Origin of the sequence: Phytoactinopolyspora halophila, from assembly GCF_003287285.1 — a bacterium.
Lineage (GTDB): Bacteria > Actinomycetota > Actinomycetes > Jiangellales > Jiangellaceae > Phytoactinopolyspora_A > Phytoactinopolyspora_A halophila.
In genome coordinates this window covers 114,839-170,881 of the sequence record NZ_QMIG01000001.1, presented here as the reverse complement: position 1 = coordinate 170,881, position 56,043 = coordinate 114,839, and the positions used below count along the sequence as shown (strand labels likewise).

58 protein-coding genes (1 of these 58 running past the window's edge) are annotated in these 56,043 nt (G+C 67.2%); 31 read left to right on the top strand and 27 right to left on the bottom strand.

What is annotated here, in order from left to right; all coding sequences use genetic code 11:
* Positions 1-68: 68 nt before the first annotated feature.
* Together DPM12_RS00775 and DPM12_RS00770 are read right to left on the bottom strand one after the other, a co-directional pair.
* On the bottom strand, positions 69-1,013 hold the full coding sequence (locus DPM12_RS00775; protein ID WP_112256268.1) for a LysR family transcriptional regulator: 945 nt from the start codon (positions 1,011-1,013) through the stop codon (positions 69-71).
* 82 nt (positions 1,014-1,095) lie between these two features.
* The gene (locus DPM12_RS00770) at positions 1,096-1,302 is read right to left on the bottom strand and encodes a DUF2795 domain-containing protein (RefSeq protein WP_158542646.1); all 207 of its coding nucleotides are present in this window, start codon (positions 1,300-1,302) and stop codon (positions 1,096-1,098) included.
* Positions 1,303-1,443: 141 nt separating this feature from the next.
* On the opposite strand from DPM12_RS00770, the gene DPM12_RS00765 reads away from it, so the two are divergent.
* A complete protein-coding gene (locus DPM12_RS00765; RefSeq protein ID WP_211658162.1) occupies positions 1,444-1,866 on the top strand; it encodes a MerR family transcriptional regulator in 423 nt (140 codons plus the stop codon).
* Positions 1,863-3,461, top strand: a complete 1,599-nt coding sequence (locus DPM12_RS00760; protein ID WP_112256264.1) for a peptide chain release factor 3 — start codon at positions 1,863-1,865, stop codon at positions 3,459-3,461. The genes DPM12_RS00765 and DPM12_RS00760 overlap by 4 nt, the downstream gene beginning before the upstream one ends.
* Before the next feature lie 90 nt (positions 3,462-3,551).
* Here the strand turns inward: DPM12_RS00760 and DPM12_RS00755 are convergent, their stop codons facing one another.
* The 3 genes from DPM12_RS00755 to DPM12_RS00745 form a co-directional block, all read right to left on the bottom strand.
* Positions 3,552-4,148, bottom strand: a complete 597-nt coding sequence (locus tag DPM12_RS00755; RefSeq protein ID WP_158542644.1) for a PadR family transcriptional regulator — start codon at positions 4,146-4,148, stop codon at positions 3,552-3,554.
* A gap of 90 nt (positions 4,149-4,238) precedes the next feature.
* Positions 4,239-4,994 carry an ABC transporter permease gene (locus DPM12_RS00750; protein WP_112256659.1) on the bottom strand — a complete coding sequence of 252 codons (756 nt, stop codon included), beginning with the start codon at positions 4,992-4,994 and terminating at the stop codon, positions 4,239-4,241.
* A 115-nt stretch (positions 4,995-5,109) separates the two neighbouring features.
* A complete protein-coding gene (locus DPM12_RS00745) occupies positions 5,110-6,231 on the bottom strand; it encodes an ABC transporter ATP-binding protein (protein ID WP_112256260.1) in 1,122 nt (373 codons plus the stop codon).
* Positions 6,232-6,269: 38 nt separating this feature from the next.
* On the opposite strand from DPM12_RS00745, the gene DPM12_RS00740 reads away from it, so the two are divergent.
* From DPM12_RS00740 to DPM12_RS00720, 5 genes are all read left to right on the top strand, one after another.
* Entirely contained in the window at positions 6,270-6,515 is a 246-nt protein-coding gene (locus tag DPM12_RS00740; RefSeq protein ID WP_123788377.1) for a hypothetical protein, read from the top strand.
* A 4-nt stretch (positions 6,516-6,519) separates the two neighbouring features.
* The gene (locus DPM12_RS00735) at positions 6,520-8,220 is read left to right on the top strand and encodes a DUF885 domain-containing protein (RefSeq protein WP_112256256.1); all 1,701 of its coding nucleotides are present in this window, start codon (positions 6,520-6,522) and stop codon (positions 8,218-8,220) included.
* A 194-nt stretch (positions 8,221-8,414) separates the two neighbouring features.
* A complete protein-coding gene (locus DPM12_RS00730) occupies positions 8,415-9,746 on the top strand; it encodes a hemolysin family protein (RefSeq protein WP_112256254.1) in 1,332 nt (443 codons plus the stop codon).
* Complete coding sequence (locus tag DPM12_RS00725; protein WP_112256252.1) at positions 9,743-10,795, top strand: CNNM domain-containing protein; 1,053 nt, start codon at positions 9,743-9,745, stop codon at positions 10,793-10,795. The genes DPM12_RS00730 and DPM12_RS00725 overlap by 4 nt, the downstream gene beginning before the upstream one ends.
* A 13-nt stretch (positions 10,796-10,808) precedes the next feature.
* A complete protein-coding gene (locus tag DPM12_RS00720; protein WP_245951169.1) occupies positions 10,809-11,669 on the top strand; it encodes an SAM hydrolase/SAM-dependent halogenase family protein in 861 nt (286 codons plus the stop codon).
* A 32-nt stretch (positions 11,670-11,701) separates the two neighbouring features.
* Here DPM12_RS00720 and srmL read toward each other — a convergent pair whose 3' ends face one another.
* The gene (gene srmL / locus DPM12_RS00715) at positions 11,702-12,835 is read right to left on the bottom strand and encodes a PheS-related mystery ligase SrmL (protein ID WP_211658158.1); all 1,134 of its coding nucleotides are present in this window, start codon (positions 12,833-12,835) and stop codon (positions 11,702-11,704) included.
* A gap of 294 nt (positions 12,836-13,129) precedes the next feature.
* Between srmL and DPM12_RS24040 the strand changes: the two genes are divergently transcribed.
* Entirely contained in the window at positions 13,130-14,356 is a 1,227-nt protein-coding gene (locus DPM12_RS24040; protein ID WP_158542642.1) for a TIGR04222 domain-containing membrane protein, read from the top strand.
* Between the two features lie 38 nt (positions 14,357-14,394).
* Here the strand turns inward: DPM12_RS24040 and DPM12_RS00705 are convergent, their stop codons facing one another.
* Entirely contained in the window at positions 14,395-17,376 is a 2,982-nt protein-coding gene (locus DPM12_RS00705; RefSeq protein ID WP_211658156.1) for a helix-turn-helix transcriptional regulator, read from the bottom strand.
* A gap of 55 nt (positions 17,377-17,431) precedes the next feature.
* Complete coding sequence (locus DPM12_RS00700; protein ID WP_112256246.1) at positions 17,432-18,394, bottom strand: carbohydrate kinase family protein; 963 nt, start codon at positions 18,392-18,394, stop codon at positions 17,432-17,434.
* A gap of 216 nt (positions 18,395-18,610) precedes the next feature.
* On the opposite strand from DPM12_RS00700, the gene DPM12_RS00695 reads away from it, so the two are divergent.
* Positions 18,611-20,044 (top strand): NAD-dependent malic enzyme, encoded by a 1,434-nt coding sequence (locus DPM12_RS00695; RefSeq protein ID WP_112256656.1) that lies wholly within the window; start codon positions 18,611-18,613, stop codon positions 20,042-20,044.
* A gap of 15 nt (positions 20,045-20,059) precedes the next feature.
* A complete protein-coding gene (locus DPM12_RS00690; RefSeq protein ID WP_112256244.1) occupies positions 20,060-20,614 on the top strand; it encodes a YqgE/AlgH family protein in 555 nt (184 codons plus the stop codon).
* An 89-nt stretch (positions 20,615-20,703) separates the two neighbouring features.
* On the opposite strand, the gene DPM12_RS00685 is transcribed toward DPM12_RS00690, so the two are convergent.
* Together DPM12_RS00685 and DPM12_RS00680 are read right to left on the bottom strand one after the other, a co-directional pair.
* Entirely contained in the window at positions 20,704-22,518 is a 1,815-nt protein-coding gene (locus DPM12_RS00685; RefSeq protein ID WP_112256243.1) for a DEAD/DEAH box helicase, read from the bottom strand.
* 120 nt (positions 22,519-22,638) lie between these two features.
* Complete coding sequence (locus DPM12_RS00680) at positions 22,639-24,096, bottom strand: MFS transporter (RefSeq protein ID WP_112256241.1); 1,458 nt, start codon at positions 24,094-24,096, stop codon at positions 22,639-22,641.
* Positions 24,097-24,428: 332 nt separating this feature from the next.
* Here DPM12_RS00680 and DPM12_RS00675 point away from each other — a divergent pair, with 332 nt between their 5' ends.
* Positions 24,429-25,553 (top strand): fatty acid desaturase family protein, encoded by a 1,125-nt coding sequence (locus DPM12_RS00675; RefSeq protein ID WP_112256239.1) that lies wholly within the window; start codon positions 24,429-24,431, stop codon positions 25,551-25,553.
* 30 nt (positions 25,554-25,583) lie between these two features.
* Positions 25,584-25,838 carry a DUF3039 domain-containing protein gene (locus DPM12_RS00670; protein WP_112256237.1) on the top strand — a complete coding sequence of 85 codons (255 nt, stop codon included), beginning with the start codon at positions 25,584-25,586 and terminating at the stop codon, positions 25,836-25,838.
* A gap of 45 nt (positions 25,839-25,883) precedes the next feature.
* On the opposite strand, the gene dhaM is transcribed toward DPM12_RS00670, so the two are convergent.
* Genes dhaM through dhaK form a run of 3 tightly spaced genes read right to left on the bottom strand, consistent with a single transcriptional unit; the run spans position 25,884 to position 27,891 of the window.
* Positions 25,884-26,276, bottom strand: coding sequence for a dihydroxyacetone kinase phosphoryl donor subunit DhaM (gene dhaM, locus DPM12_RS00665; protein ID WP_112256235.1), 393 nt, complete (start codon positions 26,274-26,276; stop codon positions 25,884-25,886).
* Positions 26,273-26,899, bottom strand: coding sequence for a dihydroxyacetone kinase subunit DhaL (gene dhaL / locus DPM12_RS00660; RefSeq protein WP_211658152.1), 627 nt, complete (start codon positions 26,897-26,899; stop codon positions 26,273-26,275). The genes dhaM and dhaL overlap by 4 nt, the downstream gene beginning before the upstream one ends.
* A gap of 2 nt (positions 26,900-26,901) precedes the next feature.
* Positions 26,902-27,891 carry a dihydroxyacetone kinase subunit DhaK gene (gene dhaK / locus DPM12_RS00655; RefSeq protein WP_112256233.1) on the bottom strand — a complete coding sequence of 330 codons (990 nt, stop codon included), beginning with the start codon at positions 27,889-27,891 and terminating at the stop codon, positions 26,902-26,904.
* Positions 27,892-28,127: 236 nt separating this feature from the next.
* On the opposite strand from dhaK, the gene DPM12_RS00650 reads away from it, so the two are divergent.
* Positions 28,128-28,685 carry an RNA polymerase sigma factor gene (locus DPM12_RS00650; protein ID WP_112256231.1) on the top strand — a complete coding sequence of 186 codons (558 nt, stop codon included), beginning with the start codon at positions 28,128-28,130 and terminating at the stop codon, positions 28,683-28,685.
* A gap of 2 nt (positions 28,686-28,687) precedes the next feature.
* Positions 28,688-29,335 (top strand): hypothetical protein, encoded by a 648-nt coding sequence (locus tag DPM12_RS00645; protein WP_123788379.1) that lies wholly within the window; start codon positions 28,688-28,690, stop codon positions 29,333-29,335.
* A gap of 60 nt (positions 29,336-29,395) precedes the next feature.
* Here DPM12_RS00645 and DPM12_RS00640 read toward each other — a convergent pair whose 3' ends face one another.
* Together DPM12_RS00640 and DPM12_RS00635 are read right to left on the bottom strand one after the other, a co-directional pair.
* Positions 29,396-29,950, bottom strand: a complete 555-nt coding sequence (locus DPM12_RS00640; RefSeq protein ID WP_112256227.1) for a hypothetical protein — start codon at positions 29,948-29,950, stop codon at positions 29,396-29,398.
* Between the two features lie 78 nt (positions 29,951-30,028).
* Complete coding sequence (locus DPM12_RS00635; protein ID WP_245951168.1) at positions 30,029-30,514, bottom strand: Lrp/AsnC family transcriptional regulator; 486 nt, start codon at positions 30,512-30,514, stop codon at positions 30,029-30,031.
* A gap of 159 nt (positions 30,515-30,673) precedes the next feature.
* Between DPM12_RS00635 and hppD the strand changes: the two genes are divergently transcribed.
* The 3 genes from hppD (at position 30,674) to DPM12_RS00620 (ending at position 33,407) form a co-directional block, all read left to right on the top strand.
* Entirely contained in the window at positions 30,674-31,891 is a 1,218-nt protein-coding gene (hppD, locus tag DPM12_RS00630; protein ID WP_211658151.1) for a 4-hydroxyphenylpyruvate dioxygenase, read from the top strand.
* 179 nt (positions 31,892-32,070) lie between these two features.
* On the top strand, positions 32,071-32,475 hold the full coding sequence (locus DPM12_RS00625; RefSeq protein ID WP_112256653.1) for an ArsR/SmtB family transcription factor: 405 nt from the start codon (positions 32,071-32,073) through the stop codon (positions 32,473-32,475).
* Between the two features lie 71 nt (positions 32,476-32,546).
* Positions 32,547-33,407, top strand: a complete 861-nt coding sequence (locus tag DPM12_RS00620) for a cation diffusion facilitator family transporter (protein ID WP_211658147.1) — start codon at positions 32,547-32,549, stop codon at positions 33,405-33,407.
* Between the two features lie 38 nt (positions 33,408-33,445).
* Here DPM12_RS00620 and DPM12_RS23000 read toward each other — a convergent pair whose 3' ends face one another.
* Positions 33,446-33,844, bottom strand: coding sequence for a hypothetical protein (locus DPM12_RS23000; RefSeq protein ID WP_158542640.1), 399 nt, complete (start codon positions 33,842-33,844; stop codon positions 33,446-33,448).
* Between the two features lie 245 nt (positions 33,845-34,089).
* A complete protein-coding gene (locus tag DPM12_RS00610; protein ID WP_112256218.1) occupies positions 34,090-34,479 on the bottom strand; it encodes a hypothetical protein in 390 nt (129 codons plus the stop codon).
* A 219-nt stretch (positions 34,480-34,698) separates the two neighbouring features.
* Between DPM12_RS00610 and DPM12_RS00605 the strand changes: the two genes are divergently transcribed.
* Positions 34,699-35,592, top strand: coding sequence for a hypothetical protein (locus DPM12_RS00605; protein ID WP_112256216.1), 894 nt, complete (start codon positions 34,699-34,701; stop codon positions 35,590-35,592).
* 104 nt (positions 35,593-35,696) lie between these two features.
* On the opposite strand, the gene DPM12_RS00600 is transcribed toward DPM12_RS00605, so the two are convergent.
* The 3 genes from DPM12_RS00600 to DPM12_RS00590 all read right to left on the bottom strand — a co-directional run bounded on the left by DPM12_RS00600 (position 35,697) and on the right by DPM12_RS00590 (position 38,804).
* The gene (locus DPM12_RS00600) at positions 35,697-36,875 is read right to left on the bottom strand and encodes a hypothetical protein (protein ID WP_112256214.1); all 1,179 of its coding nucleotides are present in this window, start codon (positions 36,873-36,875) and stop codon (positions 35,697-35,699) included.
* 132 nt (positions 36,876-37,007) lie between these two features.
* On the bottom strand, positions 37,008-37,898 hold the full coding sequence (locus DPM12_RS00595; RefSeq protein ID WP_112256212.1) for an ABC-2 transporter permease: 891 nt from the start codon (positions 37,896-37,898) through the stop codon (positions 37,008-37,010).
* Positions 37,899-37,901: 3 nt separating this feature from the next.
* Complete coding sequence (locus tag DPM12_RS00590) at positions 37,902-38,804, bottom strand: ABC transporter ATP-binding protein (RefSeq protein ID WP_112256210.1); 903 nt, start codon at positions 38,802-38,804, stop codon at positions 37,902-37,904.
* Between the two features lie 205 nt (positions 38,805-39,009).
* Between DPM12_RS00590 and DPM12_RS22725 the strand changes: the two genes are divergently transcribed.
* The 3 genes from DPM12_RS22725 to DPM12_RS00575 are packed head-to-tail and all read left to right on the top strand — an operon-like array spanning position 39,010 to position 41,786.
* Positions 39,010-40,293: a sensor histidine kinase gene (locus DPM12_RS22725; protein ID WP_245951179.1), complete on the top strand. Its 1,284-nt coding sequence runs from the start codon at positions 39,010-39,012 to the stop codon at positions 40,291-40,293.
* The gene (locus tag DPM12_RS00580; RefSeq protein ID WP_112256209.1) at positions 40,290-40,949 is read left to right on the top strand and encodes a response regulator transcription factor; all 660 of its coding nucleotides are present in this window, start codon (positions 40,290-40,292) and stop codon (positions 40,947-40,949) included. Before DPM12_RS22725 ends, DPM12_RS00580 begins: the two co-directional genes overlap by 4 nt.
* Positions 40,950-40,982: 33 nt before the next feature.
* Positions 40,983-41,786: a Cof-type HAD-IIB family hydrolase gene (locus DPM12_RS00575; RefSeq protein WP_112256207.1), complete on the top strand. Its 804-nt coding sequence runs from the start codon at positions 40,983-40,985 to the stop codon at positions 41,784-41,786.
* 3 nt (positions 41,787-41,789) lie between these two features.
* On the opposite strand, the gene DPM12_RS00570 is transcribed toward DPM12_RS00575, so the two are convergent.
* Both DPM12_RS00570 and DPM12_RS00565 read right to left on the bottom strand, forming a co-directional pair.
* A complete protein-coding gene (locus DPM12_RS00570; RefSeq protein WP_112256205.1) occupies positions 41,790-42,392 on the bottom strand; it encodes an isochorismatase family protein in 603 nt (200 codons plus the stop codon).
* Positions 42,389-43,651 (bottom strand): nicotinate phosphoribosyltransferase, encoded by a 1,263-nt coding sequence (locus DPM12_RS00565; RefSeq protein ID WP_425467542.1) that lies wholly within the window; start codon positions 43,649-43,651, stop codon positions 42,389-42,391. The genes DPM12_RS00570 and DPM12_RS00565 overlap by 4 nt, the downstream gene beginning before the upstream one ends.
* Positions 43,652-43,803: 152 nt before the next feature.
* Here DPM12_RS00565 and clpS point away from each other — a divergent pair, with 152 nt between their 5' ends.
* From clpS to DPM12_RS00520, 9 genes are all read left to right on the top strand, one after another.
* Positions 43,804-44,100: an ATP-dependent Clp protease adapter ClpS gene (clpS, locus tag DPM12_RS00560; protein WP_112256201.1), complete on the top strand. Its 297-nt coding sequence runs from the start codon at positions 43,804-43,806 to the stop codon at positions 44,098-44,100.
* Positions 44,064-44,690: a DUF2017 domain-containing protein gene (locus tag DPM12_RS00555; protein ID WP_281269608.1), complete on the top strand. Its 627-nt coding sequence runs from the start codon at positions 44,064-44,066 to the stop codon at positions 44,688-44,690. Before clpS ends, DPM12_RS00555 begins: the two co-directional genes overlap by 37 nt.
* Before the next feature lie 163 nt (positions 44,691-44,853).
* The gene (locus DPM12_RS00550) at positions 44,854-45,936 is read left to right on the top strand and encodes an aldose epimerase family protein (RefSeq protein WP_112256200.1); all 1,083 of its coding nucleotides are present in this window, start codon (positions 44,854-44,856) and stop codon (positions 45,934-45,936) included.
* A 203-nt stretch (positions 45,937-46,139) separates the two neighbouring features.
* Positions 46,140-47,069 (top strand): pyridoxal-phosphate dependent enzyme, encoded by a 930-nt coding sequence (locus tag DPM12_RS00545; protein ID WP_342778732.1) that lies wholly within the window; start codon positions 46,140-46,142, stop codon positions 47,067-47,069.
* Between the two features lie 137 nt (positions 47,070-47,206).
* Entirely contained in the window at positions 47,207-47,644 is a 438-nt protein-coding gene (locus DPM12_RS00540; RefSeq protein WP_112256198.1) for a carboxymuconolactone decarboxylase family protein, read from the top strand.
* A 48-nt stretch (positions 47,645-47,692) separates the two neighbouring features.
* Positions 47,693-48,601, top strand: coding sequence for an RNA polymerase sigma factor SigJ (gene sigJ / locus DPM12_RS00535; RefSeq protein WP_211658139.1), 909 nt, complete (start codon positions 47,693-47,695; stop codon positions 48,599-48,601).
* A 43-nt stretch (positions 48,602-48,644) separates the two neighbouring features.
* Positions 48,645-49,052: a M67 family metallopeptidase gene (locus DPM12_RS00530; RefSeq protein ID WP_112256650.1), complete on the top strand. Its 408-nt coding sequence runs from the start codon at positions 48,645-48,647 to the stop codon at positions 49,050-49,052.
* A 169-nt stretch (positions 49,053-49,221) separates the two neighbouring features.
* On the top strand, positions 49,222-49,497 hold the full coding sequence (locus DPM12_RS00525; protein ID WP_112256194.1) for a MoaD/ThiS family protein: 276 nt from the start codon (positions 49,222-49,224) through the stop codon (positions 49,495-49,497).
* Between the two features lie 21 nt (positions 49,498-49,518).
* Positions 49,519-50,466 carry a PLP-dependent cysteine synthase family protein gene (locus DPM12_RS00520; protein WP_112256192.1) on the top strand — a complete coding sequence of 316 codons (948 nt, stop codon included), beginning with the start codon at positions 49,519-49,521 and terminating at the stop codon, positions 50,464-50,466.
* On the opposite strand, the gene rdgB is transcribed toward DPM12_RS00520, so the two are convergent.
* From rdgB to murI, 5 genes are read right to left on the bottom strand one after another with little or no spacing between them, the layout of a single operon-like run.
* The gene (rdgB, locus tag DPM12_RS00515) at positions 50,467-51,093 is read right to left on the bottom strand and encodes an RdgB/HAM1 family non-canonical purine NTP pyrophosphatase (RefSeq protein ID WP_112256189.1); all 627 of its coding nucleotides are present in this window, start codon (positions 51,091-51,093) and stop codon (positions 50,467-50,469) included.
* The gene (gene rph / locus DPM12_RS00510; RefSeq protein WP_112256188.1) at positions 51,090-51,812 is read right to left on the bottom strand and encodes a ribonuclease PH; all 723 of its coding nucleotides are present in this window, start codon (positions 51,810-51,812) and stop codon (positions 51,090-51,092) included. The genes rdgB and rph overlap by 4 nt, the downstream gene beginning before the upstream one ends.
* 52 nt (positions 51,813-51,864) lie before the next feature.
* Complete coding sequence (locus DPM12_RS00505) at positions 51,865-52,611, bottom strand: PIG-L deacetylase family protein (protein ID WP_112256186.1); 747 nt, start codon at positions 52,609-52,611, stop codon at positions 51,865-51,867.
* A 28-nt stretch (positions 52,612-52,639) separates the two neighbouring features.
* The gene (locus DPM12_RS00500) at positions 52,640-53,410 is read right to left on the bottom strand and encodes an MBL fold metallo-hydrolase (protein ID WP_112256184.1); all 771 of its coding nucleotides are present in this window, start codon (positions 53,408-53,410) and stop codon (positions 52,640-52,642) included.
* Complete coding sequence (gene murI, locus DPM12_RS00495) at positions 53,407-54,243, bottom strand: glutamate racemase (RefSeq protein ID WP_112256182.1); 837 nt, start codon at positions 54,241-54,243, stop codon at positions 53,407-53,409. Before murI ends, DPM12_RS00500 begins: the two co-directional genes overlap by 4 nt.
* 228 nt (positions 54,244-54,471) lie before the next feature.
* Between murI and DPM12_RS00490 the strand changes: the two genes are divergently transcribed.
* On the top strand, positions 54,472-56,043 hold the 5' portion of the coding sequence (locus DPM12_RS00490; protein WP_112256180.1) for a molybdopterin-dependent oxidoreductase. It continues 63 nt past the right edge of the window; 1,572 of the gene's 1,635 nt are visible here — the first part of the coding sequence; it begins with the start codon at positions 54,472-54,474; the stop codon falls past the right edge of the window.

Sequence of the window (56,043 nt, the reverse complement as noted above, 5' to 3'; positions counted from 1 at the left end):
CCTGGCTCGAACGGGCCGATAGCTGTTGCGCAGGGACGTTACGTAGGCCACGGGCGTTGCACAAGACATCAATCTGGTGATGACCGTGTTGCTGCAACAGCAACACCGGCGCTGTCCAGGGACGCGAGGTGCGTAGCGCAATGCTCGACGAGTCTCTGCGCGGCATGCGAGAGCGTGCGCCCGGAACGCACGAGGAGCTGCGCGCGCACCGCGTCGGGCTGGCGCGTAGCCAGCGGGACCGCGCACAGCCGGCCGTGGCGCAGGTGTTGTCCCACGGCGACCCGGGGAAGCAGCGTGACGCCCAGATCGGCCAGGACGAAATCCACCATCGCCTGGATCGAGCTACTGACCAGCCGGACGTCGAAGGTCATGGAGTGTGCGCGCTGGAGCTGATCCGTGAGTGTGCGAAGGCCGAACCGCCCGGGAAGGACGGTGACGGGCACGCCGTCGAGCTCGCTCGGTTCGACCTGGTTCCGGGTGGCGAAGGAATGGCCGGGTAGGCAGATGACGTGCAGTGGCTGCGGTGCCTGCCGGACCGTCGTCACGTCGGTGTGGGGCTTGGCATGCAAGGCCAGCGCGATATCGACGTCGTCGGCGATGAGCAGGTCGATGATCTCGTCGGTGCCGCCGGTCACCAGATCGACGGAGATCCCGGGGTAGCGGCGGAGGAAGCTGGCCAGCGCGTGGTTCATGAGGTCGTCGACAAAGCCCTCGCCGCTGGCAATCCGGACCGTGCCTCGTCGCAGTTCGCGCAGATGATCAAGCTGTTCGTGGAGCAACTGTTCGAGGTGGACGCGCTCCTTGGCGAAGCGAGCCAGGACGTGCCCGGCTTCGGTGGCACGGATACCGCGTGCACTGCGTTCGAGCAACGGTGTCCCGAGACGGCGTTCGAACTCGGCGATCTTGCGGCTTACCGCCGACGGCGCGAGCCCGAGCTGGCGGGCCGCGGAGCGGATCGAGCCGGTCGAATAGACGACGCGGTAGTAGTGCAGCGTGCGCTCGTCTGGTGTCATGAGCGCAGCATACGGCGGGATCCTCGAGATTTACGGCCGTTCCCGTGGACACCGCCGGGAACCTGGCGCACGCGCCGCGTCGTCAGTCGCCGACGGGCACGCCCGAGAGGTGAGCCCATAGCTCGCGCAGCGAACGGAAGCTCGTATCGGGAAGCCGGCCGAGCGTTTCGAGAACCTCGACGCGGGCGCTATTGGCCGTGGCCCAGGCGAGAAGGTCCTCTTTGCTGGCAGGTGGTGCGTCGAAGGCATCTTCGACGGCGTCGGCGATCTCGATTCGTGTCACAGTCACGATGCTTAACTCTACCCTAACGTGAGGGAAGGGTTGCACGGACGTCCAGCTTGCAATCATGGTAAGGACTTGATGCCTCCGACGATTCTCTCGTCAGGGTAGACTCGAAGCATTGTCATCTGGCCATGGAAAGGTCGCGCTGTGTCGTTGCAGCACATGCAGATCGGCGAGGTAGCCGAACGGGTGGGCCTGTCCCTGCGCACCATCCGCTATTACGAAGAGGTGGGCCTGGTCCCGCCCTCCGCGCGCACGCCGGGTGGATTCCGGCTCTACACGGAATCCGACGTGGCGCGCTTGAACCTCATCAAGCGGATGAAGACGCTGGAGTTTTCCCTGGACGAGATGCGCGAGCTGCTATCCGTGCTCAGCCAGCTCGAATCCATCGGTGACGAGCCCTCCGCCAGGCGGGAGGAGCTCATCGAGCGACTGGTCACGCACCGAGCCGTCGCCGAGGAACGGTGCGCCGCGTTGCGTGCCCAACTCGAGACGGCCGAAGCCTTCGCGGCAGACCTTCGCAGCGAGATCTCCCGTCAGCGGCGCCAGAAGGTAGGGCAGGCCCGGTGACCGCGGCGCCGGTCGCAGCCAGCGCGGTGGCAGCCGAGGCGTCGAGGCGGCGCACGTTCGCCGTCATCAGCCACCCCGACGCTGGCAAGTCCACACTGACCGAAGCCCTGGCCCTGCACGCCCGTGTGATCGGCAATGCCGGCGCCGTCCATGGCAAGGGCGGTCGCCGTGGCGTCGTCTCGGACTGGATGGAGATGGAACAGGCGCGCGGCATCTCCATCACATCGGCGGCGTTGCAGTTCGAGTATGGCGACAACGTGATCAACCTGCTCGACACGCCTGGGCACGCCGACTTCTCCGAGGACACCTACCGGGTGCTCGCGGCCGTTGACTGCGCCGTGATGCTGCTGGACGCCGCCAAGGGACTCGAGCCGCAGACGCTGAAACTGTTCGACGTCTGCCGGCATCGTGGCATCCCGGTCCTGACGTTCGTGAACAAGTGGGACCGGCCCGGGCTGGACGCGCTGGCCATCTGTGACCAGCTCGAGGAACGCATCGGCTTGCGGCCCACGCCGCTGACGTGGCCGGTCGGTGAATCCGGGCACTTCCGTGGCTTGCTCGACCGCCGCAGCGGCGAGATGGCCGTGTTCGAACGGGCCCCCGGCGGGGTACGTATCTCGGCCGAACGCCGGCTGACACCGGACGAAGCCGCCGAGACGTATGACGGCGAATGGCACACGGCGCTGGAAGAGGTGCAGCTGCTGGACCACGTCGACGAGGCATCGTTCCGTGCCGGGCGCACGACGCCGCTGCTCTTCGGCGCGGCGGTGAACAACATCGGTGTCGGGCATCTGCTGCAGACCCTGGTCGAGCTGGCGCCGCCCCCGTCCGCGCGTCCCGACGCCTCGGGCGAGCTCCGGGACGTCGACGAACCGTTCTCCGGCCTGGTCTTCAAGGTGCAGGCCGGCATGGACAAGGCGCACCGTGACCGGGTCGCGTTCGTGCGGGTCTGTTCGGGGCGGTTCGAGCGCGGCGCCGTCGTGACCCATGCGGCGACGGGCCGTCCGTTCGCGACGAAGTACGCGCAGGCCCTCTTCGGCCGTGACCGGGACACGGTCGAGATCGCGTACCCCGGCGACATTATCGGGCTGGTCAACGCATCCGCGCTGCGGCCCGGAGACACGTTGCACGCGCGGGAAGCACCGGTGGAGTTTGCCGGGATGCCGTCGTTCGCGCCGGAGCACTTCGCCGTGTGCCGGGCGCGCGACACCGGGAGATCCAAGCAGTTCCGGCGCGGTATCCAGCAGCTGGAACACGAAGGTGTGGTGCAGGTGCTGCGCTCGGAACTGCGTGGTGATGCCGCTCCGATCCTCGCCGCTGTGGGCCCGCTGCAGTTCGACGTGTCCGCGCACCGCCTGGAGCACGAGTTCGGCTCTGCGGTGCGTCTCGACCGGTTGCCGTACTCGCTGGCCCGGCGGACACGTGCCGATGATCGGGCCACGCTCGACGCCGAGCACGACGTCGAGGTGGTGGAACGTGGTGATGGCGCGCTGCTCGCGCTGTTCAGTGACAGGTGGCGGCTCGCGTCGGTGCAGCGCCGCCATCCGGAGCTGATGCTCGAACCCCTGGTCGCCGGCGCCGACGTCGAAGCGTGAGATTTTCCGAATGATCATGTTTGGTACGTTTTCTCGGGCCGTAACACGACTGCAGACGTGTTACGGCCCGAGAAAACGTACCAAACATGATCATTCGTGTGGTGGGTGTGACGGCCAGAGGTTGACGTCGCCGCTCTCGATCCGTCCAAGAAGATCGCGGGTCCAGTTCAGTTCGGCCTCGACCAGCCGCAAGCTCAGCCGTTGCATCTCGGCGATGTGGTGTGGGACGTCGGTGGCGGGATCGTCACTGCCGGACTCGATCCGGGCGATGTCCCGCTCCAGTAAGGTGACCTCACCCTCCAGATGGTGTGCACGGGCCTGTAGTGCCGCCATCGCGTCGTCGCGCGGAACGAACGGCAGCTGGCTGACCGCGGGTAGGAGTGGATGCGGCGGAGACTTTGCCTCCCACAGCACGTCGCGGAGCAACTGCTGGTACTCCTTCTCGCCATCGGCGGTCAGCTGATAGGTGGTCCGGGCCGGGCGCGCACCTCGTGATCCGGTGTCGACGATCTCGATCCAGCCGTCGCGCTCCAGTGTCTTCAGTGCACCGTAGATTGAGCCTGGCGCGATGTTGGCCCACTCCTCGGCCCGCCACGAGAGCAACTCACGCCGCACGTCGTATCCGTGCACGGGTTGAAGTATCCGGACCACTCCCAGTACCAGAAGGCGGGTCGAGCGTCGTGCCATGTGACTCAGGATACGAGGCGTCATGACTGCCGGGACTGTCCCGAGGTGAGTTCTGTGCGGTGATGTGGCCATGCGATGTTCCGTTTTCATTCAGGCGTTCTCTCGCTGAAAGGTGCGCGTGCCGACGTAGCCGAGGACGACGGCGAAGGCGAGTGTGACGAGGGTGCCGGTGACCACCTCGGCCGTGTCGAATCTGCTGGCGAACATGGCCCGGACGGCGTCGACGGTGTGGGAGAGCGGGTTGATCCGGGAGAGCGCCTCGAGCCACCCGGGGGCCAGCGTCATCGGCAGCAAGATGCCGGAGAGCAGCAGGAGTGGCACGGTCAGGCTGTTGAGTGTGGACGCCATGCCGTCCTCGGATCGGGTCTTCAGCGCCAGTGCGTACGACGCCGACGCGAACGCGACGCCGACGAGCGCCACCAGGGCGAGTGTGGCCACCATCCCGAGCGGGTCCGGGCGCACACCAAACGCGGCGATCGCAATTCCGATGAGCACGACGGCCTGGGCGACCAGCACCGTCATGTCCTTTGCCACTCGCCCGAGAAGCAGAGCGTTGCGGCTCGCGGGTGTGACGCGTTGCCGTTCGACGACTCCCGAGCGCAGCTCGGCGACGAGGCCGAATCCGGCGAATGCCGACCCGAACAGTGCGATCATCAAGACCATGCCGGGCGTGAAGACCAGCCAGGGATCCGATCCGTCAGCGTAGGCGCCCCCGAGATTTTCCAGCAGTGGCCCGAAGAGCACCAGGTAGAGCAGCGGCTGCATGAGCATGATGACAGCCCAGGCGGGATTGCGAAGGTTCGCTCGTAGGTGTGACCAGAAGATCAATCTTGTCTCGTGAATCATGTGCATGGTGAAGTCCATATCGTCGTTGTCGTGCCACGCGTCGGTGACCTCGCCGCGTCATGCTGCGGCCGACGTGCGTCGTCGTTGCTGATGTGACGTCACTGGTGGAACGTCGTCACGGGTGTGAAACGGCCGGCGTGCCGGTTTCGGGCTCCGAGGTCATGCCGCCCGCGCGCCCCCGGTCCCGGTTCTCGTCGCTGTCGCGAAGGCTGCGGCCGGTGAGGGAGAGAAAGACGTCGTCGAGGCTCGGGCGCTTGACGGTAAGCGCGCTCGGAGCGATTCCGGCGCCGTCCAGCGCTCGCAGTATCGGGACGACGGCCTGGTCGCCATGCTCGACGGTGACATGCACACGGTTGCGTTCGACGAGGACCGAACGCACGTCGACAGCCTGTCGGGCGGCTCGCACTGTGGCGTCGGTACCGGGCGTGCTCCGTGCGGATTCCGGCGACGACGCGGCCCGATCCGACCGGGAGCTCGCGGTATCCCCCGAACCGGCCATGGCCGTCGTGTCGATCTCGACGGTGACGATGTCCCCGGAGATGCGACGTTTCAGCTCGTCAGGAGTTCCGTCGGCGACGATCGTCCCGTGATCCATGACGAGTAAGCGGTCGCAGAGCGCGTCGGCCTCGTCGAGGTAGTGCGTGCTCAGCACGACGGTGACGCCGTCCGTACGCAGCTTCCGGATGTGTTCCCACAGGTTGGCACGGCTCTGCGGATCGAGGCCCGACGTCGGCTCGTCGAGGAAGATGATGTGTGGCTGATGGACGAGCCCGAGGGCGATGTCGACGCGCCTGCGCTGGCCGCCGGAGAGCTGCCTGCACGGTCGGTGTTCCAGCCCGTCGAGATCGAGAGAGGGGAGAAGTGCGGTGGCGTTGGCCTTGGCCCGGGCCTTGCCGATGCCGAACAGCCGTGCTTGCAAAATGATCTCCTCCAGGACGAGTGACTCGTCGGAGGTTGAGCCTCCCTGTGCGACGTAGCCGATGCGGGAGCGGACGCCTCTTGGGTCGTGCCGGAGGTCGTGGCCGGCGATGGTGGCGTCACCGGCCGTGGGGGCGAGAAGCGTGGTGAGCATTCGTACGGTGGTGGTCTTCCCGGCGCCGTTGGGTCCCAACAGGCCGATGATCTCGCCCGTTTGGACGTCGACGTCGATGCCACGCACCGCCTCGACACGCCCGGTGCGCGTCTGGAAGGTGCGCGCCAGGCGTCGCGCGGTGATTACCGGTGCAGGCTGGTTCATGCTTTGAGAATATTCAACCTTGATTAAAATAGTCAAACTTGAGTATATGCGACTGGATCGCGGCGGAGCATCTCACGAGCGTTGCAGCGCCACGCCGTATGCTGACAACGTGCGAGCCCGACGCCGACGCCGACGCCGACGCCGACGCCGACGCCGACGCTGCCGGCGACGCGTCAGTCGACGAGCGCGACGGGAAGAACGCCGGGAGAACGCCGGAAATGACGACCATGAGGGTTCTCTCATCGAACCCGCCGACCGGTGCGGGCAGGGCACAGGCAGGATAGGAAGATGACTGTTGAGAATTCCGCGGATGCCGCTGCCGAACTCGGCGCGATCGCGCACGAGTACTGGGAAGCGACGCTCGATGCGCACCCGATTTACGCATCGTTTCTCGGATACCACGACTACGACGACCGCGCCGACGACCTTTCGGCCGAGCACGAGCACGAGAAGCGCCGTCTCTGGTCGCAACTGCGAGGCCGCGTGCAAGCCGTACCGGAGGGGCAGCTCGGCGAGACCGACCAGATCACCCGTGATCTGCTGATCGGAGAGCTCGACGATGCCATCCGAAGTGTCGACATGCGGCTCACCGAGATCGCATCTGATCAGATGCAGGGCGCACATGCCGGGCTGCTGATGCTCGGTGGTCAGTTGCAAGCACCCGAACCCGAGCACGCCCGGATGGCGGTGTCGCGGATCGGCGAACTCGCCCGCATGCTTGATCAGGCTGCACAGCGGTACCGCGACGGCGCGGCAGCAGGCCGGACGCCGGCACGGATCAACGTGTCTCGTTCGCGTCGCCAGGTCGAGAGCTATCTCGCATCCCCGCTGGAGAGCGATCCGTTCGTGAATCTGAACGGTCCGTCGGACTGGGATGGTGAAGAGCAATGGCGGGCCGATATGACGGATGCGGTGCGAGACATCCTGCGGCCGGCCTTTTCCCGGTATCGCGACGTGTTCGCGAACGATCTGGAACCGATCGCCCGCTCCGACGACCGTCCCGGCCTGGTTCACCTCCCGGACGGTGAGGAGCTTTACCAGACGCTGATCCAGCAGCACACCGGCCTCGCTCTGGAAGCCGACGATCTGCACCAGATCGGGCTGGAGGAAGCCACGAAGACGATCCGGGCCGAGTTCGCTGAGGTCGGTGAGCGGGTGTTCGGAACCTCCAACGTCCGCGAGATCTTCGACCGGCTGCTGACGGACACGAGCCTGCGGTACGGATCGTCCGACGAGATCCTGGCACACGCCAAGACCTGCCTGGACAAGGCCACGACAGCCATGGACAGCTGGTTCGGGATCCGCCCGCAGGCGCCGTGCGAGCTCACGCCGGTTCCGGACTACTTGGCCGCCGACGTCCCGCCGGCCTACTACACACCGCCGTCGGCCGACGGCAACCGGCCCGGCGAGTACCACGTCAACCTGCACGAACCGACCGAAAGGGGGCGGTTCCAGACCGCGTCCATCGCCTATCACGAGGCGATTCCCGGCCACCATCTGCAGCTGGCCATCTCCACCGAACGCACCGATCTGCCCAGCTTCCGACGGCTGAGCCTGGGGCACAACGCCTTCATCGAGGGGTGGGGCCTGTACAGCGAGCGGCTCGCCGAGGAGATGGGCCTGTACGAGGACGATCTCGACCGGCTCGGCATGCTCGCCTCGGACGCGTGGCGTGCTTGCCGGCTCGTCGTGGATACCGGGCTGCACGCCCGGGGATGGACCCGGCAGCAGGCGATCGACTTCATGGCCGAGAACGCGCCGATGGACACGGACACCATCTCCGTGGAAGTCGACCGGTACATCGGCATGCCGGGCCAGGCGCTCTCGTACAAGGTCGGCCAGCGCGAGATCTTGGAGCAGCGTGCCCGGGCGAAGGCGACGCTGGGGTCCCGGTTCGACATCAAGGGATTCCACGATGCCGTGCTCGGTGCGGCCACGATCAGTCTTCCCGTGTTGCGTCGCCGTGTCGCTGCCTGGATGGCACGCTGATGTTTCCACGCCGGGCGCCTGACGGCGCTACGCTGGTTTCGACACCACCAAATTGTGGGTAAAACCCGAACTACTATCCGATCGAAGGGAGTTGTGTCCGCCGTGTCGGACGCTTCAAGTCGAAGATATGCAGTATCTCGGGGTTGCGTAACCTCGCAGCAGTGGAGCACGCTCGTTAGCCGGCGAGGTGGCCGATGGATGCGGTGATGGGCATCGCCGCAGTCTTCATCCTGACGTCGGGCACCGCGTACTTCGTCGGCCAGGAATTCGCGTACGTCTCGGCCGATCGGATCGAGCTGTCCAGGCAGGCCGCCGCGGGCGACAAGCGCGCGGCATCGGCCGTGCGGGTCATGGAACGCCTCTCCTTCATGCTGTCGGCCGCCCAGGTCGGCATCACGGTGACGGCGCTGCTGGTCGGGTTCATCGCGGAGCCGGCCTTCTCCTGGCTGGTTCGCCCGGTTCTGGAATGGTTGCAGCTACCCGATGCGGCGGTATCCGGAGCGGCCATCGCCGTTGCCTTCGTGCTGGCCACGGTGATCCAGATGGTGCTGGGTGAGCTGTTCCCCAAGAATCTGGCCATCGCCAGGGCGGAGACCCTGGCCAAGGCGCTCGCAGCATCCACCCACGTCTACCTGGCGATCAGCGGGCCGGTGGTGCGATTGTTCGACAGCTCGTCCAACCGCCTGTTGCGCTGGGTGGGGATCCAGCCCGTCGAGGAGCTGCGGCACGGTGCCACGCTGGAGGAGCTCGGGCACATCATCGACGAGGCCAAGGCACACGGATCCCTGTCGCCGCCCCTGTCCGATGTTCTCGGCCGGGCGATCGGCTTCACCGAGCACACTGCTGGCGAGGCGATGGTGCCCCGCCCGGAGGTCGTCAGTATCCAGGCCTCGTTCCCGGCGGAGACGGTAATCGACATGATCCGCACGTACGGGCACAGCAGCTATCCGGTACTCGGCGAGACCACCGACGACATCATCGGTGTCGTCGGTGTGCGCGAGCTGATGCGGCTGCCCGAACAGCTGATCGCCAGCTCGACGGCGGGCGATATCGCGCGGCTGCCGCTGCTCGTCCCGGACAGCCTCACTCTCCTCCCGCTGGTGCAACGGATGCAGGAACGGGGCGACGAGTTCGCCTGCGTGCTCGACGAGTACGGCGGCCTGGCCGGCATCCTGACGCTCGAAGACGTCGCCGAGGAACTGGTCGGCGAGATCGAAGACGAGACGGACAGCGAGGAGCGCGGTGCCGTGTTCGTCGACGGCTGGTGGGAGGTGGATGCCGGCCTGCGAATCGACGAAGTGAACTCGTATACCGGTGCGGAGTTGCCGGAGTCGGACGACTACGACACCGTGGCCGGATTGATTGCAGCCGAGCTGGGCCGCCTGGCCGAGCCGGGGGACACGCTGGCCGTGCAGGCCGCCCGGCCCGAGGAAGATGGTGAACGGATCCACATCGAGGTGCTCTCCGTCGCCCGCCGCGTGCCGGATCGGGTGCGCCTGCGTCAGGTGGTGGAGGTGCAGCAATGAGCGCCGAGATCGCGATGGTGATGACCGGGCTGCTGTTCGTCGCCAGCGGGTTCTTCGTCGCCTCCGAGTTCGCCCTCGTGGGTGCTGCGCGGCACCGGCTCGAACAGGCCGTGGCCGCGCGGCGGCGGGGTGCGAAGGCCGCCCTGAATGGTGTCCGCGAGCTGTCGCTGATGCTGGCCGGAGCGCAACTGGGCATCACGATGGTGATGATCGGCCTGGGTATGGTGTCCGAGCCAGCGCTTCATCATCTCCTGGAACCGCCGCTCTCCGCGCTGGGGCTGCCACACGTGGCCGCCGATGTTGTCGCCCTGGGGATTGCGCTGGCCGTCGTGACATTCGTGCACGTCGTGGTCGGTGAGATGGCGCCCAAGTCGTGGGCCATTGCCCACCCGGAGCGGAGCGCGATGCTGCTGGCACCGCCGTTCCGCGCTTTCACCTGGGTGTTCCGGTGGTTGTTGGTGGTGCTCAACGCCCTCACGAACGCGCTCGTCCGGATGGTCCGCGTCCAGCCGCGCGACGAGATCGTGACGGTGCGCAACCGCGAGCAGATCCACCAGCTCGTGTCGGAGTCCCGGCAGCTCGGCCTGATCCGCGCGGATGAACACGGTTTGCTGACCCGCGCGCTGGGCGCACCGGGCGCGACCTTGGGCGAGGTCATGGTGCCCCTGGAGTACGTCATCGGTATCGGCGCCGACGCGGGACCGCAGGACGTCCTCGACGTCGCGGCCCAGAACCGGCATCCGCGGCTCGTCGTCCACGACGACTCCGGTGAGATCATCGGCGCGGTGCACGCACGCGAGGCCCTGGCCGGACGCGGACACGAGCCGGGCTGGACGGCGGGACAGGCGGCCGGTCCGGTGCCGCCCATCAACGTGAACGTGGACCTTGCGACGGCCGCGGAGACCTTGCGGCGTGATCGCGCACAGCTGGGCCTGGTGCGGGACAACGGCACCGTCGTCGGCCTGGTGACCATGGACGATCTCGTCACGAACATCCTGGTGAGCGAGCCCGAGCCGATGATCGAGGCCATGGCCCCGGGAACGACGTGACGGTGATCGACGCATGACGAGTGACACGGAGATGTGGGCTGCCTTTCTCACCGACTACGGGCGCAGGGACGGGTTCGTCGCCGCCTGTCACGGTGTGATGGCCCGGATCGCCCCGCGGCTGCGCGTGATCGACGTGACGCACGACGTCCCGGCCCAGGACGTGCGGCACGGGGCGGTGGTGCTGGCCCAGACCGTTCCGTACCTGCCGGCATGCGTCGTCGTCGGCGTCGTCGACCCGGGCGTGGGTTCCGCGCGGCGTGGTGTCGCGATCTCGGCCGGCGGCTACACGTTCGTCGGTCCGGACAACGGCCTGCTGTCGTGGGCGGCAGAGACGGTCGCGCAGGGCAGCGTCGAGCGGGCGGTGGAGCTGACCGAGCCGGCCTACCGCCTCGCGGGTGATCGTGCTGGTGGGGTGGCCAGCGGTGTGGTGGTAGACGCCGCGACGTTTCACGGCCGCGACGTCTTCGCCCCGGCGGCGGCGCACATCGCGCGGGGGGTTGCGCTGTCCGAATTGGGACCCCGCGTGGACGTCGACACGCTGGTGCGGTTGCCCGAGCCCGAGGTCCGGGCGGGAACGGGTTTCCTGCACTCCGAGGCGCATGTCGTGGACCACTTCGGCAACGTCTCCCTGGCGGCCCGCTCGGGTCATTTCGCCGCTGCCGGCTTCGGGCCCGGCGAGCGAGTTCGGGTCAGCGCCGGGGACGGGCCGGAGACGCGAGCCCGGGTCGGACGCGTCTTCGCCGACGTCGAGCCTGGTGGGCTGCTCGTGTACGTCGACTCGCACGATTACGTCGCCGTGGCCGTCAACCAGGGCGATGCTGCGGCGTTGCTGGGTGTCCGCCCCGGAGACGAGATCTCGATCGACGCCGGGTGATTCCGCGCGACACCCTGCGCGCCATGGTTCCCCTACCCTCCGTGATGCACGGCAGCGTGGACGCGATCGTGTAGCTCGTTGGCTTCGGCGCTGGTCATCGTCCGGCTGGCGGGGCGGAGAATGAGGCGAACCAGGAGGTTGACCTGGCCCGGCCGGATACCTAGCCGCTGACGTGCGGACGCGGGCAACTCGCCGTAGGGAGTGTGCGACACGATCGCGAGTTCCTCGACCAGCTCCGCGTCCGGGCCCAACGCTTCCCGGACCTGGTCGCCCAGGATCTCGGCGTCGATATCCGGGGGTGCCGCGATGGAGATGTCACGCCGTGCCGGAGGGAGGTCGGAGACCGGCTGGTACGGGGCGAGGTCGAGCATCTGCCCGGCGACTCGCGGATCGTCCGACCGCAGGAGCCGGATATCCGGGATGCCCTTGCGCAGCATCAACAGTCGATCCAGCCCTATGCCAAGGGCGAGTCCGGTCCACGACGAGGGATCCATGCCGGCCGCAGCGAGCACGTCGGGCGCCGCTAGGCCGCATTCGGCGATCTCGACCGGGGTACCGTCGCGGATGGCGTCCACTTCCCGGCCGTCGACGGTGTAGGGGTGTGAGGCGGGGCTCCACCGCCAGTGAGAACCGGGGAGGAGCGCATCGATCAGCGTCCCGATCATCTCGAGGAGATCGTCGTGATCGAGCCGACGTCCGCCGCGCCGCAGCAGCCAGAGGTCGAGCTGGTGCGGCGTGCCGGTGTGGAGCCGGTCGATCGTGTCCCGGCGATGGCAGAGTCCGGGCAGCACCAGCAGGACGTCGCTGGCCGGTTGTTCGGCCGCGAGCCGCCGAAGCGCTGGTGGAATGCCGGCCGACGTGTGGCTACGCAGCATCGTCGTGTTGCTGACGTATCGCGTGTATCGAGTGTCGCGCACGATGGTGTCGGATGGGTACCCGAGGCGGTCGTAGTTGTCCTCGACGGCCACGATCGGCCCGGAACGTAGTGTCCTGACCTCCACGTTCCACAGGCCGCTCAGCGCGGACACGGCTGCGTCGACGAGCTGTTGGAGCGCATGCGGGCCGCTCGCCGGATCGGTCAGATCGGTTACGGAGAGCGCGTTGACCAGGGCTGGCACGTCAAGATGCGAGGGCGCGCCGGAGGGGATGGCAGTAGTCGTAGACACGGAAAGAAACCTTTCGCGGACGATAATGAACCGGATACGGGGCGACGATCGCTACTCCCCCGGCCGGCTCGCGGTCCGCGAAGGGTGGTGCCTCAAGCGCGCACGCCCTCCGGGCGGCGGGACATCGCCGACCGGGGGCAGATAAACAGGCGCTGTTGCGGCATACCCCCACTGTAACGCCCTCTCCCGCTGATCATGAACACTAGGCGTCCACATAGGACGCCTAGTGTTCATGATCAGCGGGAGAGGGATCTAGGGTGTGATGCGCCGCAGAGCGTGACGAGTGGGGAGATCGTGACAGTGACCGTGCTCGTACCGGTGATCATCGGGGGAGTGTTCGTGCTCCTCGGCCTCGTCTACGTGCTGACGGGCATGCGAGGGCGGCGGATGCGTGCCCGGGCGGCCCAGGGGTCGGCCCTGACCGTGGACGATCTCGACGAGCACGAGCTGGCGCTCCTCGCTGGCGGGAAACGGCGCCTGGGTCAGGTGGTGCTGGCCCGCCTGTATCGCGACGGGCGCATCCGGGTACGACGCGCTGGGCGCGGCATCCGCAAACCACTCGCCCGGGTCGAGGCCGTTGGAAACGACGACGGGCGCGGTGACACCGGACTCGATCACGAGCTGGATGTGGCCGCGATGGATGTCGTCGCCCGTCGCCCGTCCTGCCACCCGGCGGTGCTGGTGGCCGCTGTGGGCCGGAGCCGGTGGACGCAACCGGCGTTGTCCCGGCTGCGCTCGGCCGGCCTGCTGCTCCCGGCGGAGCGGCTACGTGGCATTGAGCGGCTGCACTCGCTCGCCGTCGGAATCCAGTCGATCATGGTTTTTCCGCTCGCGGCCGGAATCCTATTCAGCATGATGTTTCTCGCTGCCAGCTCCGCGAGCGGGGGCGCTCCCCGTCTCCTGACCGTGCCATTATTCCTTGCGACCCCGCTGGTACTGGTGCTGGTGCTGCGCTTCTTCGGCGTCGCCGCTCTGGTACTGCTTGGCACGGTGTTCGCGCTGGTCTACCTGGTGGCGCCGGAGCTGCCGGACGCCGTCGGCGCGGCAGGACTGGCGTTCTGCGGGGCATGGTTGGCGACATATGGCGTCCATCTCGTGACCCGGCGGCACCTCGGGCCGCGCACGCCTGCCGGGGATCGGCTGCTGGATGCCGCGCGATCCCGGCTGGAAGGCTCCCGCCGTCCGGGCGCGGCAAGCATGCCGTTCGTCGTCGCGCTGCTGGGGCTGGCGAACCTGCGTGGCTGGGTGTATGCGAAGTCGTCTGGCAAGGCATCCAGTGGTCACGAGGTCGAGCCGCACTGGGCCGGCCTGTGCGACTTCGCGGACGCCTGCGGCCAGTCGAGCGATCTCCTGTCGGGCACGAACGGCGACGGTGGACCCGGTGGTGCGTTCAGTTCAGATGGCGGAGATGGAAGCTTCGCCAGCTTCGGCGGTTTCGGTGACGCGCTGGGTGGCGGTGGCGTTTCAGGAAGTGGTGGTCCGGGCGGCGGCGACGGCGGTGGCGACGGTGGCGGTGGCTGAGGCGGCTCCGGTGGAGGGGGACCGTAGCGTGAGATCGGCTACTGCGTGACGGATTCGTCGAGCAGGCCACGTTGGTACGCGAGCGCCACGGCCTCGGTGCGGCTCGCCGCCCCCAGCTTGGACATCACCCGCGACAAGTGCACGCTGACGGTCTTCTCGCTGATGAACAACTTCTGGCCAGCGGCACGGTTGGTCATGCCCTGTGCTACCAGAGACAACACCGATGCCTCGCGCGACGTGAGGATCTGCATCGACGCTGCGGGTGCGCCCGGAAGCGTGATCCTCGCCCGGTGGGCCAGGGCGCGCACGGCGTCGCCGAGCGGGCGTGCCTCGAGCTGGTCGGCCACGGATGCTGCGGCTTCGAGGGGGATTGCGGCGTCGTCCCGGCGGCCGGCGGCGATCAGCGTCTCGGCAAGCCGCCAGCGGGCGATGGCCTGCTGGTACACGTCACCGTAGCCGAAGGCGTCTATCACCGCCTGCCACGAATCCGGATCCCGCGTGCCATGCAGTCGACCGTGCTCTGCCCGGGCCCGCATGAGCCACGCGCGCCCCTCCGGTCCGAGGTCGGCCGTTCGGGGAACGCCGTGGACTGCGGTCTGTTCGGCATGCTGGAGCAGCGCGTCGCCGGCGTCCGTGGCGTCCCGGGTCGTCGACGGGTCGGGCGGCGCCGTCGAATGGGCGCGATCGGCGAGCGCTTGCAGGCCGATCGCGGCAAGCCTGATTCCGCCCAGGGGCCACTGCTCCCCGGAGAGCGCGGGCAGCGACCGCAGCGCCTCCTCGACGAGCTCGGCAGCGGTGTCCGGCCGGCCCTGCCAGCACGCGAGCTCCGCACTGGCCGCGGCAGCAAGGTTGGCGATCTGCTCGTCTTCGTTGCGATACCACTCCGGCCGGAGGCGTTCCAGCGTGAGCTCGGCCTGGTCGAACTGGCCACGCCCGACGTGGACCATCGCGCCGGCGACCGTGAGCATTGCCGAGACCAGATCGGACACCGTTTCGCCGGGAGGGGCGGCCGCCTCGGCGGCAGCGTCCCAATCACCACGGGCGTAGTGCGCCAGCGCCTGCAGCATGCGCACCCGCCGCCCGTACAGGCTCCAGGTCAGCCCGAGCTCGGCGGCGCGCTGGACGCCCTCGTCGGCGATCTGCGCCGCCGCGTCCAGCTCGCCGTGGTCGAAACGGCTGAAGACGAGGTTGAACCAGGCGCGCAACTCGACGTCGAGCGCGCCGGCTTCGACCGCGAGCTGGCGAGCACGTTCCAGAAGGCGGGCTGCACTCTCGGTGCGACCGTCCCGGTCGTCGGCGAAGGCGAGTGAGATGAGCGCGTCTGCCTCGGCGCTTGCCGTGCCGGACGCGCGGGCCTCGGCGGCCGCGGCCTCGGCGATGGAGCGCCGCTCTTCATCGATGACGGTCACCCGGGTGCGGATGGAGAGCACCCAGGCGCGCTCCTTGCTGGTTGGGCAGTCCTTGATGAGCTCCCAGGCCTCATTGATCACCTGTTCTGCTTCGGTCCAGTGACTGTTGTCGAGCAGCGCCTGGGTGAGCTGGCGGCGGGTATCGGCAGCGAGAACGGGATCGTGGTTGGCGTCAGCCAGTGGAATGGCCGTGCGCATGTATGCCAGGGCGCGGTCGGGAAGCCCGGCCGAGCCCGCCGCGTAGGCCGCCCGGCGGTTCAACGCCAATTCGCTCTTTCCGGCGTTCGCCTCGGCGTCATCGACGGCCTGCCACAGCTCGAGCGCGCGCTCGATGTGCTGGAGCTCGGCGCCGGCCGCGCCCTTTGCCCTGGCCTCTTTCGCGGCCTGGACCGAGGCGTGCAGCGCGGTGGGCAGGTCGTTGGCGCGCATGCTGTGGTAAGCGAGCGCCGCGGCCATGCCCGCGACGCCGCTGTCCGCGACGGAGGCTGCGTAGGCCGCGTGCAGGCGGGTCCGCTCTCCGGGAAGGAGATCGGCGTAGATAGCCTCACGCAGCAGCGCGTGCCGGAACGTGTAGGCATCCTTCACGTCGGTGACGATGATGTTGTGCTGCATCGCCTCGCGCAATGCGGCGTCCAGTTCCGCGGGATCGATACCGATCACCGCCTCCAGCGTGGTGTGGCGCACGTGCCAGTTCCCGCTGACGGCGAGCGCCCGGACGGCGCGTTGAGCCGTGGTGCTCAGCTTCTCGACCTTGGCGAGCAACACCTCGGCCAGCACGGTGGGAATGCCGTCCTGAGGAGACGTCGAGTTGGCCGTCACCAGCTCCTCGGCAAAGAACGCGTTGCCTTCACACCGGCGTGCGATGTCGGCGATGGTGGCGTCGTCGACGTCCTCGGATGCGATCGTGCGAATGAAACGTTCCGTGTCCTCCCGGCGAAATGGCTGGATGTCGAGGCGCTCGACGGCCGGCAGCCGGACCAGCTCGGCGAGCATCGGACGCAGCGGATGGCGGCGGTGGAGCTCGTCGGAGCGGTAGCTGGCGACGATGAGCAGTCGCTGCCCGCCCAGCCGGGAGAGCAGGAAGGAGAGCAGGTCACGCGTTGATGGATCGCTCCAGTGCAGATCCTCGATCTGGACGACGACACAGGCGTCCTCGCTCAGATCGGTGAGCGCACCGAGCACCGCGTCGAAGAGCTGGAGCTGATCGAACTGGTGCGCCGCATTGGGCCCGATGTCCTCGGCCGCCGACGCAGCAGCCGTGGCGGCACGTGATGGAGCCGGGCTGGCCGAGCCGACGAGCGTCGCGAGGCCGGGCCGCGCCGGCAACGCGCCCGGATCGATGGCACGGAGCTGCTCGATGATCTCGGTGAACGGCAAGTAGGGGAATCCGGCCTCGCTGATGTCGACACACCGCCCGACGAGCACGTGCGCTCCCGTCGTGGGCGCATGATCGGCGAGCTCGGCGAGTAACCGGCTCTTGCCGACTCCCGCCTCGCCGGAGACGAGCAAACTGGTGGCCCGCCCCGACTGGGCGCGCGCCAGCGCATCCCGTAGCTGCGTGAGCTCGTGATGCCGCGCGACGAGCGGAAAGTACGAACCTATGCGGGACACGACACCAATAGTGGCACGTCGGCCCGACGAGCCGAGCCGTCGCTCGGATATCCGGTTATGCGGGCCCGGTCCGTTCGAGCTCCGATGCCGCTGGCGGGTCCGCTCCTTGTCTGGTGCAGGTGAGCGCCGCGACCTCAATGGCGCGTTCCAGGATGTGTTCGAGCTGGTGCGCCGAGATCTTGGTCAACGCCCCGCGTCCGGCAGCCCCCAGGAGATCCGCCAGCCGCAACCCATCGAGAAGGCCGGAGGTGAACGCATCGCCCGCACCGACGGTGTCGACCACCTCCACCGCCGGAGCGGGCACCGAGACCTCGACGCCCTCGCTGGTCACGGCGAAGACACCGGCGTCCCCGCGGGTCGCGACCACCAGTGCGGGGCCGCGGTCGGCCCAGTCCCGCACGGTTTCCTCGGTCTCGAATCCGGGATCCAGCCAGGCGAGGTCCTCGTCACTGACCTTGACGATGTCGGCGAGCTCGATCAGCGTGTTCCAGTACGCTCTCGTGGACCGGGGTTCGTCGAGCAGGCGGGGCCGGATGTTCGGGTCGAGCACGATGCTCGCCCGGGCCCGTTCGTGCTCGCGGCGAAGCAGCTGGAGCAGCGCGGGTGAGCCGGGTTGGCGTGCGGCGGCGATCGATCCGGTGCACAGTGCGAGCGTTCCGTCCGGTAGCGGGTCGGGAAGCTCGTCCGGGCTCCACTGCCAGTCGGCGGTGCCGTCGGCGTAGAAGTCGTACCTGGCGTGGCCGGCGTCGTCGACCGACACGACCGCCAGTGTCTGTGGCTCGTCGGCGTCGACCGCATAGTCGAGCAGCACCCCGTTGCCTCGTAGGTGCTCGTGGACCAGCCGGTGGAACGCGCCCGAGCCCAGCCGGGCGAGCAGCTGCGTGCGGGCGCCGAGCCGGGAGAGGCCCACGGCGACGTTCGCCGGTGACCCGCCTGGAACGGGCCGGTAGCGACCGCCCGGTTCGGCGATCAGGTCGACGACGACTTCACCGGCGACAATGATGCTTTCCTCGGCCACGAGGCCACCCTAATGCGTGTGCGGATCCGGCACGGGCTCGCCGCTGCCCGCAGGGTGATGTGAGGTGTATGGGATGCGGCAGGACGCGGCCGGTCGCGGCAGGATCTATCCCTCGATGGCCGCGAGACAGAGTTCCGTGGGACGATCCTCTACGGTGAGGAATTGGGCGGTCGTGCCGGTGACCGAAGAACACCGGCAACGAAGGAGTTCGTGTTCGTGACCACTGTTCCCAGCGTGTCGTACTCGATCACGGTCCGGCTCGAGGTGCCAGCCGGCAGTTCGGCGGTCAGCTCCCTGACGGCGGCCGTGGAAGAAGCAAGCGGGCTGGTGACCGCACTGGACGTGACGGCCTCGGGGCATGATCGAATCCAGGTCGACGTCACGTGTGCGGCGACTTCATCGGTGCACGCGGACGAACTTGTTGCGGCGCTGCGGTCGGTGCCAGGAGTCGTCATCGGCAAGGTGAGCGACCGCACGTTCCTCGTCCACCTCGGCGGCAAGATCGAGGTGAAATCGAAGGTGCCGATCCGCAACCGGGACGATCTCTCGCTGATCTACACGCCCGGCGTCGCGCGCGTCTCGCAGGCGATCGTGGCCAACCCGGAAGATGCTCGCCGGTTGACCATCAAACGAAACGCGGTCGCGGTGGTCACCGACGGTTCGGCCGTGCTCGGTCTGGGCAATGTCGGTGCGACGGCCGCGTTGCCGGTCATGGAGGGCAAGGCGGCCCTGTTCAAGCGGTTCGCGGACATCGACGCCTTCCCCATCTGCCTGGGAACGCAAGATACCGACACGATCGTCGAGATCGTGCGGTGTCTCGCTCCCACGTTCGCCGGTATCAACCTCGAAGATATCTCGGCGCCACGTTGCTTCGAGATCGAGGCGAGGCTGCGTACGGTGCTGGACATCCCCGTCTTCCACGACGATCAGCACGGCACCGCCATCGTCGTGCTGGCGTCGCTGATCAACGCGTTGAAGGTGGTCGGTAAGGACATCGGTTCGATCCGTATCGCCATGGCCGGTGCCGGAGCAGCCGGACACGCCATCGCTCAGTTGTTGTACTCGGCTGGCGTGCGGGATCTCGTCGCCGCGGACGTCAACGGCGTGATCCATCCCGAGCGTGCCGAACTGGAGGAGATCCCCACGTGGTACCTGGAGCACAGCAACCCACGCGGGGTCACGGGCACGTTGCGCGACGCCGTGGCCGGTGCGGACGTGTTCATCGGCGTGTCGGCGCCGAACATTCTTACGGCCGCCGATGTCGAGAGCATGGCCGACGACGCTATCGTCTTCGCGCTGGCGAACCCCGAGCCCGAGATCCAGCCACAGGAAGCCGCCCGGCACGCCACGGTCGTGGCGACCGGGCGCAGCGACTACCCCAACCAGATCAACAACGTCCTGGCGTTTCCGGGAGTCTTCCGCGGGCTCCTCGACGCGCACAGCAGGAGCGTCACGCCGGAGATGCTCATCGCCGCAGCAAGGGCGCTGGCGGGCACCGTGGGTGACGAGGAGATCAACCCGGCGTATATCATCCCGAGCGTCTTCCACCCGGGTATCGCCGAGACCGTCGCCACGGCGGTACGTGAGAGCGTGGAGACGATCCGCAAGGTCGCGGATGAGACGGGCGAGATCCCCGCTGTCCCTGTATAGGAATCCCCAGACGCCATGCCGGTTTCCCTGGTCGGCCACCTGCTAGTGGCCACTCCGCTGCTACGCGAATCAGCGTTCGACAGAGCGGTCATCCTCATGCTCTCTCATGACGACGACGGCGCCCTCGGCGTCGTCGTGAATCGTCCCACCGACGTGCCGGTGGACAGCATGCTTCCGGAATGGACGCACGTCGCCTCGGATCCCGCCGTCATCTTCGACGGTGGCCCGGTCAGTCCGGAAAGCGCGCTCGCCCTCGTCTTCGTCGACGCCGAGTCCGAGCCTTTGGGAGTGCGCCGGATCACGCCCCAGGTCGGGCTCGTCGATCTCGACACCCCGGTGGAAGTGGTCGAGCAGGGTGTGAGCGGGCTGCGGGTGTTCTCGGGATACGCCGGTTGGTCGCCGGACCAGCTGGAGAGCGAGATCGACGAGGGCTCCTGGTACGTGCTGGACGCGCAACCGGGCGACGCGTTCCGGGCGGATGCGACGGAGCTGTGGCGCACCGTGCTGCATCGTGAAGGTGGCGATCTCGCTCTCGTGTCCACCTTCCCCGAAGACCCGAGCCTGAACTAGCTCGCGACTTCTTGGGCCCGCGGAACGTCCAGCGCCCGAGACGCCATCCTGGACGTTCCGCAGGCCCAAGAAGTGAGGGTGGCCCCACGTCAGCGGTGCGTGCTGGCCCAGGCCCGGATGGTGTCGATTCGTTCCTGGATCTCGTCTGCCGTGGCCTGCGCGGCCGGAGGCCCGCCGCAGGTCTTGCGCAGCTCGGTATGGATGACGCCGTGCGGCTTTCCGGTCCGGTGGTGCCACGCGCCGACGAGCCCGTTGAGCTCGCGGCGCAGCATCGCGATCCGCTCGTGTTCGGGGACGCTGCGTTTGGTCTCCTCGTGGCCGCCACCTTGCGTGGACTCCGCGGGGTCGCCGCGGTCGGCATCGCCGGTTCCGGATGCCTTGTCCCGGGCGCGCTCGGCCTGCTGCTCGGCTTGTCGGCGGCGCAGCAGCGCGGACACCTGGTGGGGCTCCAGCAATCCGGGAATGCCGAGGTAGTCCGCCTCCTCGGCGGATCCGGCCTGGGCCTGCGTGCCGAACTCGCCGCCGTCGTAGAGCACGCGGTCGAACGACGCGTCGGAGCCGAGCGCTTCGAACGATGCGGCCTCCTCCGGGCCGCTCTCTTCCCGCTGCGCGGCAGCGATCAGTTCCTCTTCCGCGGCGCCGGGATCGTCGTCGGGTGAGGTCGTCTTGCCGAGCACGTGCTCTCGCGAGGTCTCCATCTCGTTGGCGAAGGAGAGGAGGGACGGCACCGTGGGAAGGAAGATGGAGGCAGTTTCCCCGCGCTTGCGCGCGCGCACGAACCGGCCGACCGCCTGGGCGAAGAAGAGCGGTGTCTGGGTGGCGGTGGCGTACACCCCGACGGCGAGCCGTGGAATGTCCACGCCTTCGGACACCATCCGCACCGCCACCATCCAACGATCGTGGTTCTTCGCGAACTCGGCGATCTTCTTCGAGGCCCGGGGCTCGTCGGACAGCACGATGGTGGGGCGCTCCCCGCTGATCCGGGCGAGCAGACGCCCGTACGCGCGAGCGTGTTCCTGGTCGGTGGCGATCACCAGCCCACCGGCGTCGGGCACGTGCCGGCGTACCTCAGTCAGGCGAGTGTCCGCCGAGCGCAGCACGGCGGGAATCCAATCACCCTCGGGATCCAGGGCGGTGCGCCACGCCTGTGCCGTCTGGTCTTTGGTGAGTGGCTCGCCGAGCTGGGCGGCGACCTCGTCGCCCGCCCGGGTGCGCCAGCGCATCTCGCCGGAGTAGGCCATGAACAGCACCGGCCGCACCACACCGTCGCGCAGCGCGTCGGCATATCCGTACGTGTAATCTGCGGCGCTGTGCTGCAGGCCGTCGTCGTCGGGAACGTAGGTGACGAACGGGATGGGATTGATGTCGGTGCGGAACGGTGTCCCGGTGAGTGACAGCCGCCGGGTGGCGGGATCGAAGGCCTCTCGTACCGCGTCGCCCCAGGACAGCGAGTCCCCAGCATGGTGTACCTCGTCGAGGACCACAAGCGTGCGGCGGTTCTCGCAGCGAGCGCGGTGCAGCATCGGGTGCGACGCCACACCCGCGTATGTGACGGCCACCCCCGTGTAGTCCCGGCTGGTCCGCGCCTTCTTCCCGGAGAACGCGGGGTCGACGGTGATGCCCACGCGGTCGGCGGCGTCGGCCCACTGGCGCTTGAGGTGTTCGGTCGGGGTGACGATGGTGAGCTGGTGAACCACCCGGGCCGCGAGCAGCTCGGCGGCGACGCGCAAGGCGAACGTGGTCTTCCCCGCCCCGGGTGTCGCGACGGCCAGGTAGTCCTTGGGTGCTCGGGAGAGATAGTCGTCGAGTGCTGCCTGCTGCCAGGCGCGCAGGCGTCCTGCCGTACCCCACGGCGCGCGGGCGGGATAGGCCGGAGGCAGATGTTCGGCGGCGGAGGTACTCACACGGCTCCCGATATCGGTCGGCTCCGGACACAGCAAGGCCCGACCCGCTGCGTCATCGGCGAGGTCCCGCGATCCAGCGAACCGGGCGCGTCAACGACCTTAGCCGCCGGCACCGACAGGTCAAGAACCGACGTGCGGAGCCGCCGATGTGGCGGTGGTGGCCGGGCCGTCGTGGTGTGCCGCCTGCGGCCGGACCCTCCCGGCAGCCCAGGACCCGAATGCGGCCAGCGCGGCCATGATGCCGAGGATCACCAGATAGGTCCACGTCGACGCCCCTGTCGTCGCCTGCGGTGCGGCCGTGTGCTCGACGCTGTGCGCGGAGCCGAAGATGGCGCCGGCGAGGCCGACGAAGGTGATGGTTCCGAGGTTGTCGCACATCTGCAGGGCTGCCGAGTTCGTCCCGTGCTCCTCCGGTGGAGATAGCTGGAACAGCAGGACGCTGACACTGGCCATCGCCATGCCCATCCCCACGGCGCCGAGAGTCCACACGACGGCCGCCGTGGCTGCGGGCACGAACGGGATGAGTATCAGGGCGAGGCAGGCGATCGCGGTGGCGACGATACCGCAACCGACCCGGACGAGGAGGTGGCGTGGCACGCTCGTCGTGGACCTGCCCTGGTACCACGCTCCCAGGACCCAGCCCAGCGCGCCTCCGGTGAGCGACAGGCCGGCAAGCGTCGAGGAAAGGCCGCGCTCGGCGACGAGTATCAGGGGCAGGAACGCTTCGGCACCGAAGAACGATCCGGCGAGAATCCCGCGCATGACGACGACGGTGGGTAACCCCCGTCTCAGCCGGAGGGCGCCGATGGGCAGCAGCTTGGGAACGCTGGGTATCAAGAGGACGGCGGCGACGCCGCACAACACCAGCGCGAGAACGTCCGCGCGGGTTCCGGCATATTGCAGCAGGCCCATAGCCAGGGCGGCAGCAAAGGCGAGCGGCACCCGTCGTTTCCTGATGACGGGTCCGGACGCGGGTGGCCCGTCGATGGCGCGGACCGACGGAAGCATCAGGGTGATCGGGAGCAGGACGAACGGGGCGAGCCCGAGAAAGACCCATCGCCACGACGCGTGGTCGGCGAGCAATCCGGCGACCAGTGGTCCGACGATGGATGGCAGCACCCATGCGGCGGACATGGCGGCGAACACGCGGGGTCGCCGGTGCTCGTCGTAGGAACGGCCGACGGTGACGTAGAGCGCGACGATCACCATGCCGGCTCCGAAACCCTGGGTGGCCCGGCCGGCGAGGAACGGCCACATGGCCCGCGCGCCACCGGCGAGCAGGAGGCCGGCCGCGAATGTCGTGGCGCCGATGAGGATGGGCAGCTTGGGGCCGCGCCGGTCGCAGATCTCGCCGGAGACGACGAGGGCGAGCAGGCTTGTCGTGAAGAAGCTGGAGAACGCGAAGGCGTACAGCTCCATGCCGTCGAGGTCGGGTACGGCCTTGGGCATGGCCGTGGCCACCGCCATCGCCTCGAATGCAATGAACGAGACCGTGGCAACGATGCCCATCGTCAGCTTTCGGTAGGTGGAGCCGAGGATGCCGGTGGTCGGGGTGGAGGGCTCCGGCGTCGGCGTCATGAGTAAATGGTATGTACGCTCATGTCGGCGCGACAGTCCGGGTGCCGGTCGTCATTGGTCATGTGGCAAAGCGGACCTCGTGCGTGCGGGTAGCCGGCCCGTGTTTGTGCGATGGGGCGGACCTTTCGGATATTCTGAATGTTGAGGCGCATGATTGGATGGCGATTCAACCGAGACGGGCCAGCGCCAATCCGGAGGACGTGGCAGAAACAGGGCCACATGCAGCACATCCCCTCGTGACGCAAGTGCCGTAGTTTCCTGCGCCTGGCAAGCAGGTCTCTTGACATTCAGCGTTCGAAGGATTGTTTCGAGCGATCAAAGGTGAACTTCACATGACCACCTCGCATGCCGATTCGCACGGGTATGTGGAATCTCAGCCAGCCCACGAAACACGCGCCAGCTCGGCGGCGGGCACCCGGCAGGAACGCCACGTTAGCGCGTACGCCGAGCTCTCCCGACGAGTACGATCTCTTGGCTTGCTCGAACGACGTTACGGGTACTACTGGACCATGATCATTGGGACCGTGCTCGGATTCGCTGCGATCTGGGTGGGTTTCGGATTCCTCGGTAACTCGTGGTTCCAGCTTCTGCTCGCTGCCGCCCTAGGAGTGATTCTCGCCCAGTTCGGCTTCCTCGGGCACGACGCCGCGCACCGGCAGATCTTCGCGTCCCACCGGTGGAACGCATGGACTTCACGCGTGATATCGGGCCTGTTCACCGGTCTGAGCTATGGGTGGTGGATGTCCAAGCACAACCGGCATCATGGCAATCCCAACAAGGAGGGCGCCGACCCGGACATCAATCCGGGGGCATTCGCTTTCACCCCCTCTGCGGCGCAGAGCAGGGGCAGCCTCGGGTCCAAATTGACGAGCCGGCAGGGGTACTACTTCTTTCCCCTGCTCCTGCTCGAGGGATTGGCCCTGCACGTCGCCAGTATCCAGACGTTGTTCCAGCGCAAAAACATGACACATCGCTGGTGGGAGGCGTCGTTCATCACCCTCCGGCTCGGCGGGTACCTGGCGGTACTCTTCATCTTCCTTCCTGCGGGTAAGGCCGCCGCCTTTTTGGGCATCCAGATGGCGCTGTTCGGCCTGTGCCTGGGTGCCTCGTTCGCGACTAACCACATCGGCATGCGTATCGTCGGGCACGACGAGAAGGTCGATTTCCTGCAGCGTCAGGTGCTGACGTCCCGCAACATCCGGGGTGGTTGGTTCATGGATATCGCGATGGGTGGCTTGAACCGTCAGATCGAGCACCACCTCTTCCCGAACATGGCCCGTCCCAATCTTCGCCGGGTCCGCCACATCGTCCGTGCGCACTGCGCGGAGCATGGCATCCGATACACAGAGGTGGGCCTGTTCGAGGCATTCGGAAACGTCGTGGCGTATCTCAATCGGGTGGGACTCGCCGCCCGGGATCCGTTCCAGTGTCCGCTGGCGAATCAGCTTCGCACGTGACCGCATCGGAGGATGCGTAGACTGGGAAGGGTGAACACGCAGATGAGCCCTGGAACCGAAACCATCGAGGAACCGCGCACCGACACGCGTCCCGAAGATGGTGATCGTGAGCGGTTCTCGCACTACGTGCCCAAGGACAAGCTGGCCGAGGCGATGATCAACGGCACGCCAGTGATCGCGCTGTGTGGCAAGGTCTGGGTGCCCAGCAGGGATCCGGAGAAGTACCCGGTCTGCCCCGCGTGCAAGGAGAAGTGGGAAAAGATGCGCCCAGGTGACGACGACTGACCGTCCCCCGGAGGTGGCGGCCCAACGAGGGACGGGCTCGCCACCTCACAGCTTGCGCATGCTCCACGCTTCTTCCGCACTTCGGGCGACCGATTCCAGCTCGGCACCGGTCGATGCCAGGACAGCTGCTGCCACCGTGCCCTCCACGAAGGGGGCGTCGGCGAGGCGCAGCTGGGGCTCGCCGTCCTCGAGGTCCTCGAGCAGCGTCTTGGCAGTGAGGACGGAGCTGCCCATGTCCATGAGGACCACGACGCCGCGGCCGGCGTCCGCGTCCGCGATGGCGTTGCGGATCACGTCGATGCTCGTGCCGACCTCGCCGTCCGCAGTTCCACCGGCCGGTGCTATCGACACCCCGGGTCCGGCGAGCGTACGAGCCATTTCGACGGTGGCCGACGCGAGCGCGGGGCTGTGCGAGACCAGGACGATTCCCACGCTCATGGGGCCGTCACATCGGCGAGTGCGCGGATGATGAGCGCGGTGGACGCGGCGCCGGGATCCTCGTGGCCGATGCTGCGTTCACCGAGGTAGCTGGCGCGTCCCTTGCGTGCTTGTAACGGTATCGTCGCCGCAGCTCCACGTTCGGCGGCCTCGGCCGCGGCCGAGGCGGCGGCGTGGAGGTCACCGCCCTGTCCGGACGTCTCCTGGAATGCCGCGACTGCCGGAGCCAGGGCGTCGACGATCGTCTTCTCTTCCTGGGTGGCGCCCCCGAGTTCCTCGATACTTCGCAACATGGCTTCGAGCGCGCGGGCGACCGCCTGGACGTCGACCTCATCGCCCAGTTCCTTGCCGGCCCGCCGGAAGCCGGTCCCGTAGAGCGGCCCCGACGCGCCGCCGGTCTTGCTGATCAGCTCTCGTCCGGTCGAGTTGAGGACCTTGCCGGCGTCCTCCGGCTCCTGCTCCTCCAGCGACGCCACCGCGGCGGCCACACCCCGCTGCATATTGGCGCCGTGGTCGCCGTCGCCGATGGTGGCGTCCAGGTCGGTTAGGCGTTGCTCGTTGGCATGGATGAGCTCGGCAACGCGGACGATCCACGCGCGCGCCGTTGTCGCGTCCAGATTCACGATCAGACCCCCCACCGCAGCGCCGGCGTACTGACAGGTGCATCCCACAGCCGTCTGAGCTCGTCGGTGAGCGATGTGACGGTGATCGAGAACCCGGCCTGATCGAGGCTGGTGATGTAGTTGCCGACCAGGCTGCGGACCATGGCGGCGCCGTGGCCGCCGAGCCATGCGCTGGCCTCGGCGAACGCGCCGTAGAGTTCGATCAATGGCGTGGCCCCCTGGCCGTTCAGGATGAGGAGAACCTCGTCGGAGATCGAGAGATCGGCGTGAATGGCGTCCAGGGCATATGACACCAGGTCGCGAGCAGGGCCGAACGTGCCGCGCTCCCGTCCGGGCTCGCCGTGAATGCCGACCCCGAGCTCGACCTCGTCGTCAGCGAGCTCGAATCCGGGCCTGCCAGCGGAGGGCACGGTGCCGGCGTGCAGTGCGATTCCGAAGGAGCGCGAGCGCTCGTTCACCTCGGTGGCGATCCGAGCCACCGTTTCCAGGTCTGCGCCCTCCTCCGCTGCAGCGCCGGCAACCTTCTCGGCCACGATCGTCGCGCCCGTGCCGCGTCGTCCCGCCGTGTGGGTGGAATCCTCGACGGCGACGTCGTCGTTCATGATCACCGACACGACGTCGATGCCCTCGTCCTCCGCGAGCTCCGCGGCCATCTGGAAGTTGAGCACATCTCCGGTGTAGTTCTTCACGATATGAAGCACGCCTCGGTCAGCGTTCGCAGCCTTCGTGGCGGCGATGATCTGGTCGGGTACCGGCGACGTGTAGATCTCGCCGGGCACGGCGGCGTCGAGCATGCCATGGCCGACGTACCCGCCGTGCAGCGGCTCGTGTCCCGAACCTCCACCGGAGACCAGCCCGACCTTGTCGCTCGCGCGTTGAGCACGGGAGATGACGCGGTTCTCGACATCGACAGTCAGGCCGGGATGCGCTGCGGACATGCCGCGCAGGGCGTCGGTAATGACCGTGTCCGGGGAGTTGATCAGCTTCTTCATGGACGCTCCACCTCGAGGTCTCGACGACGGGTGTGGGGAACGGCTGCTGTCGCCTGGCATCAGCACGTACCGCACACCTTACGCCTTGCCCCTGAAGAAGATCGGCTCCGGACACAACCGACGAGCGGCCGTCAGACGTCCTCCTCGTGACAGTGCGACGCCGACCGTGCGACGGGGTGAGGCGAGATCGTGGAAGGCAGCGAATGCGAGCAGGAGTGCGTTGACGGGCGGTGTCCATGCGGGAGGAGCTGAAGGAGTCGTTCACCGAGCTGGTGGCGGCTGAACTTACCCGATTGCGCCGGTTTGCCTACGGCATCTGCGGGGAATGGCAGCGCGCCGACGACGTGGTGCAAGCCGCCCTGGAGCGGTTGTATGTTGCCTGGCCCCGGGTGCACGACGCGCACGATCCGGGTGCCTACGCGCGAACCGTCGTGGCGCGGCAGGCCATCGACGAGACCCGGCGGCCGTGGCGGAGATGGGAACGAACCAGGGACTCCGTGCCGGAGCGTGCCGCTCGCCCGGACGCTGCTGACGCCGTTGCCGGTGCTGCCGACCGGCTCGACCTGGCGCAGGCGTTGCGCGGATTGAGCGCGAAGCAGCGGGCCATCGTCGTGCTGCGCTTCGTGGAGGATCGCCCGGTGGGTGAGGTTGCCCAGATCTTGCGCATCGCCCCTGGCACGGTAAAGCGCCAATCCCACGATGCCCTCACCCGCCTTCGGCAGACACTGACCTCGAACGACGACGCCGGACCCGGCGAATCCGCATCCGGACGGCATGCGGAAGGAGTGGAATGATCATGAATGACGTGATCGAGAAGCTGCGAGCTGCAGATGACCGTACAGCCCCTCCAGAAGCGCTCGACGTCGCCGACGTGGTGCGCCGCGGCGAGGCCCGCCTCCGGCGGCGGACGCGGCTGTGGCTGGGTGGCGTTCTGGTCGCGGTCGCCATCGTGGCCGGTGCCGGATCGTGGGTGTGGCCGACGGCTCCGGACGACAGTGCGGCTCCGGAGGACACTGCGGTCGCCGATCGCGGCGATGTGGAACCGGGCGAGTACATGAGCGTCTTCGACGAGCCGCAGCAGCCGAGTGACGAGCTGCCGGACGAGATCCGCGACAGTGAAAGGTTCGCCGCGTTCGATGATGATCTGGTTGCCGAGACCGTGCGGGCCGTCGGGGAGTCCGACGATGCCCGATTCTGGGCGGGCATCACCGAGGACAGAAACGTCTGCCTGATCGTGGATGTGGTCGAGGGCGATTGGATCATGGGGTGCACAGGGGTGGAGGCTCTCGGTATGCGCGGCGGCCCCGCCCTGTACCAGACGTATCGGGCGTCGGCCGCAATATTGGTCGCCGATGGGTACACGCCACCCGTGGTGGAAGAGGAAGGGTGGACCTTCATCTCGCCCAACGTCGCCGTCGGCGCTCCACTCGGGTCGCGTGACTGATCACGGCGATATGTCGAGGTGTCCACCCGGCATCAGCGCGCGATCGGAGAGGACCGGAGATCAGCCGATGGTGACGGTCACGACCTCGGAGACGAGGGACTCGTCGTCGACGCCGACCATGCGGAAGCGGTTCTCTCCCTCGCGGCTCGACAGGGCGGTGCCGCTGAACCCTCCGTCCGGGCCGGTCGAGCGGGGGTCTACGGGAAAGTCTTCCCATTCCCCGCCATCCACGCTGCGCTGGAGTTGCAGCCTGACCCCTTCCTCTCCGGACTCGATCCGTCCTTCGTAAGCGACTTCCTCGTCCGGTGAGATCGACGTCTTCTCGAAGTTCAGCGAGATCTCCGAGTCTTGTTCCTCGTCTTCGTTCTCGGCGTCCCCGTCCTCGGCGCCCTCGTTCTCGACGTCCTCGTCTGTGCCGTCGTCGTTGCCGTCACCGGTGTCGCTGCCATCGTTGCCAGTGCCGTCCTGCGAGCCCGTCTCGGCAGACGTGCCGGGTGCGGCGTTGGCGCCCCCTTCTCCCGACTGCGTGCCGAGGTAGGCACCGCCGGCAAAGCCGATGATCGCCGCCAGAATGAGGAACGCGGCCAGTGTGCCGCCCGAAGTTCGTCTGGACACTTCACACATTCAACACCGACCTACCCCGGTTGTGACAACCAGGGTCCGTACTTCGGGAAGCGGCCGCCGCGGGCGTCGTCATCGGCCGCTGGAACGGATCAGTGGCAACACGCGAGGCCCGACGACGGTGGACAGGGCGATGACGGTGGACGTTCGGACGATGTCGGCGTCTCCCACGAGATCGTCGATGACGCGTTGCAGGTCGTCATTGTCCCGAGCAACGATTCGGCAAACGAGATCCGCCTGGCCGGTGATGGTGTGCACCTCCAGCACCTCTGGGATGCGGTCGAGATGGGTGGCAACGGATTCGCGCGCTCCCTGCCGGATGTCCAGGAAGGCGAAAGCGGTGATCTGGTAACCGAGCGCGTGCGGGTCGATGGTGGGGGCGAACGACCGGATGACGCCGGACGCCGTGAGCTTGTCCAGCCGGGACTGCACAGTGGCACGCGCCACGCCGAGCCGTCGTGAAGCTTCGAGGACACCCACCCGAGGCTCGTGGGTGAACAGTTCGATGATCCGGGCGTCGAGCGGGTCGATCATGGAGGCCTCTTCGTGGCTAGACATATTGCTTAGTTCGTCTCCGACTATTGTGCCCAGAATGTGCATCATGTTCAGCTGTTTGCGGGACACTTGCGCACCTCACATCGCCACGGCACAGTCCAGGCCATGAGGCCGTGCACGGACTGATCGTGCGCAGACCGACGGACGACGCTGGAGGCTCCCATGATGACCACTGATCATTCGCCCCGGGCATTGACGCCGGAGGAACGTGCGGCTGAACTCGATCTTGAACAGATGAAACAGCTCGTCGGATTGGTCGAGTACGACGAGAGCAACGACCCGTTCCCGGTGACGGCCATGGATGCGGTGGTCTTCGCCGTCGGCAATGCTACCCAGGCGGCACACTTCTACCAGTCGGCCATGGGTATGGAGTTGGTGGCGTACTCCGGCCCGGAGACCGGCAACCGCGACCACAAGGCTTTCGTCCTGCGCAGTGGATCAGCCAGGTTCGTGCTCAAGGGCGGGGTCTCGCCCAGCAGCCCGCTGCTGGATCATCACCGGGAGCACGGAGACGGCGTGGTGGATCTCGCGCTGGAGGTGCGTGACGTCGACGCCTGCATCGAACATGCCCGCAACCAGGGTGCGACGATTCTCGAAGAGCCGCACGACGTGTCCGACGAGAACGGCACGGTACGCATGGCGGCCATCGCGACCTACGGCGTCACGCGGCATACGCTGGTGGATCGGTCTTGCTATGCTGGCCCGTACCTTCCCGGTTACGTTCCCCGGACGTCGACGTACGTCAAGCGCGAGGGCGCGCCCAAGCGGTTGTTCCAGGCGATCGATCACTGTGTGGGCAACGTCGAACTCGGGCAGATGGATTACTGGGTCGACTGGTACCGCAAGGTCATGGGCTTCGCGAACATGGCCGAGTTCGTTGGCGATGACATTTCCACCGAGTACTCGGCGCTGATGTCGAAGGTGGTGTCCAATGGCAATCACCGGGTGAAGTTCCCGCTCAACGAGCCCGCGCTCGGCCGGAAGAGGTCGCAGATCGACGAGTATCTCGAGTACTACGGTTCACCCGGGTGCCAGCACATCGCGCTTGCGACCAATGACATCCTGCGCACCGTCGACGCGATGCGTGCCGAAGGCGTGGACTTCTTGGCGACGCCGAATGCGTATTACGACGATCCCGAGCTTCGGGCCCGGATCGGTGAGGTGCGCGTTCCCATCGAGGAGTTGAAGAAGCGCGGCATCCTGGTGGATCGCGACGAGGACGGCTACCTGTTGCAGATCTTCACCAAACCGATCGGTGATCGCCCGACGATGTTCTTCGAACTGATCGAACGGCACGGGTCACTCGGGTTCGGCAAGGGGAATTTCAAGGCGCTCTTCGAGTCGATCGAACGCGAGCAGGAGCGGCGCGGCAACCTGTAGACCCCCGGTTCGGCCAGGGGATGCGGGTGGCCGGGTGCGAAGCGGCGCTCACTGAGTGGCGGGCAGGGCCGTGAGTGTGGTGTGAATTCATCGTTATGAAGCGCTATCATCGTCACATGACGATGAATAAGCTGTTCGCGGACGCCGTGCCAGGGGAGAGTGTCACGGGCGATCCGCCGATGGTGGATCCGGTCGAGGCGAGGCCCCGTGCGGCGCATCATGCTGCGGTGTTGCTGTTTCACAGCTTGTCCGACTCGGCACGCCTGGAGATCATCAAGCTCCTGTCCGACCGTGAACGGCGAGTCGTCGACCTGACCGACGAACTGGGCCTGGCGCAATCGACAGTTTCGGCGCACCTGGCGTGCCTGCGTTCGGCTGGGCTCGTCGAGGCTCACCCACATGGCCGGTCGACGTACTACGCGGTAGCTGTACCGGAGCTATGGGAGTTGCTGGCGACGGCGGAGACGGTGCTGGCAGCGACCGGTTCGCCGGTCTCCCTGTGCCCGGAGCATCACCGTGCGGGACCTGTCGGTGGCTGCGAGCCAACTCGAAGCGCCGAGGAGACGTCTGTGAGGGCGCACTGATGGGAGGTGGCCACGGGCACACGCACGGTGCTCCAGCCTCGGGCACCGCAGCATATGCCTATCGCAAACGCATGGCATTGGTGCTGGGAATCATCGCGTCCATCATGCTGGCGCAGGCAGTCGGGGCGTGGCTCTCCGGCTCCATGGCTCTCCTCGCCGATGCCGCACACAGTCTCACCGACGCGACGGGTGTCGCCGTCGCATTGCTTGCCACCTTCATTGCAGCCCGGCCAGCCAACACCAAGCGAACTTTCGGGCTGCAACGGGTGGAGATCCTCGGGGCGATGACGAATGCCCTAGTGGTGGGCATCGTTGCTGTGCTCGTCGTGATCGGTGGATTTCAGCGCCTGTTCGAACCCGGCGAGATCCACGGCGGGCTGATGCTCGGCACGGCCGTTGTCGGATTGACAGGCAATGCGGTGTCGCTGGCCGTCCTGCGTCGCGGGCAGAAGGAGAGCCTGAACGTGCGTGGCGCCTATCTCGAAGTGCTGGGCGACATGCTCGGCTCGCTTGCCGTTGTGGTGGCGGCGCTGGTGATCCTGGCGACCGGGTTCGTCCGGGCGGATGCAATCGCATCGATCGCGATCGGTGTGATGATCTTGCCTCGGGCCTGGATGCTGCTCCGTGACGTTCTGAACGTGCTCTTGGAGGCAACACCGAAGGGCGTCGATCTGGAGGAAGTGCGCCAGCACATGGTCGAACTTCCCGGCGTCGTCGAAGTGCACGATCTGCATGCGTGGACGATCACCAGCGGCGTTCCGGTGCTGTCGGCTCACATCGTGGTCGACGAGGTCAGGCTGGCCGAGTGCGGGAACGAGTCGATCCTCGACGGCCTGCACGAATGTCTCGCCGGCCATTTCGACATCGAACACAGCACGTTCCAAGTCGAGCCGCGGGGTCACGTCCACCACGAGTTCGCGCGGCACGACTGACCCAGATCACGATGCGTGCCGCGTTACGGGCTCGCTCGTCAGCTGGCGTCAGGATCTGAAGCGGGGCGCAACAAGTCCAGGACCTCGCCGAGCTTCGCGTTCATGCCGTCTAGGCGTTGGTCGACGCCGTCGAAGCGTTGGTCGACGCCGTCGAAGCGTTGGTCGACGCCGTCGAGGCGTTGGTCGACGCCGTCGAGGCGTTGGTCGACGCCGTCGAGGCGCTGGTCGACGCTGTCGAGGCGCTGGTCGATTCCGTCGAGCCGTTGATCAACCCCATTGAGACGCTCACCGAGACCTTCGACATTGGTGCTTAACGTCTCGAGTTGAGCTGAATGTTGTTGCTGCGTGCTTGTGATCGTGCCGAGCATCTCGTAGATCTCGTGGACATCGTGATCGAGTTGGCGGACCTTCCGCTCCATCTCCGTTCGCGGCTTCATGGCCGCAAGCCTACGGGCGGGTGGATGGCTCGTCGACGGGCACTTCTCAATTTGTGGATAACTCGCATTTTCGCACTTCAGGGGCGCAAATGCGGTGCGGTGGTCCCCAGACGACGAAGCCCCGGCACGCGGACCGTCCCACCCGTACTGGTGGTCGTCGATGTGCCGGGGCTCGGAGTCTCGCTGCCGGGCAAACTCAGGGCAGTGGCATCGTCGTCGAAACTCGTCGACGGCGTGCTAGATGACTAGTTGAGCGATACATCACAGTTGTCTTGGACATGCTCCTCGACGTTCGTACCGGCTTGCTCGAGCTCATCGAGGTTCTCCAATGGACCCATCGAATCCGGGTCTTCCATGTCGGCGTCTTCCGGATCGAAGTTCGCCAGTTTGTCCATCGCATCAGCAACCGTGTTCCAGTCCTCGGCGATGTCATCGGGCGCGGCATCAGCGATGGCACGGGTCTCTTCGGCCATGTCGACGGCAGCATCCTGATCGGCCATGTCCTCCATGGAGCTGGCGTTTGCCTCGTACTCTTCGATCAGGTCGCAGTACTCGTCGCCGCCGCCACAGGCCGTGAGCGACAGTGCCAGTGCCGTGGAACCCAGCAGGACAGTGATCTTCTTCGTGCGGCTCATGTGCATGAACTCCCAATGTTGCAATGTTGATGAAACTAAGAAAGCGGTCGCGGACCGCACAATATGTCGCCGGACGGTCTACGACCGCGGCTAACTATGCCAGACGCTGTTATGCGAATGCTACGGAGGCCGTTGCTCTGTGTCCTGCTGCTCTGGGAGAAAGATCGGCTAGGGTCGATCTTGCCCAAATCGACTCGAAATCAATCAGGAAGAGGACACGTGCGTGACATCACGGGGTATTTCTCGTCCGCGGTTCTGGTGCTCGTGCTGGCTGCCTGTGATGACGATCCTGCGGTCAGCGCCGACGACTGTGCTGGCCCTCCAGAAGTGACGGTCACCGAACCCGGCGCCGAGCCACACGAGATCATGGAGCACTCGCCAACAGCTGGAGACACCGCCACACTCGACATGCGGACGACAACGGAGATCTCGGCCGAGGTGGACGGCGATCGGGTTCCGGCCAGCCCGGTTCCACCGATGCTGCTGGGAATGGAGCTGACCGTTGACGAGGTCGGTGACGACGAGATCGCGATGTCATTCGTCTATGACTATGGGGAAACCCCGGGCGGCGATCCGGCGGTGCAACGTGTACTCGATTCGCTGGTCGGTGTCTCCGGTTCGGTCACGACCACGCGCAGCGGCGCGTTCGTCGACGGTGGAATCGATGAGGGAGACCTGGACCCGGCCATGTCCGAGATGGTCGATCAGCTCGAACAGCAGCTGGCCCAGTTGACTATCCCGCTGCCGGCCGAGCCGGTCGGCGTCGGCGCCGCGTGGGAAGCGGCGAGCTCGGTGGAGATCGATGGGGTCACCACGTGCAACTTCACCACGTACCGGCTGGCCGAGTTCGATGGTGACGACTACGAACTTGAGGTCGGCATCGACCAGCAGATCGTCCCGGCCACCGTCCAGGAAGGATCTGCCTCGGTCGAGATCATCGAGGGTGAGGGACACGGTACGGGTCGCAACGGTGGCAGCCTGAGCCTGCCCATTGCCGTGTCGGGCACCAGCGAGGCCACGACGCGGATGCGGATGAACGTGGAACAAGGTGGAACGGAGCAGGAGCAGGAGCTGACCGTCGACGTCGAACTCGAGATCTCACCGCGCGAATAGGCTGTTCACGGCGTATCGGGCGGCACGAGGGTCGCCCCGTGGTGTCGCCCGATACGCCGGTTGTGCGAAGGCGGGTCCGGACGCCGATGGCCGGGAACGCGCGTCTACCAGGAGGATTCTCGGGAAGCGTAGACGTAGCGCTTGTCTGGGTACTCGGTCTGTGACCAGATCTCGCCGTGGTGTGACCAGTACGTCACGTCTTCCGGTCCGATCGGAACCGCTCCGGTGTATTCGGTGGCCCAATTGCCGGGCCGCCAGGTGAAGACATCGCCACGGGTCGAGCTGCCGTTGCTGCGGTGGATGTGGAACTTGCCGTTGACCGATACGGCGCCTTGCATGCTGCGGATGCCCACCTCGTAGGCCCAGTCGCCGCGGGCGTAGCCGTCGGAGTCCTCGGCGATGTGGTGCGTGTCCTCGTTCAGGTTGAATCGGACTATGCGGGTGTCGGTGCCGGGGTAGCCGTACTCGCTGGTGACGAGGCTGTGCGGGCTGGTCGTGCGGTCGAGTGACGTCTGCGAGTACCGGAACCGGTCCGCGCCGCCCGTCGTGCTGGGCACGTAGTGGGCCTCCTGGGGGAGTACGTACAGGTAGTTGTGGGCGTGATAGCTGCCGTCAGGCTGGCGGCCGATCGCCGAACCGTCACCGGTGGATACCCGCATCAGGTCGGTCATGTTGAACACGCGCAGCCCGTTGAACGTGTTGTTCACGTAGAGCTGGTCGCCATACCAGGAGATGCCGCCCGCGTGCGCGTTCACCCGTCGGAACGACGGCTCGCCGTTCTGCCACTCGGGCTCGACCAGCAAGACGTGCCGGTAGTCGGGAGTGGACCGGTCGGACATGTCGACGAACGATATCCGCACACCCATGTCCCGGCCGCTCTCCTTGTCGTACCAGGAGCTGAGCAAGGCTTCCCGGCCTTCCCACTCACCTGAGGCGGTGGCGTCCCCGGTGGTCGTGATGCCTTGTGGCATCCAGTAGTCGACCGAGCTGTCTCCGGAGTTCCAGCAGAACGACGCGGTGCGGTGCCGGACCTGGGGATAGCACGCCCGCGCCGTGCGGTTGGCGGAGTCGAGGACCTGGGAGACGGATACGGTGCCCAGCTCGTCTCGTAGTCCGTCGAGCAGGTCCGGATCGGTGTCGGCGCGTTCCAGGCGGAAGTTCGACGGATCCGGCTGCGCGTGTGCCTTCCCTGCGGGGACCGTGACGAGCGCGGTGACCAGGGCGGTGACCGCGATCGCGACGGCGATGACGTAGTGGCGGGAGAAGGAGTGTGCGTGTGCCATGCGGACATCCCTTCGTCGATGGGTATCGGCGAGGCTGCCGCAAAATTTCCTGTTTGTAAAGGTCTAGACCTCATCTTTTCTTGGCAGGTGAGCGCGATGAGCCAAGAGTGGCGGTATGCGGCGCCGCAGTTCTCATGTCACATCGCGGCGGACGGCGACCCAGGTTGCGAGGGCGGCGAAGACCACGAGATAGATGCCGAGCAATGCGGCAGCAGGCCCACCGTCGAGGATGGTCAGCACGCCGGGAGTCCCGTCACCGTCGCCCATCGCTGACGCACCCATGGCACCCGCGAGGGAGCCTGCGGCGGTGCCCGGAAGCACGTCGGTGACGACCTCCAGCTGTTGCAGCACGTTGGCCACCCCACGCAGCAAGTTCTCCACCGCGAGTGCCCATACCAGGCCGAGTCCGACGGCAAGGGCGGGACTACGTGTCAGGGTGCCCACGAAGATCCCGGCGGCTGCCCACATGCCACTGATCAGTAGCCCGCCGCCGAACGTCCGGACGACATCGAGTGCGGACGGCCATATCAGCGGTTCGGATTCCAGCACGGTGATCGTCGTCGCCGCTGCGAACTCGAGCAGCATCGTGACCACCATGATGCCCACGACGGCGATGGCGACCGCGGTGAGCGCGCCGCCGAACGCGGAAGCCCGGGACGGTCCCTGGGTGAAAACCGTCTTCCAGGTTCCCCAGCTGTACCCGCTACCGGCCGTGAGAGCGCCGAGGATCATCATGATCGCTCCGCCGAACATGGGAAGGCCCGACAGCGCGGTCTCGGGGATGGCGGCGGGCAGCAGATCGGCGAGCAGGAGTTCGGGAGGCACGCCCTCGTTGATCGTCGAGCTGCCGCCCGTCCGGTAGCCGATGTAGTCGAAGACATACCCGAAGAGCAGGGTGAGGAGCAGCCAGACGGCGATCAACACCCACAGGGCGGGCCACTTGCGCAGCCGCAGCAGTTCGGCTCGGGTGCTGGCCACGAATGACGTTCCGGGCCTGTGCTGAACGGCGAGTGTAGAGGTCACGGTTCACAACTCCTTGGTCGTGGTGATCTCGAAGAACACGTCTTCGAGGGAGCGTTCCAGGGTGCGGATCTCGTGGACGTCGGCGTCGGCCTCGACGAGCGCGCGCACGATGTCGGGAGCGGCGGTGGCGTCGACGTCGAGGCGCAGACCGCCGCCGTCGATGAGCTGGGCGGCGTCATCGCCGGCGACGCGCATCGCGACGGCGAGCGCGACGTCGACGGGCTCGGCGCGCACGAACAGCGAGCTCGTGCCACGGATCTCGGCGACCGTGCTCTCCGTGATCAGGCTGCCGTCCGAGATCACTCCCACCCGGTCGCAGATCGCCTGGACCTCGCTGAGCAGGTGGCTCGACAGCAGGACGGTCTGCCCCCGTGCGGACAGGTCGAGGATCAGCCGCCGCATCTCCACCACCCCCGCGGGGTCCAGCCCGTTGGTCGGCTCGTCGAGTACCAGCAGCTCGGGATCCCCGAGCAACGCCGCTCCCACCCCGAGGCGCTGTTTCATGCCCTGCGAGTACGAGCGAAACGGGTCGTTGCCGCGAGTTTTGAGATCGACGCGTTCCAGCGCCGCATCGACAGCCTCCTCGGTGGCGCCGTTGTAGCGGGCCATGACCCGCAGGTTGTCCCGCCCGGACAGGTAGGGATAGAACCCCGGACCTTCGATGAGCGCTCCCGTGCGGGCGGTCGCTCCCGGTCTGCCGGGTGCGTGCCCGAGAACGGCGGCGCTGCCGCTGGTCGGCCGGATCAGGCCGAGGAGCATGCGCAGCGTGGTCGTCTTGCCGGCGCCGTTCGGTCCGAGGAAGCCATAGACTTCGCCCCGGCGGACGGTGAGGCTGACACCGTCGACGGCGACGTGTGTCCCATACTTCTTGGTCAAGTGGTCGGTGACCACGATGGTTTCGTCCATGCCGGCATCCTTTCCGCTGTCTGCCTGCGCACACATCGGGCCGAGAACGGTTCCTGGTGTACGTGGATGTGCGTATGGCACGCCGGTGGACCTACGCTGCCGAACGGATGCCGCGCGTCGTCGCTGGTGCTTAGGCTCGAACCATGACGAGGGGGAAGCCCTGGAGCGATTTCCGGGCGGCGAGCTGGGAGGTGGCCGGGTGAGCATGCCCGATGTCGCGCGCCTGTGGCGGCACGTCTGGCCCGCACTGCTGGTGCTCGTTCCCGGGATGTTCGGCACCGCACCGGCCACCGCGAACCAGCTCGACTGGAGCCGGGAACCGGATGCGTTCACCTACTCGCTGGTCGTGTTCGCCGGGCTGTCCGTCCTCGTGCAGCGCAGGTGGCCCGGTGTGACCCTGGTCTGCTGTGGCGCGGCGGTCATCACCTACCTCCTCACCGGGCACGCGTACGGGCCGATGCTGTTCGCCGTGCCGGTCGCGGCTTTCGGCGTGGCCGAGGCGTGGCCGTTGCGCAGGGCACTGCTGTCGAATGGTGGGTTGGGTCTGGCGGTTTTCGCCGCCGGTGGTTTCCATTTCGGGACCGACCTGGCCGACGGCCACGCGTTCAACCTTCTCGGCTGGTTCGGTATCTCGCTTGCTGCGGTGGCCGTGCCGACGGCGATTGGCGCGGCTATCCGGATTCGCCGCGAGTCGCAGGCGAACGTCCGTGGTGCGGAGGCACGCCGTGCGGTCTCCGAGGAACGGCTGCGCATGGCGCAGGAGCTGCACGATTCCGTCGGTCACGGGCTCGCCGTGATTGCCATGCAGGCAGGGGTGGCGCTGCACGTCCTGGAAAGCAACCCGGACAAGGCGCGGGAGGCGTTGGAGGCCATCCGCTCCACGAGCCGGGAATCGCTCGACGGGCTGCGCTCCGAGCTCGACATCCTGCGTGCGCCCGAAGGAACGAACGCTCCCCGGCGTCCTGGTGTGGGGCTCGCCGATGTCGACGTGCTGCTGGAGCGGGTCCGGGCCGGAGGTGTCGATGTCGTTGCCGACCTGCGTGTGAGCAGCCTGCCGCCGGAAGCCGACGTCGCCGTGTATCGCATCTTGCAAGAGGCGTTGACCAACGTCCTCCGGCACGCGAACGCGACGTCCGCATGGGTCCGGGTCGCTCGGGCCGGAGCCGACGTCGTTATCGAGATCATCGATGACGGAGGGGCGCGACGGGCCGCGAGCGACGCGGACGATACGGCGAACGACGGTCGCGCGCAGCGCCCTCCGCAGGCCGAGCACCGGATCGACGACGGAGGAGAACGCCAGGTCGAACACCACGGTGCTGGCATTCCCGGCATGCGGGCGCGTGTCGAGGCGCTGGGAGGGGAGCTGCGGGCCGGGCGACGAAAGGAGGGCGGCTTCGCCGTGTCGGCACGGTTTCCCATCGTCGGCTCGGGACGTGAGGCGCCTGTCGACGACGTGAGCTCGCCGTCCGTGACAGGATCGAGCCCATGATCCGTGTCGTGGTCGTGGATGATCAAGCCCTGGTCCGCATGGGGATACGGACGCTGCTGGATGCCGAAAGCGATGCCGAGCTCGTTGGTGAGGCCGCTGACGGGCGAGCGGGCGTGGATATGGTGCGCCGCGTGGTGCCTGACGTCGTGCTCATGGACATTCGCATGCCCGAGCTCGACGGTCTGGAAGCGTTGCGCGAGATCACGTCCGATCCGGCGCTGGATGATGTTCGCGTGGTGATGTTGACGACGTTCGAACTCGACGAATATGTCTTCGAGTCGTTACGTGGCGGTGCTAGCGGGTTCGTCCTGAAGGACGCGGGTCCGGACGAGCTGCTGCACGCCGTGCGCGTCATCGCCGACGGCGCGTCGTTGCTCTCGCCATCGGTGACTCGGCGGGTGATCGAGCGGTTCAGTAGTGGTAGCCAGGCCCGTGGCAACCCTCATCCGGAGCTGCACCAGCTCACCGACCGCGAGCGCGAGATCGTGGCCTGGGTGGCCACTGGCAGGTCGAACGACGAGATCGCTGCCGAGCTGGTGGTCAGCCCGGCCACGGTGCGCACACACGTCAGTCGAGCAATGGTGAAACTGCACGCGCGAGACCGTGCCCAGCTGGTCGTCTTCGGTTTCCAGTCTGGCCTGACGCTGCCTGAGTAGGAATGAAACTTAGTCCACTGGCACACTTGGAGTGTGCAGCCACCTCAGCAACGTCCCCGGGTTGTCGCCACGGATCTCGACGGAACCCTCTTGCGCAGCGATGCGTCGATTGCTCCTCGCGCGTACGAGGCGTTGCGGCTGGCAGAGGATGCCGGTGCGATAGTGCTGTTCGTCTCCGGGCGACCTCCACGCAACCTCGACATCCTGGCCGAGGCGGTCGGCTCGCACGGGCTGGCCATCGGCGCCAACGGTGCGCTGGTTTACGACGTGTTCGCGCGGAAGATCGTCGAGGAACGCGGCATGCCCGGGGATACCGCGATGGACGTCGCGCTCACGTTGCGTTCCGCCGTGCCCGGTGTGGCGTTCGCGATGGAACGTGGCCTGATTTACGGCAGGGAGCCGGCGTTCAAACATCGATGGGCTCAGCCCGAAGGCTCGCTCGAAGCGGATCTCGATGTACTGTTCGCTGAACCGGTGGCCAAGCTCCTGGCCCGGCACGAAGAGTTCGAGCCGGACGAGTTCGTGCGCCGCGGTACTCAGGTGATCGGCGATCAGGCCACCGTGACGTACTCCGATGGTCAGGCGCTGCTGGAGATCAGCGCCCGGGGCGTGTCCAAGGCGTCCACGCTGGCGGCATTCTGCGCCGAGCGCGGTATCGGAGCGGACGAGGTGGTCGCCTTCGGTGACATGCCGAACGACCTGGAGATGCTGGAATGGGCGGGTACGTCGTATGCGATGGCCAACGCCCACCCGCTCGTTGCGGACGTGGCCACGCACCGGTGTGATGCCAACGACGACGACGGTGTCGCGCGGGTTCTGGAGTGGATGTTCGGCTAGATCCTAGGCAGCCGGGCGAACGACAGGGCGGCCACGGAGCGTGACCCCGGCGTTGCGCATCTCGTCGAGTGCCCGGTCGGTGGTGTGCGCGAGGACACCGGCGGTGAGGTCCAGCAGGACCTGCGTGTCGAACCCTTCGCGAATCGCGTCGAGCGCCGTGGCGCGCACGCAATGGTCGGTGGCGATGCCCACAATGTCGATGCTGGACACATGCCGTTGGCGCAACCAGTCACGCAGCCCGCTGCCGTCCTGGCACCGGCCGTCGAAGCCGGAGTAACCACTGGAGTACTCACCCTTGTTGAAGATCGCATCGAAGGGTTGCGGATCCAGGTTGGGATGGAACGCCGCTCCGTCGGTATTGGCGCGGCAGTGTGGTGGCCAGCTCGTCACGTAGTCCGGCGTGGCCGAGAAGTGATCACCAGGATCGATGTGATGGTCCCGGGTGGCAACGACGTAGTCGTAGACGCGGTTGTACGGTTCCGCGTCGCGCCATTGCTTGAGCACTTTCGAGATGGCGTAGGCGGTCTCGGCGCCGCCACCGACGCCGAGAGCGCCGCCTTCACAGAAGTCGTTCTGCACGTCGACGACGACCAGTGCGCGTGTCATGCGGGCTCCACGGGTTCTTCGTAGCGAGTAGGAATGGCCGGTTCGCCGCGAGACATCTGCAGCGCAGTGCGGGGAAGCTCGGCCCGGCCCTGCCGGTGGCGTTCCCGGGCGGCGTCGAGCGGTTCGTGCCCGACCACTTCGCCGTCGCGAACCAGGGGGGTGAGCAGGGCACGGTCGTCGTTACCTGACCGGGGTGGTCCGTCGACGCCGATGATCTCCGCGTCGGCGATTCCCCGCCGGTTGCGCCGGCGCACCGCGTACTTGCGGCCCCCGATACCCGGTTTGTCCTTGCTCTTCTTCTCGACCGCGACCATCTGCCCGTCGTCGTTCTCCCGCGCCACCAGTTTGTAGACGAGGCCGGCCGTGGGCGCGCCGGAACCGGTGACGAGTGACGTGCCGACGCCGTAGCCGTCCACCGGTGCTGCGGCGAGTGCGGCAATAGCGTGTTCATCGAGATCGCTCGTGACAACGATCTTGGTTTCCGTGGCTCCGAGCTCATCGAGTTGGGCGCGAACCTCGTGAGCTTGGGCGAGCAGGTCGCCAGAGTCGAGGCGTACCGCCCCGAGTCCGGTGCCCGCGATGTCGATACCGAGTGCCACGGCCTCGGTGACGTCGTAGGTGTCGACGAGCAGGGTGGTGCCCGTGCCCAGCGATTCCACCTGCGCGGTGAAGGCCTCGCGTTCCGAATCGTGCAACAGAGTGAACGCGTGGGCGCTGGTTCCGCGTGTGGGGATGCCATACTCGTGCCCGGCTTGAAGGTTGCTCGTGGAGCCGAACCCCGCGATGTACGCGGCGCGCGCGGCGGCGACCGCGGCCCCCTCGTGCGTGCGCCGCGAGCCCATCTCGATGCAGGGCCGGTGCTGCGCTGCCGTGGTCATGCGGGAGGCTGCGGAGGTCACGGCGGAGTCGAAGTTCATGATGGAGAGTGTGAGCGTTTCCAGGATCACGGCTTCGGCGAAACTCGACTCCACGATCAGCAGTGGTGAGTGCGGAAAGTAGGGCTCACCCTCGCCATAGCCCCAGATGTCACCGGCGAAACGGTAGGTGGAGAGCCAGTTCAGCGTGGGTTCGTCGACGACGCCAGTCCGTTCCAGGTGGGTGAGCGTGTCGTCGTCGAACTGGAAGCGCTCGATCGCTTCCAGCAGCCGGCCCGTGCCGCCGACGACGCCGTACCTGCGCCCGTGGGGTAATCGTCGGGCGAACACCTCGAAGACGGCGCGACGCTGCGCCGTGCCGCGGGCCAAAGCGGCCTGCAGCATGGTCAGCTCGTACTGGTCGGTATACAGAGCTGTCGTAGCCGGCACAATGTCAGGGTAGTCAGTCAAACGGTGGGTGACGACCATCTCGCCCGTCATACTGGATGGTGACCGGTGGCCGCAGCGGCGCAAGAGTGAGACTATAGGAGATTGTGATGACTGCGCCCGTTGAGATGGAGCGTCCGGAGGTCGAGGAGGCCCCGACGCCGGACACGCCGTGGGTGACGGTCGTGTGGAACGACCCGGTCAATTTGATGTCGTACGTAACCTACGTCTTCCAGACCTACTTCGCCTATCCGAAACGCAAGGCGGAGCGGCTCATGCTCGACGTACACGAGAAAGGCAAGGCCGTCGTGTCGGAGGGCTCCCGGGAGGAGATGGAGCGAGACGTCGAGGCCATGCACTCCTACGGGTTGTGGGCCACGCTGCAGAAGGCGGGGGACCGAGGCTGAGTACAGCGTTCCGGCGGGCGCGCGGAGGTGGCGTGACCGCATCCTTTCATGCTGCGGAGATCGAGCTCTTGCGCTCGCTGGTCGGCCAGCTACTGGAGCTGGTCCGGGGTGATCAGACGCACAAGCAAGATGAGGACTGGGCGGCCGCGCTCGGCCTGGCCGAAGATGAGCCGAAGCGACCGACCGATCCGGTGTTGCTGCGGCTGTTTCCCGACGGATATGACGGGGATGACGAGGGCGCTGCCGACTTCCGCCGCTTCACCGAACGCGGGCTGCGGGAGGCGAAGTCCGACAATGCCGCCACCGTGCTCGCGTCGCTGGCCACGACGGAGGGCATCGAGCCAGAAGAGCGCCGGCAGCGGAACAAGACCCGCATCGAGCTCGATGCGCACCAGGCCGAGGCGTGGCTGCGCACACTCACCGACTTGCGTCTGGCCCTGGGCACCCGCCTCGGCGTGAGCCAGGACGACGAGGACGAGTGGGAGAGGCTGCCCGAGGACGACCCGCGTCGGCACATTCACGACGTCTACAACTGGCTCGGCTGGCTGCAAGAGACCCTCGTGCGTACGCTCTCCGCGGGGCTCGAGTAGGCATCACTGGGAGCCCGCTGCTGGTGGCTGACCTGGCTCAAACGGATCTCGATCAGCCGGGCCTGACTGGGTATCGGGCGGCACTGAGTGCCGAAGGATACAAGTGTGCTGTGATGGCTGTGGCGTACGTGAGGCGTCTTCCCGCGCGGTGAGAGGAGCATGGATGCGCGAGCAGAGCGCGCCAGCGGTGACGAAGAGTTCGTTCGGCAACGCTCGTGACGGTTCGGAAGTGGCGGTGTACACGCTGAAGAACGCCGGCGGTATGAGTGTCCGGATCCTCACCTACGGCGGTATCCTGCAATCGATCGAGGTGCCCGACCGCTCCGGTACGCTCGCCAACGTCACGCTCGGCTTCGACAATCTCACGGACTACGTCGAACGCAACCCCTTCTTCGGCGCGCTCGTGGGCAGGTGCGCCAACCGGATGTCCGGTGGTGGTTTCACACTCGATGGCACCCGTTACGACCTGGCGCGCAACCGCATGCCGAATCACCTGCACGGTGGTGTCGCGGGGTTCGACACGAAGGTGTGGGACGCGGACGTGATCGACGACGACGCGAGCGACGCCGTGGCTCTGGAACTTCGCTATACCAGTCCGGACGGGGAGGAGGGGTATCCGGGCACGTTGACGACCACGGTGCGATACACGCTCACGAGCGACAACGAGATCCGGATCGAGTACCGTGCGAGCACCGACGCACCCACCGTCGTCAATCTCACCAACCATGCCTACTTCAACCTGGCCGGTGAAGGCAGCGGCAGTGTCCTCGGTCACCAGCTCCAGCTCAACGCGGAACACTACACTCCGATCGACGAGAATCTGGTACCCACGGGCGAGATCGCCCACGTGGAGGGAACGCCGCTCGATTTCCGGGAACCCGTGGACATCGGGGCCCGCATCCGGGACCCGTATCCACAGCTGGTCCTGGCCCAGGGATATGACCACAATCACGTGCTCAACCGTTCCGGCGACGAGCTGGCCTTCGCGGCCAGGTTGAGCGAGCCCACCAGCGGGCGGGTGCTCACGGTGCACACCACCGAACCAGGAATCCAGGTGTATTCGGGCAACTTCCTGGACGGCTCGCTCGTCGGTGCCAGCGGGCGGACGTATCGGCAGGGCGACGGGCTGGCCCTGGAGACGCAGCACTTTCCCGACGCGCCGAACCGGCCGGAGTTCCCGTCGGTGGTCCTGCGGCCGGACGAGGAATACCGCTCGACCACCGTCTTCGCTTTCTCGACCACGTGAGGCGGGCCTGCCAGTGCCGACGTGCTCGGCGCCCAGGGTCAACGGGGTGTGCCGCACGGGTCGGATAGGTTGAGACCGTGAGTGGATTCCTTGACGGCCAGACGGGTAGCCATACAGGCGATCGCGATGCCGTTTCCGCATCCGAGGCCCTCGCCGGGCACGGTTCGGTAACCGGGGCAGATGTCGACGAGGCGGCCCGCCGCATCGAACCGTACGTGCATCGCACGCCGGTCATGTCGGCATCCACCTTGGACGAGATCTGCGGCAACTCGGTCTTTCTCAAATGTGAAAACTTCCAGCGTGCCGGCGCGTTCAAGGCTCGTGGCGCGTTCAACGCGCTGGTGCGATTGTCGCCAGAGCAGCGGGCCAGGGGCGTGGTGGCGTACTCGTCGGGCAACCATGCGCAGGCGGTGGCGCTGGCCGCCCGGGTTTTGGGCATCCAGGAAACGATCTTGATGCCACTCGATGCTCCGGCCAGCAAGGCGGCAGCCGTCGAGGGCTATGGCGCGAGGATCGTGCGCTTCGACCGCTACGAGGACGATCGCGCCGCGCTGGCCGATGAGCTCGCCCGCCAATCGGGAGCGACCGTGCTGCCACCGTTCGATCATCCGCACATCATTGCCGGGCAGGGTACTGCCGCGCGGGAGCTTGTCGACGAGGTCGGCGAGCTCGACGTCCTGCTCGTTCCGGTGAGTGGTGGTGGCTTGCTGGCCGGATCGGCGCTGGCGGTGCGCCAGCGCCTGCCGGGAGTTCGCCTCGTCGGTATCGAGCCGGAAACGGGCGACGACACCAAGCGGTCGCTGGAATCTGGTGTCCGGGTGTCCGGTGAGGTGCCGCGTACGGTGGCCGACGGCCTGGCTGTGGATCGGCCGGGCGCGTTGCCGTTCGAGATCATGCGGCAGCTCGTCGACGAGATCCTGCTGGTCGGCGACGAGCAGATCGTCGAGGCGATGCGGTGGCTGTTCGAGCGGACGAAGCTCGTGGTGGAGCCGAGCGGTGCTGTCGGCGTGGCTGCCTTGTTGAACGGTCTGATCGGTGCGCGTGATGCGCGCGTTGGCGTGATCGTGTCGGGTGGCAACGTCAGCGCGGAGCGCTTCGCGCGGCTCGTCACCGGGACGGGGCCCGGGGGATGAGACATGCGTGATCCGGGCGCACGGGGCGCCACGAGCGGCAGGCTATGAGATAGATCACCTTGACGGTTGTCACGCTGGCGCACGCTCACGTGGTCGTACGGGTAGTCCATCAGTAGCCCGAACCGAAAGGCACCCCGATGACACAGCGCATCGACATGGCGACGGCCGCGCCCGACGGGTATCGCGCCGTGTACGCCGTGGAGCAGTACGTGCAAGCCAACGTCGATCACCAGTTGCTGGAACTGGTGAAGTTGCGGGCGTCGATGATCAACGAATGCTCCTTCTGTGTCGACATGCACAGCCAGGACGCGTTGAAAGCGGGAGAGGACAGCCGCCGGCTGTTCGCCGTCGCGGCCTGGCAAGAGGCTCCGTTCTTCTCCGAGGAGGAGCGTGCGGCGCTGGCGTTGACCGACGCGATTACCCGGCTGGGCAACGATGGCGTACCGGACGACGTGTGGGATCGCGCGGCCGCCGTCTGGTCGGAGCAGCAGTTGGCTGCCCTTGTCATCGCCATTGGCACCATCAACCTGTGGAATCGCATCGCGATACCGACGAGAAAGGCCCTTCCGGAGTAACACGACAGACGTTCAGTGCCGGATCGCCATCGGGAGGGGAACCGAGCAGTGCCCGGAACAGCGCCTGGAACCCGGGATGAGCCAGCCGACGAGCTGCAGCGGCACCGGCCGATGCTGTTCGGCGTGGCCTACCGGCTGCTCGGTTCCGCCACCGATGCCGACGACGTCCTCCAGGATGCGTACCTGCGCTGGCGCGACGTCGCGACGGCCGAGGTGCGCGAACCGCGCCGCTACCTCACCCGGATCGTCACGCGGCTGGCGCTTGACCGATTGCGGGCGCGGGGCCGGCACGAGTCGTACGTAGGCCCCTGGTTGCCCGAGCCGGTGACCACGGAAACGCTGGCGCCCGACCCGGCGGAGACGGCGGAACGGCGCGACTCGGCCGCAACCGCCACGCTGTATCTCATGGAACGGCTCGACCCGGTGGAACGGGCCGTCTTCGTCCTGCGTGCCGCCTTCGAGGTGCCCTATGCGGACATAGCCGAGATCGTCGAACGGGATGCGGCACATTGCCGCCAGCTGTTCCATCGGGCACGGGACCGGCTCGCTGATGATCGGCGCAGGTTCGCTCCGAGCCGGCAGGATCATTCGCAGCTGCTCGAGCACTTCGTGCAGGCGGCTCGCAGGGGCGATCTCGCCGGGCTGCGCAAGGTATTGCACGACGGCGTGGTGGCCTGGTCCGACGGCGGTGGCAAGGCCAGTGCGGCGCGCAACGCCGTGATCGGCGTGGAGAAGGTGGCACGATTCTTCGCAGGTATCTACGGTCCGGACCGCGACGTCGACCTCGAAGCGAGGGAAATCAACGGCTCGCCGGGGCTGGTCGTTCGCGGTCCCGGCCGATTTCACGTGCTGACCTTCGCCGTCTCTGGAGACGTGATCAGCGCGGTGTTCCTCGTCTCCAACCCGGACAAGCTCGAACGGTTCGGCACCGGTCCGACGGATGCCGGCGGACGGTGACCGGGGAGCGCAGCCGCGAACCCGAGTTCGTATGCTGGCAGGTGTGCTGACCATCCGCCGTGACATCGTCGATGCGATCATCGCCCATGCCCGTCGCGACCATCCCGACGAGGCCTGCGGCGTCGTCGCCGGGCCCGAGGGTTCCGACCGGCCCGAGCGGTTCATCCCGATGCTCAACGCCGCGCGCTCGCCCACGTTCTACGAGTTCGACTCCATGGACCTGTTGCGCCTGTACCGGGAGATGGATGATCGCGACGAGGAACCCGTGGTGATCTATCACTCGCACACCGCCACCGAAGCGTATCCCTCGCGCACGGACATTTCGTATGCGTCCGAGCCGAACGCGCACTACGTGCTGGTGTCCACGCGCGACGAGAACGACGTCGAGCTGCGGTCCTTTCGCATCGTTGATGGTGAGGTTACCGAGGAGGATGTGAAGATCGTCGATTGACGGCGAGAGGTCGTGCCTCGTGGGTACACCTGTGAATACGGGAACGTGGCCTTGCACATCGCCCCCGTCGACGCGACGCTCGCCGGTAGGGAATGATGGGCGGGTCGCGCCTGTTGCCTTGTATAGCCGATGACGTGAGAGTCAACCGAGACCACTGGGAGCAAGATCGATGGCCGTCGAGGTCCGTATTCCCACGATCCTGCGTCAACACACCGGCGGCGCGAAGACCGTCGAGGGCAGCGGCGATACGTTGTCCGCACTGATCGACGACCTGGAGTCGCGCCATTCCGGGTTGCGCGACCGCCTCGTCGAGAACGGCGAGCTGCGCCGTTTCGTCAACGTCTATCTCAACGACGAGGACGTCCGTTTTCTCGACGGGTTGAAGACACCGCTGAGCGATGGCGATGCGGTGACCGTGCTGCCCGCCGTGGCAGGCGGTAGCTGAGACCCGGCTCTCGCGACGCTGATGCGATACGATTCGCTGCTCGACTCGCTCGGCCGGACTCCGCTGGTCGGGCTGCCGAAGCTCGCGCCGTCCCCGGATGTGCGGTTGTGGGCGAAGCTCGAAGATCGCAACCCGACCGGTTCGGTAAAGGATCGGCCCGCGCTGCGGATGATCGAGGCGGCCGAGGCCGCTGGCGAATTGACTCCCGGTTGCACGATCCTCGAGCCCACTTCCGGCAACACGGGGATCTCCCTGGCTATGGCGGCACGGCTGAAGGGCTATCAGCTTGTGTGCGTCATGCCCGAGAACACCTCGGAGGAGCGGCGGCAGCTGCTGCGGATGTGGGGCGCGCAGATCGTGGCCTCGCCGGCCGAGGGCGGTTCGAACGAAGCGGTGCGGGTTGCCAAGCAGATGGCCAGCGAGCACCCGGACTGGGTCATGCTCTACCAGTACGGCAATCCGGCCAACGCGGCCGCGCACTACGACACCACTGGCCCGGAGCTGCTCGACGACCTTCCGGAGATCACCCATTTCGTCGGCGGCCTGGGTACCACGGGCACGCTGATGGGCGTGGGCCGGTACTTGCGGGCGAAGGTTCCGGGCGTGCAGGTGGTGGCGGCCGAGCCGCGCTACGGCGAGCTGGTGTACGGGCTACGGAACATCGACGAGGGCTTCATTCCCGAGCTCTACGACGAGTCGGTGCTCACCGCCCGGTTCTCCGTCGGGCCGCGCGATGCGGTGAAGCGTACCCGTGAATTGCTCGACGCCGAAGGAATCTTCGCCGGGATCTCCACCGGTGCGGTCCTGCATGCGGCGTTGGGTGTCGCGCGCAAGGTGGTGGCCGCGGGCGAGCGCGCCGACATCGCGTTCATCGTGGCCGACGCCGGGTGGAAGTACCTGTCGACGGGTGCGTACGAGGGAACGCTCGACGAGGCCGAGGAGAAGCTCGAAGGCCAGCTCTGGGCCTGATCACGCAAACGCCTCATCACGCGACGGTGGCGGAATCTCGCGGGCGATCGCCCGGAACGCGCGACCCCGGTGGCTGATGGCGTCCTTCTCCGCCGCGCTCATCTCGGCGGTGGTACGGGTGTCGCCGTCCGGAACGAAGATCGGGTCGTAGCCGAACCCGCCGTCCCCACGGCGTTCGCGGGTGAGCGTGCCCGGCACCCGTCCCTCTTCGACGATCTCGGTCCCGTCCGGAGTGACGAGCGCGGCCACACAGACGAACGCCGCCTGGCGATGTGCATCCGGGACGTCGCGTATCTGGTCGAGGAGCAGCTGGAGATTCGCGCCGTCGTCGCCATGGCGCCCGCACCATCGGCCCGAAAAGACGCCGGGCATGCCGTTGAGCGCCGCCACGCTGATCCCGGAGTCGTCGGCGAGCGCCGGCAGGCCGGTCGCCGCTGCCACGGCACGCGCCTTGAGCAGGGCGTTCTCGGTGAACGTCAGGCCGGTCTCCACCACGTCGTCGACGTCGGGAAACTCGGCCAGGCTGACGAGTTCGACGGCGGCTCCCGCTTCGGACAGGATGCGCCGGATCTCGGGCACCTTGTGCTGGTTGTGGGTCGCCAGCACGATTCGGTATGCGGATGTCACGAAGCCAGTGCCTCACGTTGCAGCTCGGTGAGCCGGGCGCACCCCGTCTCGGCATACAGCAGGAGCTCGTCGAGCTCGCTGCGGCTGAATGGGGCTCCCTCGGCCGTTCCCTGCACCTCGATGAACGATCCTCCTCCCGTCATCACCACGTTCATGTCCGTCTCGGCGGTGACGTCTTCCTCGTACTTCAGGTCGAGCATCGGCTCGCCGTCGACGACGCCGACCGAGACGGCGGCCACCGAGTCGGACAGGACGGACTCCGAGCTGGCCAGGCCCCGCGTCCCCAGCCAGGTGACGGCGTCGTGCAGGGCCACATAGGCGCCGGTGATGGCTGCCGTACGGGTGCCGCCGTCGGCCTGCAGGACGTCGCAGTCAACGGTAAGCGTGTTCTCCCCGAGAACGGACATGTCGATGATTCCGCGCAGCGACCGGCCGATCAGCCGGGAGATCTCGTGGGTGCGACCGCCGAGCCGGCCCTTTACGGACTCCCGGTCGGAGCGGGTGTTGGTGGAGCGTGGAAGCATCGCGTACTCGGCGGTGACCCAGCCCAGACCGGATCCCTTGCGCCACCGGGGCACACCTTCGATGACCGAGACCGCGCACAGGACGCGGGTCCGGCCGGACTCGACCAACACCGATCCCTCGGCGTGCTCGAGCCAGCCGCGGGCAAATTTTACCGGGCGGAGCTCATCGGCGCTGCGGCCATCGATTCGAGTCATGACATCGAGACTATCCGGCCCGTCACGCGAGCCTTCACGGGCTCGCCCGGTGCTAGAACGTGAAAACCTCGAAGGACGTGGCCAGTGAGCAGCCCAGACCCTGCCCGGTGGCGCGCGCAGCACTTTCGAGGAACTCACCGGGATCGGGTGCGTCCTCGCCGAGCCCGGCGAGGTAGGCACGGTGCGCGCGCAACGACTCGACACCGGTGTCGAACGTCTCCGTGATGTCGGCAGCGTGTCCGGCCTCCGGCGATGCCGCCGCCCAGAGGGCCCGGACACCGTTCCACGGCTCGAGGCCCTCGTCGAGCAACTCCCGAAACACCCACCGGTTTCCGGCGTCTCGTATCGCGTCGAGCACCGCCCGGCCGACGGCGATGTGGTCGGCCTGGTTGAGAAACACGCCGCCGTACGTCTCGCGGAAGTTGCCGGTGATGACGATCTCCGGCCGGTGCCGGCGGATGACCCGGGACAGGTCCCGGCGCAACGGGAGCCCGTACTCGATCATCCCGTCCGGGTAGCCCAGAAATTCCACGTGCTCGACGCCGACGATCCGGGCCGACTCGCGCTGCTCGTCTTCGCGTAGCGGGCCGGCCATTTCCGGAGGCATGCTGTCTATTCCCGCTTCGCCGCTGCTCACCAGGGCGTAGGAGATCGTCTTGCCTTGTCCGGTCCAGCGGGCCACGGCCGCTGCGGCGCCGTACTCGATGTCATCTGGATGAGGCACCAGGGCCAACCCGCGTTCCCAGTCTTCGGGCAGGTGCTGCAATGGCTGTACTGCGGGCTCGTGCGCGTCGGTCACGGTTCGGGTCCCTTTCGTCGTTTCCGATCTAGATATCCCAGGTGGCGCCCACGCTAGCGGCCACGACCGGGCCGTCGAACGTGGCGCGTGCGCCGGCGACGGCCCGTTCGGGGTCACCCCATGGTGGGACGTGGGTAATGACCATGCGCGCCACGCCGGCGCGGGCGCCGTGCTCGCCGGCCTCTTCCCCGGTGAGGTGCAGGTTCGGCGGGGGATTGGGGTGATCTTGGAATGCGGCCTCGCACAGCATCAGATCCGCGCCGCGGGCGAGCTCGACGAGTGCCGCACACGGGCCGGTGTCTCCGGAGTACACGATCGAGCGGCCGTCGTGTTCGAGCCGGAATGCATACGCGGTGATCGGATGGACCACGTGAGTGACCTCGACGGAGATGTCCCCGACGGTGAAACGGGGTGTGGGAGGGCCGGGCAACGTGTGGAACTCGAACTCCGCGGACATCACCGGATCCGGCTCGGGTCGCTCGCCGTACGCCCGGGCGAGCCGTTCGGCGGTGCCATCGGGCCCCCACACGGGTACCCGGCGGTAATCGCGGCCCATCCCGTAGCGCAGCGCCACGTAATACGCGCACAGATCGATGTAGTGGTCGGGGTGCAGGTGGCTGATCAGCACCGCGTCGAGCGTGTCGAGCGCCTCGAAGCCGATCTTGTCTTGCAGCTTGATCATCGATCCGCTGCCGAGATCGAGCACGACGCGGGTTGTTCCGGCTTCGACGAGGTACGACGATGCGGGCGACGTCGGACCCGGCATCGACCCCGAGCATCCGAGGACGGTGAGTCTCATCCCGTGACCACCTCCGGGCCGACGCGGGGTATCTCTCCGGTTTCCTCCACGCCGCGGATCTCCGGGCCGAGGAAGCGTCGTCCCAGTTCGATGAACTGCGCGGCATTTCCCGTGGCACGAAACTGGTGCCGTGGCGGCATCGTATCGGCGCGGGCGAGACCGTGTGCGGCCAGCACGCGGTAGACATCCCGTGCGGTTTCTTCCGCGCTGTTGACCAGCGTCACGGCGTCACCCATCACGTAAGAGATGACACCGGCGAGCATCGGATAGTGCGTGCAACCGAGGATGAGCGTGTCCACGCCGCGAGCGAGCAACGGTTCGAGGTACTCCCGCGCGCACTGCTCGAGGTCGGCCCCGTGCGTGATGCCGCGCTCGACGAAGTCGACGAAGCGCGGGCAGGCTTGCGAGCTCACCCGCAGGTGTGGCGCTGCTGCGAAGGAGTCCTCGTAGGCCTGGGACAGCACTGTTGCCGATGTTCCGATGACGCCCACGTGCCCGTTCCGTGTCGTCGCGACCGCACGGCGCACCGCAGGCTGGATGACCTCGACGACCGGCACGTCGTAGCGCTCGCGCGCATCGCGGAGGACCGCGCTGCTGGCGGAGTTGCAGGCGATCACCAGGACCTTGACGCCGTCCGAGACGAGCCAGTCCATGATGTCCAGTGCGTATGCCCGGACCTCGGCGATGGGCCGGGGGCCGTAGGGACCGCGTGCGGTGTCGCCGATGTAGCGGATCGGCTCGTGCGGGAGCTGGTCGAGGACGGCACGCGCCACCGTGAGACCACCGACGCCGCTGTCGAAGACCCCGATCGGTGCGTCGTTCGTGTCTTCCATCGCTCAATGAGGGTACGTGCTGTTCGTGGCTCGTGGAGGCCGAACGTGTCGAACACCACGCCGCCAACCTCGCCCCCACTCACCCCTGCCATGATCATGAAGGGTTTCGTCGGCTGTGGCCACGCATATCGTCGATGATCAGCGGCGGCGAGCGGGCGATCCTGAACATTTGCTGACGTCTGCCGCCGCTGCCTGTTCTCGGCATGGTGTTCGGCGCATCCTTGAAGCATGACCATCTCGTCCCGGATATCCACCAATTGGCGACCCGCCCTGGCGGGAGTGCTGGCTCTCGGTCTGGGCCTGGGCACCGCGGAACTGGTCGCCGGCGTGCTGGACCGGCCGGCAGGATCACCCGTGGTTGCGGCGGCCGAGTGGTTCATCGACGTGGTGCCCGCCTGGCTGGCCGACCTGGCGATCACGTGGTTCGGGACCGCCGACAAGCTGGCCCTGGGTATCGGCGTCGCCGTTGTCCTGGCGCTGGCCGGGGCGGGTATCGGCGTGCTCGCTCGGCACCACCGGCGTGCCGCTCTGGGCGTCGCGGCCGTGCTCGTCGTGGTCGCGCTGCTGGTCGTCTGGTCGCGCCGGGAGACGTCGAGCCTGGACCTGGCGCCCAGTCTCGCAGCCGGAGTCGTTGCCCTGCCCGCGCTGGCCTGGCTGGCAGGGCTCGTGGAGCGGGCGGCGCCGGGTGGTGCGCCGGGCCCGGACACCAGTGTGTCGGGCCCGGACAGTTCCGGCACCGGCCGCTCCGGGAACTCCGGACCCGGTGACGCGGGCGCGTTTCGCCAGCAGGTGCGCGCTCCCTCCAGACGGGCATTCGTGACCGGTGCCAGCGCGACGGCTGCCCTGGCGGCACTCGCCGCTGGTGCGGGCCGCTGGATGAGTGCGGACCGGATCGGCGTGGAATCCGCCCGCGACGACCTGGGGGTGGACGTCGACCTGCCCGCTGCGGACCCTCCACCGGACGCGGAGCTGGGTATTTCCGGGTCGGAACCGTGGCGCACACCCAACGAGGATTTCTACCGGATCGACACCGCCTTCAGCGCGCCGTCCATCCGTCCCGAGGAATGGCGGCTGCGCATCCACGGGATGGTGGAGCAGGAACTGGAGCTCGGCTACGACGATCTGGTCGGCATGGGACTGGTCGATCGCTGGACCACTCTGACCTGCGTCTCCAACGAGATCGGCGGTGGCCTGGTGGGTAACGCGCTGTGGACCGGCGTGCCGATCGCAGATGTGCTGGACCGGGCGCGGCCCCTGCCGGACGCGGACGCCGTGCTGTCCACCTCGCACGACGGCTGGACGTGCGGCACGCCGTTGGAGGCCCTGACCGACGAGCGCGGCTCGTTGTTCGCGGTGGGCATGAACGGGGAGCCGCTACCGGTCGAACATGGATTCCCGGTGCGCATGGTGGTGCCCGGCCTGTACGGGTACGTCAGCGCCACGAAATGGGTGGTGGATCTGGAGGTGAGCCGGTTCGACCAGTTCGACGCGTACTGGACCACCCGGGGCTGGGCCGAACGCGGTCCGATCAAGGTGTCGTCGCGGATCGACGTGCCCGAGGATGGCGCGCGTGTCGGTGCGGGAAAGGTTGCCGTGGCCGGGAGTGCGTGGGCGCAGCAGCGTGGGATCGAAGCCGTCGAGGTGCGGGTGGATGCCGGGCCGTGGATACCGGCCCGGCTCGGCGGCGTGCCCAACGACGACACGTGGCGGCAGTGGGTCTACGAGTGGGACGCCACCGCGGGCGAGCACGAGCTGGAAGTCCGTGCCGTCACCGCCGATGGTGAGACCCAGACCGGCGAC

Coding starts and splice junctions, on each gene's coding strand:
- hppD (WP_211658151.1), top strand. CDS start 30,674: ATGATGACCACTGATCATTCGCCCCGGGCATTGACGCCGGAGGAACGT.
- DPM12_RS00620 (WP_211658147.1), top strand. CDS start 32,547: ATGGCATTGGTGCTGGGAATCATCGCGTCCATCATGCTGGCGCAGGCA.
- DPM12_RS00725 (WP_112256252.1), top strand. CDS start 9,743: ATGAGCGCCGAGATCGCGATGGTGATGACCGGGCTGCTGTTCGTCGCC.
- DPM12_RS00600 (WP_112256214.1), bottom strand. CDS start 36,875: ATGGCACACGCACACTCCTTCTCCCGCCACTACGTCATCGCCGTCGCG.
- DPM12_RS00680 (WP_112256241.1), bottom strand. CDS start 24,096: ATGACGCCGACGCCGGAGCCCTCCACCCCGACCACCGGCATCCTCGGC.
- DPM12_RS00730 (WP_112256254.1), top strand. CDS start 8,415: ATGGATGCGGTGATGGGCATCGCCGCAGTCTTCATCCTGACGTCGGGC.
- dhaM (WP_112256235.1), bottom strand. CDS start 26,276: ATGAGCGTGGGAATCGTCCTGGTCTCGCACAGCCCCGCGCTCGCGTCG.
- DPM12_RS00755 (WP_158542644.1), bottom strand. CDS start 4,148: ATGGCACGACGCTCGACCCGCCTTCTGGTACTGGGAGTGGTCCGGATA.
- DPM12_RS00745 (WP_112256260.1), bottom strand. CDS start 6,231: ATGAACCAGCCTGCACCGGTAATCACCGCGCGACGCCTGGCGCGCACC.
- rph (WP_112256188.1), bottom strand. CDS start 51,812: ATGACTCGAATCGATGGCCGCAGCGCCGATGAGCTCCGCCCGGTAAAA.
- DPM12_RS00610 (WP_112256218.1), bottom strand. CDS start 34,479: ATGAGCCGCACGAAGAAGATCACTGTCCTGCTGGGTTCCACGGCACTG.
- clpS (WP_112256201.1), top strand. CDS start 43,804: ATGACTGCGCCCGTTGAGATGGAGCGTCCGGAGGTCGAGGAGGCCCCG.
- DPM12_RS00625 (WP_112256653.1), top strand. CDS start 32,071: ATGGTGGATCCGGTCGAGGCGAGGCCCCGTGCGGCGCATCATGCTGCG.
- DPM12_RS00635 (WP_245951168.1), bottom strand. CDS start 30,514: ATGTCTAGCCACGAAGAGGCCTCCATGATCGACCCGCTCGACGCCCGG.
- murI (WP_112256182.1), bottom strand. CDS start 54,243: ATGGAAGACACGAACGACGCACCGATCGGGGTCTTCGACAGCGGCGTC.
- DPM12_RS00520 (WP_112256192.1), top strand. CDS start 49,519: ATGCGATACGATTCGCTGCTCGACTCGCTCGGCCGGACTCCGCTGGTC.
- DPM12_RS00565 (WP_425467542.1), bottom strand. CDS start 43,651: ATGCTGCAGGCCGCTTTGGCCCGCGGCACGGCGCAGCGTCGCGCCGTC.
- DPM12_RS00500 (WP_112256184.1), bottom strand. CDS start 53,410: ATGAGACTCACCGTCCTCGGATGCTCGGGGTCGATGCCGGGTCCGACG.
- DPM12_RS00675 (WP_112256239.1), top strand. CDS start 24,429: ATGACCACCTCGCATGCCGATTCGCACGGGTATGTGGAATCTCAGCCA.
- DPM12_RS00690 (WP_112256244.1), top strand. CDS start 20,060: ATGCCGGTTTCCCTGGTCGGCCACCTGCTAGTGGCCACTCCGCTGCTA.
- DPM12_RS23000 (WP_158542640.1), bottom strand. CDS start 33,844: ATGAAGCCGCGAACGGAGATGGAGCGGAAGGTCCGCCAACTCGATCAC.
- DPM12_RS00720 (WP_245951169.1), top strand. CDS start 10,809: ATGACGAGTGACACGGAGATGTGGGCTGCCTTTCTCACCGACTACGGG.
- DPM12_RS00590 (WP_112256210.1), bottom strand. CDS start 38,804: ATGGACGAAACCATCGTGGTCACCGACCACTTGACCAAGAAGTATGGG.
- DPM12_RS00750 (WP_112256659.1), bottom strand. CDS start 4,994: ATGATTCACGAGACAAGATTGATCTTCTGGTCACACCTACGAGCGAAC.
- DPM12_RS00570 (WP_112256205.1), bottom strand. CDS start 42,392: ATGACACGCGCACTGGTCGTCGTCGACGTGCAGAACGACTTCTGTGAA.
- DPM12_RS00650 (WP_112256231.1), top strand. CDS start 28,128: ATGCGGGAGGAGCTGAAGGAGTCGTTCACCGAGCTGGTGGCGGCTGAA.
- DPM12_RS00735 (WP_112256256.1), top strand. CDS start 6,520: ATGACTGTTGAGAATTCCGCGGATGCCGCTGCCGAACTCGGCGCGATC.
- DPM12_RS00550 (WP_112256200.1), top strand. CDS start 44,854: ATGCGCGAGCAGAGCGCGCCAGCGGTGACGAAGAGTTCGTTCGGCAAC.
- DPM12_RS22725 (WP_245951179.1), top strand. CDS start 39,010: ATGCCCGATGTCGCGCGCCTGTGGCGGCACGTCTGGCCCGCACTGCTG.
- DPM12_RS00645 (WP_123788379.1), top strand. CDS start 28,688: ATGAATGACGTGATCGAGAAGCTGCGAGCTGCAGATGACCGTACAGCC.
- DPM12_RS00540 (WP_112256198.1), top strand. CDS start 47,207: ATGACACAGCGCATCGACATGGCGACGGCCGCGCCCGACGGGTATCGC.
- DPM12_RS00525 (WP_112256194.1), top strand. CDS start 49,222: ATGGCCGTCGAGGTCCGTATTCCCACGATCCTGCGTCAACACACCGGC.
- DPM12_RS00580 (WP_112256209.1), top strand. CDS start 40,290: ATGATCCGTGTCGTGGTCGTGGATGATCAAGCCCTGGTCCGCATGGGG.
- DPM12_RS00775 (WP_112256268.1), bottom strand. CDS start 1,013: ATGACACCAGACGAGCGCACGCTGCACTACTACCGCGTCGTCTATTCG.
- dhaK (WP_112256233.1), bottom strand. CDS start 27,891: ATGAAGAAGCTGATCAACTCCCCGGACACGGTCATTACCGACGCCCTG.